Origin of the sequence: Amycolatopsis sp. cmx-11-12, assembly GCF_046269425.1 — a bacterium.
Taxonomy (GTDB): domain Bacteria; phylum Actinomycetota; class Actinomycetes; order Mycobacteriales; family Pseudonocardiaceae; genus Amycolatopsis.
The window spans coordinates 57,672-114,373 of record NZ_JADNQM010000022.1; the positions used below are offsets into that span (position 1 = coordinate 57,672).

A 56,702-nucleotide genomic window follows, 5' to 3' on the forward strand; every position below is an offset into this window, starting at 1 on the left:
CACGAAGGCCCGGTCGGCCTCGACCAACGCCCGCGTCTGCTCACCCTGAGCGTCCCGTGCGGCGGTGTCGCGCAGCTTCGCGGCTTCGAACCCGCCATTGGCGAAGCGCTCCCGATCCGCTTCGTCCCGGCTGTTCACCGCATACGAGGCGGCCTTGTGCACCTCTGGCGCGAACTCGGCGGTGAACGCCGCCAGCACACGCTTCGCGAAGTCCATGTTGCGGGCTTTTCGTTCAGAGGAAAGCTTTACAGCGTAGTCGTAGCCACTTTCGACGAACTGCGCGATGGCTGCGTCCGGAGCACTGGACAGAAGCGCCTGCCAAGCGGCGATGCGAACGGGAGACCGCGGATCCGACTTCGCCAGGTACTGCACCCAGATCCGGTCGCCCGCCGCCGAAGCGACGGCGGTGATGGGACTCGCCCACATCGCCAGTACCGCGACGATCAGCGAACAGAGCACACGCTTCACGGCGATCTTTCCCATCTGCGATCCCTTCTCCCCCATGACAACGGCACTTCGAGGGGCCGACTATATGACACTCGCGCCGCTTTCCGAGGCGGAAGTGATCACAAAATTTCCCGATCCGAACAATGTAACGGAACAATCGAACAGAACGATCACGCGTGCCGGTCAGGCTTTCGCAGCAGCACATTTACTCCATATGGAGCCAAGAATAAGAACCATATCACTATCACAAACTTCCGATACAGCATCGATCATCGCAATATAGCCAGTGAACGCATGATCAAGGGTTTATGGAACGGCCGCAGAAACGCATCGCGATGAACCGAGCGCCGCGAAGCTTGCAAGCAGGGCAGCCACCACGAACGGTCGACGCGGAGTCGGCACGCAGCCAGTCCAGCCGGTCACGCTGCCCCAGCGCTCCTACGTGAGAACCGTTCTGCGTCGGCGGCGACAAGGCGCCAGCGACAAAGCAGTGAGATCGCCGCCGTGGCGTCGCCGCCCTGGAGCCGAACCTAACGTCTCACGAAGGGTTCCGCCGTTTCGCTTGTCCCCGAGCATTACCCGCCAGGTAATCGACGGCGCCCACCTTCCGGCGGCACAATCGGACTCGTCCATGAAAACCTCGCCAACAAAGGAGAACAGCATGGCTTCCCCCGCCGTCACCGTCGAAGCGGTCACCGTTCCGCCCACCCTCCTGCGGCGGGCACTCCTCCTGGACGCGATCACCACGAGCGGAAACGGGCTCCTGTATCTGCTCGCATCAGGACCGATCTCCGAGCTTCTCGGCGTGAGAAGCGCCCCCTTGCTCGCTGTCGGAGCATTCCTCACGACATACGGAATCGTGGTAGCTGTCACGGCGAAGCCCGCACGACCCGCCGCGTGGGCGACCAGGATGGTGATCGGCACGAATATCGGCTGGACACTGATCAGCGTCGTCACAGCCGCATCCGGCTGGCTCGAGACGAACCCGATCGGCATGGCCTGGACGGTGGCGCAGGGGTTCGTGGTCGCCGGCTTCGCCGCCTTGCAATGGATCGGCCTTAAGAGGACCTGAACGTCGCCATCTTCCGTCGACGCGGTAGCCGAACCAGTTGATGGGCGCCCACCATAACGGCAGTTGCGATGTGACGGATCTCGACCAACGCCTGGGCCACTGTGCCACAGGCATCAGCGTCCCCCTGCTGGTGACCCACTTCCTCGGGATATGTCGCTTCATTGGACCTCGTCGTGAACTCCGCTCGTATATGGAGGCAACTGGTGCGACCCGGCCACATGGGTCCAGTCGGACGACATCGAAACAAGGAACCACCCTGAAGCCCACGTCGCGCCGACGCTCTCCGATAAACGAAGCCCGTCCAGCTCGGTGTCACCGCATGCCGCATTCACGCAGGTAGGCGAGCCAGCAAGTGTCAGTAGACAGTGGTCGTCCTTACCAGGCCGGCAAGACGATCAGGGCGACAAGGTGAGCGCCAGTGTGTTGCCATCCGCGTCCAAGAACGAGTTGACAATGCCGGTCGCGACACCACAACCGGTGAAGGGCGGCACGCCGTAGGTTCCGATCAGAGTTCCACCTTGCTCGAACGAGAACCCCCGCCCGGTGAGTCTCGCCGAGATTACGCTCTCGCAAGTCTTGCTGTCCTTCAGAACCGGCACACCGAACGCGGAGAACTGAGTCAAGTTCAGAGCGAGAGGCACCGTGGCTGAGATGTCCGTCCCGTGTGTGCTGCCCGTGACGCGAGCCGGCCCCGGCCCCGGTGCGTGCGAACAGAGCCACACCGACATCGGTTCCCTGACTCGAACCGACACTTTCGGCATCAGCTCAGGGTTGGAGTCGCCGGCCGGCGCGGGCAGCCCTGCGGCGAGAGCAGTTCGCACATCGGCCTCGTTCGCCGCCGCCGGCAACTTTCCGAGGATCGTCTCCAGCGCTGGGATGTAACCTTGCGGAATGCCGTAACTCGGCGATGGCGGTGGCGGGGTGACCGGAACCGCGTTCGCCGGACAGGGGACCCTCCTCGGCCCTGAAGACGCCCCGTAGTAGTCGAACTCGACGTGATAGCAGACGTCGACCGCAGGAGAGGTCGGGATCGAGGTGACCTCATCAAGGTGGATTCGCCAGATCATTGCCGCCATCGGCTCCTGAGCACTGCCGTGTCCGATGTCCCTGACCTCCAGCACGCTGAAATCGCCTGACTTTCCCAGTGCCGCCTGCAACGCGGCACGAGTGAGGCCCGCGACGTCTTCCTGCCGCGGATAGATGATCGCCTCCGCCAAGGTCCGCGCCTGCTGGCCCGCTCCGGTGTCGCGAGCGAGAACGCGTTTCTCGATCGCCCCACACGAGGACAATGTCAAGGTGGTTCCGAGAACCACCACGACAAGCCGTCCGAGCCTCATGACCCCGACACTACCGTGATCGGCAGACGAATCACCTGAGTAGTTCCACTTCACTACGCGATAACGGGCATTCGCAGCCTTAAAAGTGTCACCGGAACCTTCAGCAGAGCAGAAGAACCACTGACTCGCATCTCTGCGCTGAAGCTATTCGACGTACCAGACAACTTGGACACTGTCGTCCGTCCGAGCGCGGAGCTCCGCACAAGAAGAGTGTGGAATCACGAGTCCGTTCACGCGACATACCCGCTCACGCCCGTCTAGCGTCGTCTTCCGAATGACGTAACCCTTTCGACCAAGTGATCACGCATTACACCGTAAGCGTCCCAGCCTGACACTTTCAGACTTCTGGCGCATCCGCCGGATCCACAGATATCCTCTTCCTGGGCAACTTGCAGAACCGACGGAGCAGGTACCACCGACTCGTCTTCAGGTGGCGCCTCCAGCCGCAGGAAAAGGACACACCCGGTGATGAACAAGCCACCGAAGACCATCGCTAGCAGGCGCCCGACACCGGTAGGGCCGCGCCGCTGGGCGAAAGACCGGCGCCACAGATGATGGCGGCGCAGATCGGGTAGAGCCAGAGCAGCTCAAGGTCCGAAGGCACCCACGGCCCTGACGTCCCCACCTCGCGTGGCACCACGAACCACACCAGGAGAGCGATCTGAGCCGCGCCCACGACCATCCCGATACGCGGGGACGCGGCGAGAGTCGCGCACCACACCAACACCGGAACCGTGCCGAGCCACGCGAGAGAGAAGCTCGACCAAGGAAACGTACTCACCATCAGAGCGAGCGCCACCAAGACCACCCGCCACCAATGCCTACCCCAGAAACTCATTGCTCCCCCTTAACTGCCCGCCCGCAGCGGAGTGAACCTCCAGCCGAGGACGAACTGTGGTTCCGAGTATCACGTCGGCTGTTCAGCCGACCAAAGCCGCGGAAAAGCCGGCGCAGGCACCCACAGAACCCCACGAAGAGAACTGCCGACTCCAGCTTATGCGGCCTCATCTTCCGGAGAACACCCGGCTTGAGCACGGCACCAGAGGCGTATCACCCGTCTGCAATGCCAATGCATCGCCGCGTCACCGATGCTGCATCAATCATCAAAAGCCACATCATTCGCATGGTAGCCCACTTAAGAACACACGGACGACCTGCGAATCTTGGCCCGAGGAAGTGCTCTGACCGCACAGTCGTTCGTGCGGTCAGAGCAAGCTCACCCCAAACTCTCGGCGGTACACACGCCAGGAGAAACCGAGGAGACTTCGGCGCTTTGAACAGGATCTCCCGATCTTCGCGTCCAAGTCCTCAACTCGGCATCGTAAGCCCCGATTTCACCGCCTCGAGGCGGGGAGAGGGACTTCCTCCTGTCGCAATAGACTCAGGACGCTTCGAGGCATGGCGCCCCTACCTCCTCGCAATCGCCGTTTTCCTCTTCGTTCGTTCGGTCAGTGTGACCCTCCTCGGGGCGATGGCTGAACGTCGCGACCTCTCGCTGGTCGATCGGCTCACTTCTTGGGATGCCAAGTGGTATCTGCAGATCGCCGAACACGGATACTTCGGCTTGACTGGTACAGTCGATGCGGCCGGTCGGCCATACCCGGATGCACCGATGGGTTTCTTTCCCTTGTATCCCGGCATTATCAAGGCACTGAGTCATCTCGGCCTGTCGCCTGTCGCCGCCGGTCTCGGGGTGTCGACGCTCGCGGGAATCGCCGCGTCTTGTGGGCTGTTGCTGATCGGCCGGCGCGTAGGCGATGATCGCGTAAGCTTGATTCTCGCGACGCTCTGGGCGGGCTCGCCCATGTCGATCACCCAGAGCATGGTGTACACGGAAAGTCTGTTCGTCGCCTTCGCTGTTTGGGCTCTCATCGGCGTGCTCGACCATCATTGGGTAGCTGCGGGTATCTGCACGATGCTCGCCGGCCTGGCCCGGTCGACGGCGACGATCTTGGTCGTCGTGGTCGTGGCGGCGGCCGCGATCGCGGCAGTGCGTCATCGCGCGGAGCGGTGGCCGGCAGTCGCAAGCGCGATGGTCGCACCGCTCGGCCTTCTCGGCTATTGGGGGTTCGTCGCCTCCCGGACCGGCACGCTCACCAGCTGGCAGGAGATCGAGTTCCGTGGGTGGGGCGTACGGTTCGACGGCGGTGCCGAGACCGTCGGGTACGTGCGATCCACACTCACCCGCGAGAGCATGCCCTTCGAACTCTTGGTCGTGATAGTCACGATCGGCGCGGTGGCGCTCGCGCTCCTCTCGGTGATCAACCGGGTGCCCTGGCCGTTGGCAGCATATGGATGCGGGGTCCTGATACTGGCGATCGGGACCGCGGGTTTTCCCTTCATGAGGGCACGCTTCCTTCTTCCGGCTTTCCCTTTGTTACTGCCCATCGCGGTCGGTCTCGCCAGGCGGCGCACGGCGACCGCCGTCGCCACGGCCGCGACGTTCGCACTAGCGGGGTGCTGGTACTCGGCATACTCCCTCACTGTCTGGCAGTACGCCATTTGAGCGAAATTTCGATCTCTCGTCGTTCGCCGATGGCGCCCACCCGAGTCACCCGATTGCCTTTCCTACCTGAGGACCAAATGAAGCGTTCCGTTGCGTGGTTCTGCACGCTCGTAGCCGTCGGCGCGGCCATAGTGATGATCACTCTCCCTCAACGCGAGGCACCGTTGTGCCCGACGGGGTGGGTATGCCTTCAGCACAGTACAGCCGACGGCGACAGCGTCCTGAGACTCAACTCGGAGAACTGGGTCAACTTCCAGGACACAGCGAGACCAGGAGTCTTGTTGATAAACAACCAAGAGCCCGGAGACGACGCTTGTGTCGCCGACGGTTCCCATGGGGCGGGCAGGATCTTCTGTGTCCAGAGCCAGGAAGCGCGTACCATTCCCGACCTGATCGCGAAGTCCGCGCGAGGCTAGTGCCGTATCAAGCAACGTTGGATAGGTAATCGGGTCGGCGGATCTTGGAGTTGACGGCGAGGTGGCGTTTGGGGTGGCAGTGGCGGTTGTGCCAGCGGAGGTAGCCGGCGATGGCGACTTCCTGGGCGGTGTGGCTGGGGTAGTCGCTGCCGTCGAGGGTGAAGTAGCGGACCGCGGTGAACTCGCACTCGATCCAGTTCAGCCAGGACGCGTTGGTGGGTGTGAAAACCAGCTCGATCCCGTTGGCCGTGCACCAGTCCTGGACCTCACCTTTGCCATGTGGTCCGTAGTTGTCGCAGATCAGGTAGAGCTTCCCGGCGGGGAAGCGGCGGCGGAACTGCTTGCAGAAGTCGAGGAACTGCGGCCAGCGTTTGCGGTCGCGCGCAGGCGAGCCGGTCTGTCTCGGTGGAACCAGCCACGGCCGGGACGAGGCTGGTCGGTGAGATACCCGAACCATCGCTCGACCTGGCTGATCCAGCTCGATCCGGTCGGGGTGAAATGGATGTGGATCCGGGGGGGGCGGCCAGGGGCTACGGCCACGCCCTGCTTGAACGATCGGTACTCGAGAACGACCGCGGAAGGTTCCTGTCCAAGAACCTCGCGGGCTACGTCGTACCGGTCAACGCGGACATCGGGCACATCGACGTGTCCTTCATCGAGGATGATGACCGCCGCACGAGCGCACTGGGCGCCAAGGGCAACGGGGAGATCGGAGCGAACGGTGTCGCGCCCGCCATCGCCAACACCGTGTTTCACGCCACCGGGCGTCGCGTCCGTGATCTCCCAGATCCGTGACCTGCTCTGATGAAGTGCCTCGAAGCACAGGGACGGGACACCACTCCAGTTGAAGAGGCACACGGCATGGGCATCGGGCTCGAGGACGGTCGCTCGGGAGAGTCGTCCGTTCCCGGCCCGATGCCCACAACGCATGGCCACAAGCCTTGGACCAGAGGAACCATCCCGGTGTCTCCTTGGCTGTGACGCTCTGCGCTGGTGGTCGTGACGCTACCTTCGCGCCACTGTTCGCCTACCTCACGGACATTTCAAGGAGAATCGATGGCTTACACCTACCGGCTCACCGCGCTCGCGCTGCTGCTGTCAGCCGCCGCCTGTAGTGCGGAGCCAACGGCTCCGGTACCGGGCCGGTCGGAAGCCCCGCCGGCGGCACCCGCACCGCTGTCCGGATCGGATCGAGCCGCCGCCCCTGGGATCACACAGAAGTTCACCGACGCCGCCAACAAGGGAGATTCTCCAGGCGTGGCAGCGACTTTCGCCGAGCAAGCGAGATTCGACAGCGTAGGCCGGATCTTTCCTTCACGCGAGGCCATCATGAGCCGGTTCATCGATCCGGAAGTCATCGGAGTGGGCGGCCGATACGAGATCACCGGTGCCCGATGGGCCGGAGACCGGTATGTCGTCGACTACCGATTCACGACACGGTCCGGCGGCGAGGAGATCTTCTACTACGCGTTCCTGGTCCGCGATGGTCTCATCCGGGACGTCCTCGGCCGGTACCGCTGATCCCTTCGCCACGAGGACTGACCGACGAGACGCACGAGTCCGTCGATCAGTCCTCGGCACGGCGAGCAAGACAGCCACGAGATGTCCGAGTTGGGAGGCGCACGCTCTCTCAACAGCATGCTGATGCAGACTTGGTAGCGTGGTCCTCACGGTGCCGACAAACCGGGAGCCGGCCGACCGCGACATCCCCATCTCCGTCCAGCCTCCTCGCGCGGGCCCTTCGAGAGATTACGGATGTTGTCCGAGCAGCTCAGGTCATGCGATCTTTACCGCGACCGAATCTCGTTGCCCCAGTGCCTTACCGCGCTCCGCCGGAGATGATTGATCATCCTCGGCATGCAGGCAGACCACACAAGTACATTTGATCTCGCGCCCTACATTCCCGCAGGCGTCCACCACACCGACAACGCCGATAGTGTTCGCTACGGTCGTTCCCTGCCGCACGTGAGCCGGGTGGCAGAGCTGTTGCTCGAAGGGACAACCGCTTCCGGTGAGCATGATCTGGTCCGGCCACTGCGCGTTGGTGATCTCCCCGTGCAGCCGAGCAGGGTTGGTGTCGTTGTTCCGCCACAACTTGATGTGCCGTCCGTGAAACTCGACCTCTTGCACCAAGGTGAACCCCGTGACGGATGCCGCATTGACCGCTGGGGCAGTCCAGGTTGACGCGAGTGTCATGCACACAGCACCTATGCCAACGATGACACTTTTTCCTTTTGCCATGATTCGCACCTAGCTCGAACCTTTCGTTCATAAAAATAGGAAAAGTGAGTCGAGCAGCCGGAAAGTCATGCTGGATTCGACAGTTTAATCGTCGACCAATTGCGCCGGAAATGCCATACTCCAGCAATGCGAATATCTCCGTCGGGACACCTTGATGTTTATCGGCCGCTTTCCGGCACAATTACCCGGATCGTGATGCACACGCACAGTCATGAACGACCGGGGGAGGGCTCAGCCCGGCCATGCGTGGCCAACCGAGCGCCCGCCCGCCGCCCAAGAGCACTTATCGTCAAAGCCACCAACCGCGGTCGTTTGCCTAGTGCCTGTACACGTGCACGCGGCCGACATTGTCGTTGATCGCGCTGCCGAAGTACCTTGGACTGATCGAAAAGCTCGCCGATTTGCGAAGAGAGGTGTCATGCACGGTGACTCGGTCGCAGTCAGGGTGCATCAGTTCGATGGAACTGAGATTGGCTCGCCAGTAGTTGGCGGGGTCGTAGGTGTAGCCCTCTCCGTCGCAGGGACCAGCACCTCCCCAGACCTGAAGGTTTTGCCCCTTGAAGTCGGTGTCGCTCCACCACTGCATCAGCAGGACGTCCGCGGTCACCCGCTCGGCGTTCAGCCTGGCCTTCACGTCCGGTTGACGCAGGTACGCCGCTTTGTCGAAGGCAGTCGGTGAACAGTGCTCGTGCGCGACCCTGGAGCTCTGGCCAGGGCCGACCTTTCCGAGTACGACCACGCAATGTTCCTTGCCGCTGGCCGGCGCCGACGGGGTCGTTGGCGACGCGATCGCAGTCGATTGAGCCATGGGCAATCCGATGAAGACGGCCATGGATACGATCAATGGACGGGCTCTCTTTGTCTTCGACAAAAGCAAGTGTCTTCATCCTTTCAGATACGTGAGTATTACGCCCTCTGGCCGACCTTGCCGACGATGCGAATCAGCATCGATCCACGAATCCGGCGACAGGGAATTTCTGCCGAATGTAAAAATTTCGCCAGGTGAAGTACGGTTATGATCATGCTGCAACCGTCAGGTTCCGACAAATGCGAAGATCGACGTGTTCGATGACCACTCGTATATGAGTGCGTGACACTGGTGGTCATCTTGGGCGTCCACCGCGGCGCCGATGTGACACCGGAGCGGAACGGCTTCCGCATGCGGCCCTGGGGTCGACAAACCGCGCCAGACCGCTTGGCCGCCGTTTCGATCCGAACCCGGCCTCCAGGTGAGCAGCTCCTCCGGAAGGATGGAACGCCGGAGTACCAGCAGGCCCATGATCGCCTCCCAGTGAACACACTTCGGATAATCGGCACGATGGCCGCAGCGAGCGGAAATGCCGGATGAAGCCAGCGGCAAGCTCGCCGGAATGGCGTTATCGCCACAAAAATGCTGCGACACGTCCTGGCTTCACTTGCCAGACCCTTTCACTCCGACAGGTTGGAACTCGCTATTGCCGAGAAAACTAACGAACTTGCTTCTCACCACGCTTGCCGCGGCCACCATCGCGGCCGTGAACGCCCCGACTGCCTCCGCCGCGACGTACACGCCCTTGAAGACCGCTTCGCAGGGGCCCCTGATCACTCGCCCGCTGATCAACGACCAGACCCGGGAGTTCCACGCGGAAGGGCGGAATCTGCGATCGGGCGACCACGTCGGTCATCCGTCTATCACAGCCACCGCGAATCCGGCGGAACCGAGCCTCCTACCCCGCCGCTCCGGAAGAGCGACACCAAGTTCAGCGCTTGCGCCGGGAACCCGGCCGACAGTACCCGGTTCATCTGCATGGACTACCACCTTCACCGGAGCTGATCACGATCGGTTCCCGGGTACGTATATTCGCCCAGTGAACGACCCAACTCCCAGGAAAGATCCGCCTGCGACGGGGACCCACACCTCGCGGGCGGATCTTCTCATGCAGAACTCCGAAGGGGATTAGTCACATACAAGCGAAGCCACAGCGCCACGTCAGAGAAGATCCGCCCTTGAGGTTCCACTCTCGATCCGCTGCCCGACGTCCCACTTCTCCACGAGCAAGCCAGCCTCGATCCGCCAGATGTCGACCGACACCGCCTCGAGCTCATCATTTCCGAGACGAATGACGGAGTAGGTCCAGACGAAATCGAACTCGGCGACCATGGCCTTGACCTGAATCGAGAAGTCCGGAAACCGGTCTGCGACCTGCTCTCGGAGGCTGGTGATCGTCCGCAGGGGCCGACCCCCGCACCGGGATGATGGTTGATGAAGCGCTCCGACAACAGCTCGGCCGCCTGATCGAATTCCTTCCTGTTGTAAAACGCTTCACAGAATCTTCTCACCAGGTCCTTATTGACAGATAGACGACCTGAAAGATCGCTGATATTCACGACTCCCACCTCTCGGTCGAGATACTCGAACTCAGGTCATCAACTAACGCCAGTTCGGACCCTCCTCAGACCTGAGGCTATCGTCGAGAACCCTCGAAAGCCGCCCTCGGCATGAGTTCCACCACACTCCAATTCGGATGGAATCATAGACAAATGTTTATCAAACCAGTGCCTACACAGCGCATGGTGCTGCTGATCGAGCAGGCGGACGGCTGACTCGGCCGCGACAAGAAGCCGCACTGAAATTTCCTCCGAGTACCTTCGCGTGAGTCCCACGTATTGAACAATGCCCGGTCAAGGCTGCATGCCTGAGACCAGTCTGGGATTCACGAACGCCACCCTACTAGTGAAGGCAGGCTTGAATGACGCACTTGTCAAGCGTCAGACGACTCACGATCGCCGGCGTGCTTCTCGCGCTCGCACCAGGAGCCCTCGGTTCACCGGCTGAGGCGAGTACGCCACAAGGTTCCGCAGGTAGTACGCAGAGCAACCCCAGCCTCAGCCTCGACCGGATCGACCAGCGGGACCTTCCCTTGTCCCGCAGCTACAGCTGGACCACGAAAGCCGAGAACGTACACGTCTATGTCGTCGATACGGCCATCCACGGGACCCATGTCGACTTCGAAGGCCGGGTGACGGAAGGCGTCGACCTGGTCGGCGGGCCAAGGAACTCCGACGTGTGCTTCTTCAGCGGAACAGCGACGGCGAGCCTGGTCGGCGGCGCCAAGTACGGTGCGGCGAAGGGCGTCCAGCTCAAGAGTGTCCGCGTGCGCGACTGCTGGCAGGAGACAACCCCGGCACGGGTCGTAGCCGGAATCAACTGGGTGACCGCCCACGCCCAGCGCCCGGCCGTCGCCGTGCTGCCCTTCGTGCTCGCCCCGAACAACGCCGTCGACGAAGCCATCCGCAAATCCGTCAAGTCCGGCGTCAGCTGGGTCACCAGCGCCAGCGGAGCGAAGCACGCCTCCGAAGACGCGTGCTCGGTCTCCCCGGCGCGGGTTTCCGAGGCCATCACCGCGACCCCACTGGACGTCGCCTTGTCCTCCACCACAGGCGACGTCCTCAGGGGCGATGCGCGACGTGGACCCTGTGTCGACGTAGCGGCACCTTCCTCAGGTCCCACCGCGATGGGTCCCGGCAACGGCCAGAACCTTTGGGATCGCGGCGGAAGCGATAGCGCCTATACGGCCGGCGCCGCGGCACTGCTCCTCGGCGAGCACCCCACCTGGACCCCCACGCAAGTTCACCAAGAACTCGTCAGGAAGTCGACGAAGGACAAACTGAACCCGGGAACCATCGGCGCCACACCCAATCGCATCCTCTACACCGGTGCGGCGTAACGAACTCTGGCGAGTGGCCGCGCCGATCCATCTCGGTGCGGCCCTTCGTTCGGCGCGGCCTGCCCTGAAGACCCGATAGGGAGGCCTGACGCTACTTCCCTGGATGAAGCACCGATGAAGCCGGACCGAATGCCGGATAGACCAGAATGCCGGTTCATCGACCCTTCTGGTCGATGTTGTGTCTTCTTCCTACCACAATCAAGGATCACTGAAATGCTCAAGAAAGTAGCCACCGTGCTGCTTGCCACTCTGTCCGCGGCCTCCATCGCCGCCGTCAACGCCCCCAGTGCGTCGGCGGCCACGTACACCGAACTGAAGTTCGCCTCCAAGCTCCTGACGAGCGCTCACCTGTGGCTCAACGACCAGACCCGAGCGATCCACGCCGAAGGGCGAGGCCTCCGGCCTGGCTGGATCGTTCGCCTGGACATCGGCGAGGGATATCCCGGGCGCAAGAGCATCACCGCCACCGCGACGCGGGCCACCGCCAGCCTCAGCACCCGGCCGCATCGCGAGAACTACACCTCGTACAGCGCCTGTGCGGGAGACCCCGTACTGAACGGGCCGTTCGTCTGCACGCGTTTTCACTATCACCGGACCTGATTTGTGCCATCCGAGCGGGTCCGGCCGGAGGAAGCGCAGCTTCGCTGCCTGAACATGACGAACCTGCTCACAGAATAGAGAACGGTCCGCTGTGTCACGCTCACGCGTGACACAGCGGACCGTCAAAACTGAAGGCCGGCCTTGAGCGGAGCTATTCAGCCGACGATCTGGGTGGTGCCGAGCAGCGTGTCCTGGGTTGGCGGCGCGAGTACGAGGTTGAGGTCGAACTCCCCCAGGTCGCTGTCGGTCACGATGTGCGAGGTGGCCTTCGGTTCCACATTGACCTTCGTCTCCCCAGTGGGAACGCCGCGGGGGACAGTGAACTTGAGCCCGCCCTTGGCCTGGAAGGTCAAGGGGCCCTGGGCCGGCACCGGGGTGTCGGGGATCGGGAGCCGGACGGCGAGCGGAACGCTCAGCCCGTTGCTCACCGTGATCCGCGCGGCAGACCTGATCTCACCGGAGATCTTCGTGGCGCCGACCAGGCGCAAGCCGTCCGCCGCGGCGTCTCCACCGTTCACATCGAGCGTGAACGGGACATCGAGTGGTCCGCCGAGCGTGACGTTCGCGGGGATGTCGACGTGGACGACCACCTTCACCGTCTGGATGCCGATGATGGGGAACTCGCCCTCGAAGGTCAGTTCCTTGTCCGCGGCCGCGGCCGTCCCCGCGGTGAGGACGCTCGCCGCCACCACGGCGGTCGCCGTGACGGCAGCGGCTTTCACCGCGCCGCGTGCGCTGTCTCTCAAGGCTTTCACAGACATTCCAATACCCCTTCTTCGTGGATGATTCCTTTGTCGGGTAACCGGTTCAGCGGGCACCGAGGACCGGCTCGGACTCCACCAGGCCGACGTCGTCGGGCGCGCGATTCTCCTTGAACACCCGTTCACGCTGCCTGGCCCTCAGTTCGAGGTGCGCCAGCGCGGGCGGCGTGTAGCCAAACCGTTCACGAGCTTGAGCGGGAGTGAGTGTTTCTTCCGTGGCGGGCGCGATGCCGAGCAGCACCGGCGCCACGATCGGCAAGGTCGATGGTGACAGCAGGCGCAGGGCGGCCAGCTGGAGCCAGCTGCTCATGCGGATGAACCGGAACGACAGCCGCATGACCGGTACCACCAACGCGTCCAGCAGCCGGCTCTGCCGGATCCCCGCCAGATCCCGCATCCAATGCGGCATCGACGCGATGGTCGCGACGCGCAGAGTACGGGTGATGACCAAGACGGCGGGCCAGTACGCCGGCGGCATCGGGGGCAACATCACCTCGGCGTGCAGGAGGTGATCCATGGTCGAACGCGCGACGGGTGAGCCGACCAACTGGGGACGCATGCGTTCGAAGTAGGCGCGGACGCCTTCACGGTCGCGGGGGACCTCTGCCGGGTCGCAGGTCTGAAGTTCGGCCGCCGTGGCGCAATCCGCCCAGTAACGAGCCTCTTCCTCAGCACTGAGCCTGCCCGGCCCGTACTTCTCGTAGGCATAGAGGATCGAGTGCCATGCCGTCAGATGGATCCACAATTGTGACGCTGGATCGTTGGCGTCGTAACGCTTTCCAGTGACCGGGTCGACACCCACCCCCGTCGAATGGACCTTCACCAAGATGTCCGACGCCTTCATGGTGACGCGGGTACCGGCGAAGGCGACCATCGCGAAATAGCGCAGGGTTCGGTCATAGCGCGTATGCGAGCGGGTCCTCAGGGCTTTGGTTTTGTCGACGGCGGCGACCAGCGCCGGGTCAAGCTCCTCGACGACGACAGCGCGCTGGAAGCCCACGGTGAGCGAAGTCGGGTAGGTCCACACCTTCCAGGTCACCGACCCCGGACCGAAGAAGCCCCTGTCGTCATGAGGCGTGATCTTCGACCGGATGCCCCGTGCGAGTTCCCACGCCGATGCCTCCGACGGCGGTTGGCCTGGCTTGCCGGTGGTCACCGCGGTCAGCACCGGACGCACGACACGGGCCAAACCCAGCAGAACCAGCCCGAAGAAGCCGGTGCCGAGCAGCAAGACCATGGCCGAGACGACGATCAACGCCCCCGGCGACCCCCACCGCAGGTCACCCGCGTAACGCAGGACTCCCCCCAGGGCCAGCAGGCCGAAGACGACCAGCGCCGCGAGCCCTACCGCCGCCTGCCGGAGATCACCGACGACCGCGGCGTACACGATCAGCAGCCCCAAGGTGATCGACCAAACCGACAGTTCGCGCAGATCGAACGCGCTCACCGGCCACGGCCACCACGCCACGTAGGGGCCGGGGCGGACCGTGGCGCCGATGCCGGCGACGAGCAACCCCATCCCCTCGATCCCCGCGAAAACCCTTGCCCACCCAGGGATCGGTGTCGCGACCGCGACACCGTCGACATCGACACGGCGAAGAAGCTGAGCAGGCACTGTCAGCACGGTGAGCAGGATCGTGATCCCCAGGGCGATCAACCAGATGTCAGGGACAGGCACGCTGAAAGCCGTCCCTGCGATGGCCAACTCGCGGGGCGGGTTCAGCTCCGCCTGATAGTGCTTGGTCACGACGAGGCTTCCGGCGGCCATCACCAGCGGCGCGAAACTCGCTATGCGGGCGTTCGTCCATCCCGGTTCCAACGCGGCGAGGAACAAGAGCACGACCGCGGCACCGAAACCGGCGCCGACGGTAGTGGCGGTGAGGGGGCTCGCCATGGTCCACGCGAACCACACGTCGGTCGCACCACTACCCAGGTACAGCACTAGGAACACCACCACACAGGCCAGGACCAGCGGCGCGAACAGGCCGTCGCGGACCGCGGGATGCAGGTTCTTGCCCGGTGCCTGTGGCGCCTTCAGCCGGCTGTCGATGCTTTCCGCAGCCGGATCCGACGTGCCCATGACGCCTCCTGAAGGTGACGTGGTCGAGTTCGGCACAGCGCCGCAGCCGACCGAGGTGGTCTCCGCGCGGAAGGAAAGCCGGACTCGACCACAAACGCGAATTGGTCTGACGGCCGATTCTGAAAGAGTTTCAAGTACTCGCCTGTACTCTGCGTACGCTAACGTTCTTTAAGAGCCCCGACAAGGGGTACCAATATGCTTGGCCACGATCTCGGGTTGAGAGCACAGTTTCCCGGCCCCGCGATGTCAGCGACAACACAAAACAACGATGAGCGCCACGTTCCCGCAGGGTCCGCGCTCGCTCGAAGTGTGTAATGAGAAGGTGGTGCCATTAGTGAGCGGCCATCCTTGACCGGTGTGGAGGCCCTCGCCACGGTGGGGCAACGGCTGCCGAGCCGGCACGGACTCACCGCGGAAGAGGTCGCGGCGTCGCAACGGGCCCGGATCCTGGTCGGCTTCATGGAGGTCACCGCGGAGAAGGGGTATGGGGCGGTCACGATCGCCGACATCGTGGAGCGGGCGGGGGTATCGCGTCAGACGTTCTACAGCCTGTTCCCCACCAAACAAGCGTGTTTCGTCGCCGCGTTCCGGGCTGGAGCGTCGACGGCCCTGGGGAGATCACGAAACCCCTGAGCGAACTCTCCTATCTGGATTGGCGAGCCGCCGTGACGCTGACGATGGAGCGGTACCTGGCGAAAATGGCCTCGCAGCCGAAGGCGACCTGGACGCTGCAGATCGAATGCCTGGCCGCCGGCCCGGAAATCGCAGCAATGTACCACCGGCGGATCGCCCGCATCGCCGAGCTGTACCGCATCACCTACAAGCACGTGGTGCGAAAAGAGGACCCGACCAGACCGGAACTACCGGACGAAGCGTTCGACCTGCTGGTCGGCGGCATGTCCGACCTGATCCGTCAGTGTCTCTACACGAAAGGCGCCGAGGCGATCCCCGACCTGGCGCCCGTGTTCCTCCGCACTCTCATGGCCCTCTTCGGCGAGCGCGACGTACCTGCCGGTGCGGCTTCGGGCTCCTGACCGATGCGGAGATCCGCCGTGCTTGATCGCGGCGGCTTCAGCTCGTCCGGGAACGCTCTCGTCACGGTCACCGGGCCTGATCGAGCCGGCATCCTCTACCGGGCCGTGTGCCCCGTCTAGCTAGCTCCAGAAGGGTCCGTTCAGTCCTGCGTGGGTGAAGTACGCGGCCGCGGCGGCCGGATCCCGGCGGACGTACCCGTGTTCGAGCCTGCCCTCGTACCAGCCGGCCGCGAGCCGCCACAACGTCGCGAGGTCCATGACATAACCCTTGTCCTGCCCCGTTTCCGTCAGCCATTCGTCCACACAGGACTCGCCACAGAACAGGCGCTGGTTGCCGCAGGTGTGCACGACGTCGTCCCACATCCGCGCCGCAGGCACCAGGAAGTGCGCGACCAGCCCGCCCTTCGGCGGGGTCCGGTCGTTCACCATCAGGGCCTGCGGTTCACCGCAGCCGCGGCAGCGCGTGGACACCAGCACCTCGGGTTCGCCCTTGACCAGATGCGGGATCGCGAAGGCGTCCCACGCGCAGCCGCCCCACCACAGCGTGCGCTCGCCCATCACGGAGAACCCCAGCGGGATCGCCGCGAACGGATGCGCCATCGCGACGTGCTCGCGGGCGTCGAGCACCAGGTGACGCTGCTCCGCGAGCCGGTGCAGCGCCTGCTTCGCCACCGCGAGCGATCCATGGGCGGCGTCGGCCAGTTCCGCCGCCGTCGGAGGCCTCCCGTACTCGGCGAACGTGCGGTAGACCGCGACGCGGACGTCCTCGTCCCAGCTGGTGTCGGTTTCGGCGCTCATGGCCTCGTTGATACGAGACGATTTCGTAGATTTCAAGGGTTCAACACCAGTTGTGTTCGGGGACGGGCGCTCTCGAAGCGTTCATGGGCCTCCGCCACCTTCGTCAGCGGGAACACATCGACGGCTCTCAATTCGAGGACGCCGTCGTCGACCAGGCCCGCCAGTTTCGCCAATCCGCCCCCATCGGCGCGAGCCGATACCGCCACGACACGGATGCCACGGACAGAAGCCGGGGCCGCTCCGCTCGCGAACACCACGAATTGCCCTCGAGAGGCGACAGCGCCGACGGCGTGCGGCCCGAGAAAACCCGTGTCGAGTACCGCATCCACTCCTCCAGGCACCATCGCGAGCACCTTCTCGGCGAAAGCGACCTCACGAGACACAAAGATTTCCGCCCCGAGTGCCTTGGCCAACTCCTCGTCGGCCTTCGCGCCGACCACGACCACGCGGTAACCCTCAGTGGCGACAAACCCACCCGTGGCGTTCGCGAGGCCGGTGACCAGGACTGTCGCCCCAGGCCTCGGTTCGAGTAGGTCCAGTGCCTGCAGTGCGGAGAGGCCGTGAAGAGGCAGGGTGGCGGACTCTATGAGTGAGACGGTTTTGGGGGCCGCCGCCACTGCGCCGCGTTCGAGGACTACGTAGTCGGCATAAGTACCGAGCGACGTGCCCGGCTGGTCCCGCAAACCGATGACGGCGTCGCCCGGACTGAAGCCACCGGCGTCCTCTCCCACCGCGTCGACCAGCCCGGACACGTCACATCCGATCCCGATGGCAGCACGCGACAGAACATCTCCTGCCACCAGAAATCCAGCCCTGGCGGCGAGGTCGACGGCATTGACGGCAGCGGCGCAAACCCGGATTCTCACTTGACCGCGGTCTGGCTTCGGGATCGGAACCTCGTCGATTTCCAAGGCATCCGGACCACCGAATCGCCGAATCACGACCGCACGCATCCGTCTCCCCCTGACAGTCCCGGCAGGAGCACCACACTGCGTTGCCCCGTCGAGGACACTCGCAAGCACCTGATCCGCCGACATCGCCTGCGCACGTTGCCAGCCAGGAGCATCAGTTCGACTTCGGCACGGCTTCCATGACCGAAGTGCCCGGTCCCGCTACCGGTGGCCTCGACAAAGTGCGAGCGCGTCTGTTCCGAGGCGAACGTGTGCTCAGAAGGTCACGGTGATCTTCCCGGTCAAGTTCCCACCGAGGAAGCATTCGTGCGCGGCTCGGATGTCATGCAACCCGAACACCGCGTGCACCCGGGGCTTCAGGACGCCGCGGTCGACGAGCCTGGTCAGTTCACGCAAGGCCGCGCCGTCCTCGCGCACTTGATTGACAGTGGTGCGAACACCACGTGCCGACAGATCAGGAACCGGTCCTGCCTGGGTGGCGATCGACGCGTATCTGCCGCCATCCGCCACGGCTTCGGTCAGGAAGCCCCCGAAGGTATCGAGGACGGCGTCGTAGTCGCGACCCCGAAAGCCTTCGCGATCGGTGGAGACGAAGCCGGCGCCATGCTCACGAGCGACCATGACCTGTTCATCCCGCGAGACCAGGGCATCGACCGCGATACCCCGCGCGCGGGCGATCTGCAGCGCCAGCCCACCGACAGCACCGGCTGCGCCGGCGATCAGCAACCGCTCACCGGCTGACACTCCGAGCCAGGCCAGCGTCTGTACAGCCGACAATCCGGGAAGCGGCAACGTAGCCGCCTCCACAAGGCTGACCCCGCGCGGCGCCGTAGCCACCGCTTCCGCCGGAAGCGCGATCAGGTCGGCCCAGGTCCCGCGACGGGTGCCGAGCTGATGTGACATCGCGAACACACGATCCCCGGCGCGCCATCGACCGGCACCGCCATCGACCACGACACCGGCCACATCCCAGCCCAGCCTCATGGGCAACGGAGGTGTGCCCTCACCGATAGCGCCTGCCCGCGTCTTGTCATCGACGGGATTGACGCTCGTCGCAACGGTCCGGATCAGCACCTCCCCGGTCACCGGCCCGGGCTCGGCGACGTCGACGAGGCGGAGAACATCAGGAGGGCCAAAGCGATCGATCTCAATTGCGCGCACGGAAGTCCTTCCCACGGCTGATTCTGCTGTCACGCCGTCCAACTCGGCCGGCGAACATCGAATTCCTGAGCTTGCCGCTTTGGAAGCCCTTTTGAAGCCGGATCACCGTTCGCGAGCCTCCGGGCGGCGAACGGCCACACGGGTACGGAACGGACAGGATTGGCGGTAGCGGGGACAGTGGCCCTCGGCCGGCGCGCGACTTTCAGCGGCGGCGCGGAGGCAAAGTCAATGGCTGACCACGCGGAGTCTGTGCCGACACCAGCGGATGCACAGGCGACACTGGGTACCGGCGGCGCGTCGCATCACCTGTCCAGTGGCTCTTCGACGTGGCGGGCGAGCGGCTTCTGGGAAGGGGCACCGCCTGACCGGCCTGGCGCTGCCGCAGGATCTGCCGCCAGTGTCTGACGACGTCGGCTGCACGCTCGTCGTGTCGGCCAGGGCACCGACGACGGCAGAAGACGACAAGCACCGATACGCAATCGGCTATCGATAAATACAGGAAAGGAATCACGAAGCCGTTGCCTGAAGCGCCTCCCCCGATGAATGATCACGGCGCCAGGCGCGGACTACGACAGCCGCCTGTGCAAGCATTTTCATCACGTTCGTGACATCGAACCCCAGTGAAATTTCCGCTCCGTGAATCCGGCCGACGGCGATGTCGGCTGAACTGAAGGCGGAACCTGCATGCACCTCTCTCGACGCGGCTTCCTCGCCGGCACCGCGGCGCTCGGCGCCACCGGCCTCCTGACCGCCTGCGGCTATCAGGAAGAGACGCCATCGCAGGGTGCGGGCGCGACGTGGTCCTTCACCGACGATCGCGGCCGGAAACTCGAAGGCGAGCGGCCGACCCGGATCGTCGCGCAGGTGACCGCCGCGGCCGCGCTGTGGGACCTCGGCGTGAAGTCGGCCGGGATCTTCGGCCCGTCGAAGTTCGCCGACGGCAAACCGGATCCGCAGGCGGGCGGCGTCGACCTGAACGCGGTGACCTCGCTCGGGAACGTCTACAACGAGTTCAACTTCGACAAGTTCGTCTCGCTGAACCCGCAGCTGCTGGTCAGCGTGATGTACCTCAAGGACCAGACGTGGTACATCCCGGACACGCAGACGGAGAAGATCGACAAGGCCGCGCCGAGTGTCGGCGTCCGGCTGCAGGGGCTCGCGATGCCGGAGGGGATCGCGAAGTTCATCGCGCTGGCGAAAGCACTCGGGGCCGACACGGACACTCCGGCGATCCAGGCCGCGAAGGCCGAGTACGAGAAGGCCGACGCCGCGCTGGGCGACGCGATCAAGAAGGCATCCGGCCTGAAGGTCCTCCTGATCTCCGCGCAGAAGGACACCGTCTACATCGCGAACCCGCCGTCGTTCGCGACCTCGAAGCACTACCAGAACAAGGGGATGAACTTCGTCCTCCCCGAGGCGCCGGACCAGGGCCAGGGCGGCTACTACCAGCAGATCAGCTGGGAGAACATCGGCAAGTACACCGCCGACGTGATCATGTACGACAACCGCGGCGGTTCGCTCTCCCTCGGCCCGGACGGGCTCGGCGGCGTGCCGACCTGGGCCCAGCTGCCCGCGGTCAAGGCGGGGAAGCTGATCCCTTGGAACAACGAGACACCGTTCTCGTACCAGCGCTTCACGCCGCAGCTGACGGAACTGACCGCGGCACTGAACAAGTTCGCCTAGGACCACCCGACGCTCTCCGCAAGGAGGCCGACGACACAGAAATGAAGCCGGGGAGAATATCACCGAACTTACCATTATCCCGTCATGAAGTGACAACTCGACCTTCGAGTCGATTTTCCGATCGATCACGGAGGCCCGTCTTTCACGAAGGGATACAAGAGATGACTCCTCGCTCGACCCCTGGCTTCGTTCTCAAACTGGCACTCACGTTCGCCGCGATCTTCCTGGGGCTGTCCGGACAGACCGCTCTCGCATCCGCCCCACCTGCTTCCACCCAAGGCAGCGAGACCGTGGCCTGCGAAAACTGGATCAACGTCTTCAACCCCGTTCGCATAGGACGTAACATCGCAGCAAGTGGCGATTTCCGGAACTGCGGCGGCTACAGCAGAGTGTGCATCGAAGTGGACTACTTCCACATCATCTTCCCGAGCGGGGGGACGTGGGTTCCACTGGGCACGAAGTGCGATTCCGACTCGAGCGGATACCTGACCGGCATCTTCGCCGAGGGTGAGGTTTCCTACGCTCAAGCCTACGCGTGGATCACTGCTTTCGATCATTCGGGCCGGCCGGTCTGGACGAAAAAGAGCGCCGTGGTCGCCGTATAAGTAACACCATCCGGATCGACGGCTGTCGGTGCCAGCTGATTCCCACGAGACAGCGGTACCGACAGCCGCCACGCTGCGACCAGCCCTATCTGAGGTTCGCGCCCAACGATCGCGGCGATGTGGTTGTCGACGTAGACCACCTGCGACGCCGTGTGGACGCGCTGGGTGATCTGGTGAGCGATCTCCGCCGTCGTCCGCTGCGCGAGAAACCGCACAGCACGCGCCAGGAAGCTTGCGGTTCGACCGCGCCAGGCCCGCGCGGCGTCGTACACCCGCGATGCTCGCACGGGCCGGATCCGCCCCGGTCGGAACCGATGCCGCGATGATCGAGTCTCCGGCCGGCGTGTTCCCCGCGTTCCGAGGCCGCCTGCGCCGCACCCCGAAGCGCGCCGGACCGTAGCCACCGAGCTGTCCGTGGCAGCGGTGTCGACGACGATCACACCAGGCCCGCCAGCTTGTACAGGACGAGGCTGCCCGCCACGGCGACGTTAAGGCTCGCGCCGGTGCCGACCATGGGAATCTCGACGACGGTGTCAAGGAGGTCGAGCGCGTCGGGTGGGATGCCCTGCTGTTCATGACCGAGCACGACGACGGTGCGGCCTCGCGCGAGCGGAAGGTCGGCCAGACGCACGGCTTCTTCGGCGAGCTCGACGCCGACTATCGTGGTACCCGCGGCCCGCTCCTTCGTCAGCCAGCCCGGCGGATCGTGCACCCAGTGCACACATGCCGGCCGTCGCAAGGTATTCCCACGCCTGAGCGCCTCTGGCACCCATGGAAACCGCGGCACGGCGAGACAAGCACCGACCGCGTCACAGGTCCGCAAGAGAGTGCCGAGATTGGCGCCGTGTAGTGGCCACAACGGTGCGACGACGAGGTGGCCCCAACAGGAGTGGGCTTTTCTCCGCCGGTTCGCACGCAGTTCCGCACGTGTGCGAACCCTGATCGACGGCCTCACCGGAGGTGAGGCGTCGCGCCTCCCAAGGATTCATTGATCATGAAGACCATGGTACCGGAAGTCCTGCTGCCGCGAGCGACGAGGAAGACCACAGGAGCCTGTTCCGTTCGACGGTGACGCCGTCGAGGAAGCCGGTCTGACACCGCGTTCTCCCATTAAAAGTTTCTCGCGAATTAATAGGCGGCGAATTCCTTCCAACCATTCAGACAAGGTTCGATATCATAACCATTCATAGATCAATGACCCTTGATTTGACAATGCGTCGATCATTGACCCCGCCGAGATTCGGACGTTAGTTTTACTCCGAACGGCCATATCGGGCCGCGATTCCACAGGAGTGAAAATGCCCAGAACTCGTCGGCGCGCGGCGATCACCGCGACCCTGACCGCCCTGGCCGCCTCGTCGGCGCTGCTGTCCCCGGCCACGGCCGCGGCCGGAACCGCGGGAGTGACCGCCTGGGAATGCCAGGGACTCTATGGATGCCTGTACGAGGACGCCGGAGGCCAGACCTCCCGCTACGAGCTTTACGCCTGCGGCACCAAGGACCTGCCCACCGAATGGAAGTACCGCGTCTCGTCGATCCAGACCAAGTCCAGGACGGTGCGCCTCTACAAGAACGACGGAGTGATCGGGGACTTCGCACCCAATGTGCGGCGTGACCTGTTCCGCGGCGACAACGACCTGGCGGTCAAGTACAGCATCCCCTGCTGACGGTCACTCTCGGACTTACGAGTGGTCAGGACGGTTTGAGCCGTCCTGACCACTCGCGGCCCGCCCCATGGCCGAATGCGATCCAGGCGGGCTTCCCACTCCCGATATCACACCTTGGCAGCAGCATCGAAGGACACAGCGGCACCTCAAGACAGGCACGCCCGCTTCAAGGCGCTCGTCTTCCCCATCTCGCGATCCAGGATTCAAGCAAAACCTGAATCGCGTACTGACTCTCGATTCCGGCTCATGAATATCGCAGCGAACCTCACTTTGTCGCGCCGATAAACGTGCGCAGAATTCTCTGCTTTCAGGGTGCCGCATGATGGAGATACATCGCGGCAGCGTTGACCTAACGTGGCACCTCCCACGGTCCTCCCTGACCGTATATAGCCGCTGATCAGCACCTCTTCCGTCGTGTTGACGAACCTCGACCCGTTCATGAAGCCCACCTGAAGGTGAGGCTGGCTACTCTTCGCGATGATCATTGCCTGAACGGCAATCAATCATCCGAGGAGTTCGATCGCATGACCACGCACAAAAGGTTGAGACGCAGCGCCCTCGTCGCCGCCTTCCTGATGGGAGCGAGCGCCCTTTCCTCCCAGCAGGCCGCCGGCGCGGCGGTCCAGGACAAGCACAACGACCCAACGCGCCCGCTCGCGTCGGGAATCCAGGCCAACCCGACCGAAGAGCTCGATCGGATCGACCAGCGAAGCTATCCCCTTTCGAAGACCTACAGCTGGACGACCTCTGCCGACAACGTGCACACCTACGTCCTGGACGCAGGAATCAACGTGACACACACGGACTTCGGCGGCCGCGCCACCCAGGGGGCCGACCTCGTCGGCGGCACCATCGCCAAGGACTGTTGGCAACATACCGCCACCGGCTCGGCGGCACAGGTCGGCGGCATCAAGTATGGCGTCGCCAAGGGTGCGCACCTGGTTTCTGTGCGCGTGCGCGATTGCGCCCGGAGAACGACGTCCTCGCGAGTGGCCGCCGGCATCAAATGGGTAACCGCGAATGCGGTGCGTCCCGCCGTGGCCTTGATTCCCTCCAGCCTGCCTGCGAGCGTTGAGGTCGACCAAGCCATCCGTGATTCGATCAAATCGGGAGTGACCTGGGTTACCAACGCGGAAGGTTCGCCCGAGCACGACAGGGACGTTTGCGTAGAAGGCTCACCAACGCGCGTCCCCGAAATCATCACCTCCACCGGAGTATTCACCGGCTCGAACTCCGATTCCGTTCATCCCCTGACGCACTCAGGATCCTGCGTCGACTTGGCCGCCCCTGCGGACGCTCCTACTGCCATCGGCCCCGGCAGCGACGAGAACATGTGGGGAGCCTTCGACGGAGGCAGTGGCTTCACCGCAGGCGCCGCCGCTTTGGTCCTGGCGGAACACCCGGCCTGGACACCACAGCAAGTGCATCAGGAGCTGGTCGGCAAGGCGACCCCGGTCAAGTTCATCCCCTCTGGAGCCAAGCCAGACCGTCTCCTCTTCACCGGCACCAGGTAGCTCAACACCCCTGAGGGGTAAGGCGAGCGTGGCGTGACGGAGTTGACCGTAGGGGCGAACTCGCCTAGAGGCCTGCGCGTTCCTGACTGTCCACAAGAGACGCTCTTGAGCTGAATCAGCCCGATTGGGGTGTTTGCGCTGTTTCACAAGGGGTCGTGAGTGGCAATCAGGGTTCTATTGAAGGGAAAGTCAACCGTGTCGTGGTGCGGGGCCTGTGCCGCTTCTGCGTACGCGTTCTCCTGGTAGCGAGGGCCTCCTTGCCTACTCTGACGGTAGTGAAGGAGGCTTTCGCTACCGTCAGATGTGATCCCTGGTGACAGTGGGACGGCTGTGACCTCGGCGGCCGGTCGTGAAGTACATGAAGGCCCCTTCCTTGCGCTAGACGCAAGGAAGGGGCCTTCATGGACTTCGGCAAGGCGTAACTCGCGTGTCTGGGGACGTAACTCGCGTGCTTGGGGACGTAACTCGGGAGTGCGGAGTCTGAACACGCGAGATCCGGGTCTGAGCACGCAAGTGCGGTGTCGCGTCACCCAGCCACCATCTCGCCCGAGACACGCTACGTTTGCCTTACCCCTCAATAACCCTCTTTGCCACTCGCGGCCTAGCTCAGAGTCGTACATATGGGCATGAATCGAGCATCTAGCCGCCGGGAAGCATCCTTTATGGACGCTCGTGGAGCGGCGAAGCCGACAAGTCACGCCATATTTGACTTGCCCCTCGACATAGGTCACCTGAACCGGGCCGGTGAGGGCGAGGTGATGTCGTCCTCACCGACCCCGGCCCTCCGAATCGAGTCCAAGGTGTCTTCGCCGGCGAAGAGGGCATATACAGGCGGCTATCGACTCCCGACCACTGTGCATTACCGAGACCTTGTATTCGATCGCTCAGTACTGCCAGGCTGAATCGACCGCGTATTGCCGTCGTTCTGTCGCACGGCCGCGGCACCGTAACTGGGGAATTCATCCTGGAGGTCTGTTTCCACATGTCCATTTTCCGTCCGATGAGGCGCGCCAAAGGGCTCGCCGTCGCCGGAACACTCGCGGCCGGGCTCGGCCTGGCGGCGATCCCGTCGGCCGACGCCGCACCGTCGCTCCCGATCGACACCACCGGGGGCGCGCACTTCGCGGTCCTCGTACCGAAAGGCACGCCGTTCGATTTGGCCGAGATGGCGATCGGCGCCCACGAGGGCTCCATCGTGCAGCGGTGGCCACAGATCGGGGTGATCATCGCCCGCTCCAAGCGAGCGGACTTCGCCACGAACGTACGCAAGGAGAGCGGTGTCGTCGGAGTCGGCGCCACCAGGAACAAGGCCGAACTGGCACGCCGCAGCCAGGGTTCCGCGCCGATCTCGCCAAAGATCGAGGAGCACGCCGCGCGTGGCCAGCGCACGCCGGCCGCCGCCGAACCCTTGGCCGCCAACCAGTGGAACATGAAGCTCATCGGTGCGGATCAGGCCAACGAGATCAACCAGGGCAGCCGTGACGTCCTTGTCGGCATCCTCGACAGCGGCATCGATTCGTCCCACCCCGACCTGAAGAACAACATCGACAAGTCCACATCGGTCAACTGCGCCAACGCCGGTGTTCCGGACCAGACGGAGTCGGCCTGGCAGGACGACGTCGGGCATGGCACGCACGTGGCCGGCATCGTGGCGGCAGCCAAGAACGGGATCGGTGTCGCGGGCGTCGCGCCGAACGTTCGGCTCGCTTCGATCAAGGTCGGCGGCAAGGAAGGCTTCATCTATCCCGAGTCCGCGATCTGCGGGTACATCTGGGCCGCCGACCATGGCGTGGACATCGCCAACACCTCGCTGGCGATCGACCCCTGGTATCTGTGGTGCAAGGCGGATCCCGACCAGGCCGCGGTCACCGAGGCGGTTCGCCGGTCCGTCACGTATGCCGCCACTCATTCGGTCACTCCGGTCAGCTCACTGGGCAACAACAACTGGGACCTCGCGCACGACATCGTCGACTCGAAGAGCCCGACCAACGGCCCCACCGTGACCCGGAACACCGACTCCTCCTGCCTTACCCTTCCCGCCGAATTGCCAGGAGTCATCGGGGTTTCTTCGGTCGGCTCGGCGAAGTCCCGTTACTACAACTCGAACCATGGCACCGGCCTCGCCGACCTCACCGCTCCGGGAGGTGACAAGAAGTTCCAGATTCCGGCGACCCCGGACGCGAACGGACAGGTTCTCTCCACGCTGCCCGGCGGACAGTACGGCTACCTGCAGGGCACTTCCATGGCCGCGCCCCACGTCACCGGTGTGCTGGCCCTGCTCAAGAGCCGTAATCCGGGGTTGGCCGGAGCCACCCTCAAAGCCGCCGCCGACGGCGGGGCGGAGGTACTGCCCTGCCCCACCGGAGGCGTGCACGACCCGGGCGGCACTGGCGAGTTCAGGGCCGTGTGCGAAGGCGGTTCCACCGGCGCCGGTTTCTACGGCAAGGGATTGGTCAACGCGCTCAAAGCCGTTCGCTGAACCGGCGATCCTTCTGAGCAAGGGTAAAAGAACAAGTTGACCGAAAGCCGATCGGCTGATGGAACTCTCGAAGAGCATCCATCAGTCGATTCGGCATGCGCGGACAAAACCATCGCCCAGCACGCCGAAACTTGAAGTTGACATGAACGAACCGTCTTTCCATGGCCGCAGCGAACTCCCGGAGTTACCGTCGAATTCATGAAAAAGGAAAGTCTGGCGGGAAACAGGAATTGGTGGCACTGGTCGGCCGCTGTCGGCCTGGTACGGATGCCGCCGGCGATGGCCGCACTGGCGCTGGCCTTCGCGGGAGTCCATGTCACCGGCTCCTACGGGATCGGCGCCGCCCTGGCGGCATGCTACGCGTTGGGTGAGGCAGTATCGGCGCCTTGGCGCGGCCGATCCGTCGACAACTGCGCCCCACGGACCGGGATCGCGCGCATGACCTGGGCGCTGCTCGGTTCCGCCGCCACGCTCTCGACACTCGCGTGGGCGGTATGGGGCCGGTGGCCGGTCGCATGGCTCTTCGCCTTGACCGCGGTGGCCGCCATCCTGCCGTCCGGCTTGCCAGGCGGATTCCGTGCGATGCTCACCGGTCTGCTGGACCCAGTCCGGCTGCGCATCGCTTTCAGGTGGGACGCGGCGATTCTCGAGGCGGAATGGTTCCTGGCTCCGCTGGCCGTCAGTGCCGTCCTCCTCGCCGGTACGCCCGCCCTTGCGCTGGCGGCGATGGCAGGGTGTGCTCTCGCGGGAGCCGCGACGACCCGCAGGCTGGCCGTTGTCACTCCCGAAAATGGACCTCCACCTGCGGCGCTTTCGCCGGGAATCGACGCGGCTCGCCGGGCATGGAGGTCTCCGGCAGCCTGGCCCACCTACCTCAATCTCGGTCTCGCCGAGGGCGTCCTGATCGCGGTGCTCCCCGCCTTGCTGCTGAGCCTGGGAACGTCCTCGACGATCACCGGCGTTTTCGCGGTGGCGAGCTCAGCGGGCAGTTTCCCCGGAGGTGTTTTGCTCGCGGCCCTGATGAACAGGCTCGTCGGCCAATCCTCGATACAGGCGGATATCGCGCTCGTGCTCATGGGCCTGTTCCTGTTTCCCGCTATCGCCCTGTCATCGGCGCCGTGGCTGGTGGGACCCGCTGGTAGCCGAGGGTTGTTCATCGCTCCGGTGAACGCGTTGCGCAGCCAGGCTCTGGAACGCGCGCTCCCGATGGACTCCTGCAGCGAAGGCTTCTCGATCCAGTACGCCGCTCACGGCCTGGGTGTAGCGCTGGGGTCGTTCCTCGTGGCGATCCTGGTGTCCACGAACCCATAGACGGCGCGTGCCGCGATCCTGCTCGTCCCGATCACCCTCGCGGTCGTATCCCCCACGATCCGGCGGTCCGGCAAACGTGAGACCTTAGCCGCGGTCGACTGATCCCCGACGCTCAGAAGCCGGTCGGGTACACCTTCTCGGCTGCTTGCCGGAGGGCCATGACAGCGGGGCGCTGGCTCCCGTTGACATGCCAGGCGAGTGCCGAGGTACAGGGAGGGATGTCCGTCACGTCGAGAAACACGATCCCCGGCCGGGGAAAGAACGTTCTCGCCGCCGACGGCAGGAACGCGATGACCTTGTCCTGGGCCACCGTGGCCAGCAGTGACTCGACATCTCTCACGACCGGTCCGTACTTGACCGGAGAACCGTCGGGTCGTGGGTCCACGGCCCAAAAGTTCCTCCATGCCGGCGGACATTCGTGAGGAAAGTCGATCACCACGCGGTCCCGCAACTCCGCGAGTGACACCTCGTGCCTGCCCGCCAGCGGATCGTCCGCCGGCACGCACACGATACGAGGCTCCGTCGACAGATGATGCGTCTGGATTTGCTCCGGGGCCGGCGGCCGGCAGAAGACGACGTCCACCTCTCCGGTGTAAAGGCTCTGAAAGTGCTCTGTGACGCTCAGCAGTCGAACCTCGACCTGCAGGTCAGGATGCTGCTCGATCGCCTCAGCCAGCACCAGGCGAGTGTGTTCCATCGCGGCTTCGGCGCCGATCGTGCCCACGACCACTTTCCCCATCGCGGCTCGGGTGTACTCGGTCGCGACACGATGCAGCACCTGCGTCGCCGTGACTATCGACTGCGCCTCGGCCAAGATCGCCTTGCCCGCCGCCGTCAGCTCCACGGTGCGATTGGTGCGAGTGATGAGCTGGATGCCGAGACGTTGTTCCAAGGCGGTGAACTGCCGGCTCAGCGCCGGCTGGCTCATGAACATCCTCGTGGCCGCACGGCCGAAGTGCAGCTCTTCGGCCAGCACAAGAAAAATACGTAGCTGGTGCACCGTGGGCGCGCTCCAATGATCCATCTCTGCCTCATCCCCAGTTCGCCCCGCACCGGCAAGAGCCGAGCAGGACCCAGAAAGCAACTATCCGTGATTCGTCCAGTGCGAGGACGCCCGTCCGAATTCGACGGCGGGTTCGCTCAACGCCGTCTACTGCTTCTGCGCCGGACAGGGCGGCGGATCCCGCAGGAGATTACGAACGACCATATTTCAAATTCAACTCGCCGGTTCCCTTGCAACACCGAGCGTCGATCATCTATTCTGTTCGGCAGCGCCGACCAGCCTACGCTGACACGAACCTACGGGCCACTTCCAATGCGACCGTCGACGCCTCTTCGGGAACAGCCGGGCCCATACCGAAGAAACCCTTGTCAGACCCGTCGTACTGCACCGAAACGAACCGATTGCCGTCTTGTACGATGATCGTGACCAGAGTGTACTCATCCAGCTGCACTATCGACTCGACCGCTTGGCTCCCAAGCGCTTCCAGTGGTTTGACCTCACGCATGGTCGGTAACTTCGCGGAGTAGTGCCTCAGTGCCGCGTCGACGCCGTCGCAATCCTTGACACGGACGACCAATTTTCGTTCCCGCGACTTACTTGCCCCTTTAAGGGTGACAAAGTCGCACGAAATCGTCCGCTCCCCCGCGCCGGACAAAACCGTGGACACCGTCGGATTCGTGGTTCCAGCCGCTTCCAGTAGACCGCCGGGAATCCGGCATTCGGGGTCCATCCGGAGGTTTGTGACATCGGCGCCGATCGGACCGGCCAGCACCACTATTCGCGACGTCGCATAGACCACAAACAAGACCAGCACCATTGCGGCACCGATGGTCGCGACGATGAAGCCCGTGCGCCGCTTCCTCACCTGCGGATAATACATCGCGTTCCTCTGACGGTAGAGAATTACCACTCTGGTCCGACCGTCACCACTTGCGGACAGCGGTCGAACTTCGGAAAATAAGAACGCGGCCCCGGAGGCCGTGAAGGAGAGAGCCACCGGGACCGCCGCCCGAAACGGCCCTTCGGCCGCTTCGAAGTATTCAGAGCGCTGGGCGATCACTCACACCAGACCGCTCAACCCCCGGAAACATGAATAGTTCTTGCCCTTGTGTTCATCACGTCTTCCTGACCCCCAATATTCACGGCTCAACGCGTGAATCACAACCTACTCTTCCTTGCCAAGCGAGGGCGTGAAGTTGAGGAGGACGAGCGATGCAAGAAAGCAACCGAATGATGACGTTTCGGATATCGACTATGAATGCGACGCGGATGCGCCGAGTATGGTACCCGCTGTCACCCGAGATCATCGGGTTTCCAGCCAGGATTTCAACAAGAAGGGGACCATGCGGCCGGGAGCGATGGACAGACCGCCGAAGGCCGTGTGCTGTTCACCCTTTCGATTGCCAGGCGGCGAGCGCGGCCTGGCGAACGGCGACGACTACCGGCCGGTTCTCCGCGGTGACATGCCAGGCCAGCGCCGAGGTGCACGGACTCAAGTCGACGACGTCGAGATACTTGATTCCCGGACGAGGGAAGAGATTTCGGGCTGCAGAAGGCTGAAACCCGATCATCCCACCTCTGGCGATCAACGCGAACAGGGACTCGACATCGGAGACTACGGGTCCATATCGGACCGGCACTCCACTCGGACGTGGATCAGCCGCCCAGAAGTCGCGCCAGACCTTGGGGCATTCCGGGGGGAACGAGACCACGACCCGGTCGTCCAGATCAGCCAGTCGCACACTGTCCTTTTCCGCCAGCGGGTCGTCCGCCGCCACACAAACCACTCGTGGTTCGCTGTTGAGATGCAACGTCCGGATGTCCTCCGCCGCGGGCGGACGACAGAACACCAGATCCGCTTCACCGGTACTCAAACTCAAGTACTGGTCCCCCAAACCCAAGAGCCGCACGTCCAGTTCCAGCGCGGGATGGCGCCTGCGCACCTCGTCGAGGATCGTGACGGTATGCGCCATCGTCGCCTCCGCGCCGACCGTGCCGATCACAACTCTGCCCGCCAGTCCGCGGGTATGTTCCCCGGCCAGACGCTGGAGCCTGCGCATCGCGTGCACCACCATGCGGGCGTCCGGCAGGATGGACAGGCCGGCCGCCGTGATCGAAGTCGAGCGGCTGGTGCGGGAGACCAGTTCGACACCGAGCCGTCGTTCCAGCGCGCTCAGCTGACGGCTCAGCGCGGGCTGACTCATGTAGAGTCGCGCCGCGGCCCGGCCGAAATGCAGCTCTTCGGCAAGTACGAGAAACATTCGTAATTGGTGCACGGTGGGAGCCGCCCGATCCCCGACATCACCTGTCATGTCCGCAGGCTACTCCAAGGACCAGCGGATATCGGCACGACTCAATTCACTGCGCACTTCGGTGACATTCCCGGTCGCCGACCTTCGCGTTCATCATGAATACTATTCAGCTTGTCAGCCGGTCAACAGTGGAGGTCGATGCTGTCAGCGTCGACCGCGGCACTCGGCGCCACAGCACGGTCGCCGCCACACCAGTCGTCACTATGAGCGTGCCAGATGCGGCGATGCTCACGGCCGGTCCGACCAATGACGTCAAAGTGCTCGCGGCGAGAACCGCGACCCCTGTCGACCCGGCCAGCAACGCATTGAAGAGCCCCATGCATTGCCCCCGCAGAGCGGCCGGGACGAGTCGGCTGAACGTCGCGCCCACGACGACCAGATACGCCGCGCACGCTCCGGCCACCATGAACACCCACGGCCGACAAGACCAGCCCTGGACGGGCGAGGCACACCAGAAGCGGAAGTCCTCCCACGGCGGGGAGCGGCGCCATCAACGCGAGCGGTCCTTCGGCGGAGATGAACCGGCTGCCCAGCACGGAGGCGCCGATAGCCATCCCGGCCGGGTCTGCCGCCATCAACAACCCGGCTTCCCGGGCCCCGCCACCCATCTCGGCGATATAGGCTGCCGCGAGACCCTCCGGGACCACGGTCACTCCGAGAAGGGACGCCAGCAAGGCAAGAACCCGCAAACCGGGATGCTTCCAGATGACACGGACCACCTCCCGGCTGGACCGCCAGTAGCCACCCCGCGCCGCCGCCGGGGGCGACCGAGGACCTACGTACCGGGCGACGACAACCGCGGAAACGACACAACAGATCGCATACGTCGCCAAGGCCACCTCGGGCGCGATGCCGCTCAGAGCACCTCCCAGCGCGAACCCTGTGATCTGGGCGATCTGCTGCGTCACAAGCCTCAGTGACTGGCCCGTGATCGGAAGATCTTCCGGAAGCACATCGGGCACATGGCTCCCCGGGCCGCCTTCGCCGGTAGCACCACCAGTTGCAAGCCCAGCAGCAGGCAGAGCGACAGCGGCAACGGCAGCCCGGGGGCCGCCATGAGACCGGCCAGCACGGCACGCGCCAGATCACCGGCCACCAGGAGGGGCGGCGCGAGTATCGGTCGGCGATTCCCGCGATGAGCGGACCGCCACCGCGGGCAGGAACGGCAACGCGTAGGTCAGCCCGGCGAGTGGCCCCGACCCCGTACGGGCAAGCACGAGAACGGCCATCGCCGCCCTCGCGAACTGCTCACCGGCCGAAGCCACGATCTCCGCGATCCACAGGGCCCGGAAGTCTTCGATCGCGAGCGCCGCCCGCCAGCCGCGCGACTCACCGCGAACCGTCAAGTCGACCTTTCATACAAGGCAGCTCTGATGCCGCACCATCCGGAAACCTGTCACATGATTGACACTCCCGGGCATCATTTATCACCATGTTACGAACTACAGGGCTACAGCTCGTAGTCGAAGACGTAGGTGTGTTCGCCTTCCGGCGAACGCTTGATGTCCATCTTGGCCTTGAGTCCCTTCAAGTCACCGCCAGCCGAGTCCGCAACGACTTCGATGATCGCGACCCCGCCTCCAGCATTCCCGTACGCGGTGTGGCGCAGCACGAAGTCACCTTCGCGATCGTCGATTTTCGCGCGTACCCGCTCCATTCCCACATACGAGACCGAGCCATTGTGAGCCAGCACTTGAAGCAGGTTCGCTTCGCTCACGCCCTGAATACCGCCCTCGAAGGTCTTGGTGTTCCGTACGCGAAGCAAGCTGACGCCGTCTTGCTCGTCGTAAACTTCCTCTTCCCAGCTGCCCAGGTCGAACCGGCCGGTCACTTCGTTCATCGACTCTCATCATTTCCGTGTGTGCAGGCACCGCCACGGCGGTGCGCGATCCCATCGGGGGAACAGCGTTACTTTGCCGCCACGCGTTCGCAACAGGCAAGACCGGCACAATGCAATTGAAGTCGTGATCCATATCCTGACGGTTATCCGCCGGGGCGTCTTACTACCCAGCGAAATGGATCAGTCACCCATACACTCGAACCCTGGCGTCGGATCGCGAGTTGCGAGCGGCCGGACGCCGTCCGAACATGGCCACTCCACCGCGGGACGAAAGCGCCGGGGCTCCACTGAGTGGTGAGCCACGACAGCGAGGAGGACTGGGATGAGCCCGGCGGGTACCTCCGGCGCGGTGGGACGGACTCCGGCGGAGTTGACGACCTTCGTCGGCAGGAAGGCGGAACTCCTTCGACTGTCCGAGTCCTTCCGGAGCGGCGCGATGGTGACCTTGACCGGCCCTGGAGGAGTCGGCAAGTCACGCCTCGCAGCGCATTTCGCGACTTCGACACAAACAGGATTCCCCGACGGCGCATACTTCGTGGCGCTGGCCGATCTCAACGACCCGGAGTTGCTGGCGAGCACCGTCGCCGAGGCACTGGGACTGACGGATCGCTCGGCCCGCCCGGCGGTCGAAGTGCTGGTCGGCTGGCTGCGAGATCGACGCGCCCTGCTGATCCTGGACAACTGCGAGCACCTGACCGGCAGCTGCGCCCGGCTGGCGGACTCCCTCCTGACGCGCTGCCCGCGTTTGGCGATCCTGGCGACCAGCAGACATCCCTTGAAGGTGACCAGCGAGCAGGTCCTGCCCGTACCGCCTCTCGCCGTCCCCCGGCCGAGGATGGACCTGCGGGAACTGCTGGCGGTCGACGCGGTGCGCTTGTTCGCCGATCGTGCGTCGGCCGTCCTGCCTTCGTTCGAGATCAGCGAGAGCAATGCCGAGGACGTGGCCCGGCTGTGCGAGCGCCTGGAAGGTGTGCCGCTCGCCATCGAACTCGCCGCCGTGCGGCTACGGGCGCTGTCGGTCCGGCAGATCACGGAACGTCTGGACAGGCAGCTCGCGCTGCTGACCACGAGCGCGACAAGGCATGTTCCGGAGCGGCATGGAACGCTCCGGGCGATGATCGACTGGAGCCATCAGCTGTGCTCCGCGCCCGAACGCCTGCTCTGGGCCCGGCTGTCCGTGTTCTCCGGTGGCTTCGAAGCCGATGCCGCCGCGGCTGTGTGCTCCGGCGCCGGACTGACGGCCGCACAGACACTCGAGCTCATCGACAGCCTGGTCGACAAGTCGATCTTGATTCGCGACGAACGAGACGATGTCGTGTGGTATCGCCTCTTGGAGACGATCCGTCAGTACGGTCACGAGAAGCTCACCGCCGCGGGCGACGCGGCCCGTATGCGGCGGCGCCACAGTGACTGGTACCTGGCCCTCGGCCGGCAGTGCGGGCAAGCGTGGATCGGCCCGGATCAGCTGAGCTGGAGCCGGCGGCTGCACCGTGAGCACGCCAACTTGCGGGCGACACTGGACTTCTGCGGTGAGAATTCGGACGACGCTGTCGACGGGATGTCCATGGCGTTCCAGATCAAGGAGTTCTGGCTGATCCATGGCCTCACCTCGGAGGGCAGGCTTCACCTGGGCAAACTGCTCGACGCGGCTCGCCCGGACGCTCCAGGACGGGCGCACGCACTGTTCACCTACACCTTTCTCGCCTTGATCCAAGGGGATCGGCCCGCCTACGAGACGGCGCTGGAACAGACAGAGCATGCCGCCGAGAAGGAACGCAATGCCTCCGTCAAGGCCTACCTTCTGCTCGTTCGCGGCTACGACGCGCTGACCGCGGACCGGATGGCCGAAGCCGCCGGCCTGTTCGCGCGATCCGGTGCGTGGCAGCACGAACTGGGCGATCTCAGCGGTGAGCTGTGGGCACGCTTCAACCACGGCATTTCGACCGGGCTCTTCGGCGACCTCGAACGCGGGCGCCGGATACTGCGTGAAAGCGTCGCCGAGTACGCCTCCCGCGGCGAGGTCTTCTGGCGATCGTGGGCGCTGTGGTCCTTGGGCGCCACCGAGTATCTCGTCGGCGACCTCGAGCGAGCACGCGAGGCCTGCCACGAGACCCTTCAGCTCGAACAAGAAGTACAGGACAAGGCCATCCTCGCCTTCGTCCTCACGGTCAGCGCGGGTATCGCCGCCCGCAGCGGGCAGCACCGGCGGGCGGCGACGGTGTTCGGTGCGGCGACGGCGATGTGGGCGACGATCGGCATGTCCCCGGCTCGTTACGCGGCCTTCACCGACCCGATCCAGAAGGACACTGAAAGCGTCACCGCCCAACTCGGTCTCGACGCCGCCGCGGCGGCCTTCACCAGGGGATACACCATGCCCCCGCACGAAAGCATCGCATACACCCTCGCTGAGCAGAATCCCTCGTCGCAGACCGGCGCTCGCCACCCCTTGACCACACGCGAGACCGAAGTCGCCGGCCTGGTCGCCCAAGGCATGACCAACCGTCAGATCGCCGAAACACTCGCCATCAGCCAGAGGACCGCCTCTACTCACGTCGACCACATCATGACCAAGCTGAACGTCACCAACAGGACTCAGATCGCCACCTGGGCCATCACCGGAGCGCCCGACTGACCGGGGCACTGCGCCGTGAACATGCCGTGGTCAGTTCGCCCAAGCCGCGCGAACAGGCACGGCTTCGTCATGCAGGAACTCTTCGAACGCGCGAGGCGGACGACCGATGAGGTCGGCGACGGCCGTCGTCGTCGTCGCGAGCTTGCCCTCAGCTACCTCCGTGAACAACGCAGCGACGTCCTGGGCGAACGCCTCGGGCAGTCCTGCCGAGGCGAGCCGGTCGGCGAAAGCCTGCGCGGGCAGATCGACATATCGGATCTCCCGGTCCGCCACCGTTGACAGCCTGGCGGCGATCTCGGCGTGGGTCAGCGCCTGCGGCCCCGTGAGCACGAACGTCCCGCCATGCCGCGGCTCCCCGGCCAGCAGCGCCGCCGCGCAGGCGGCGATATCCACGCAATCGACGTAGGACACCCGGCTATCACCGTAGGCACCGAGAATGTTCCCGTCTTCGACGAACGCCCCGGCGCCGGTGCGGAAGTTCTGCATGAATCCGCTCGGCTGCAGAAGGCTCCAGCCGATGCCGGAGGCCTTCAAGTGTTCCTCGATGACCCCGTGCGCACCTTCCGCCAACCTCCCACCCTCGCGCGCGTGCCATACCGACACCTTCACGATGTGGTCGACACCGGCCTCGACGGCCGCGTCGATCACGCTTCGTTGCTGGCGGATCATCGGCTGCTCGCCGTTCACGGGCTGGACACCGCCGGCGTTCAGGAACACCCGGTCCGCGCCTTTCACCGCGGCCGCGATCGAGTCCGGGTCATCGAAGTCTCCGACGATGTACGGGCAGCCCAGCTCGTCACCGGTCTTCGCGTTCCGCACGAAAGCGGTGATATCGCCGTCACGCAGGCTGCGGACAAGGTGCCGGCCGATACTTCCGGATGCTCCGGTGAGCAGAATCATCGTGGTCTCCAGCTAAAGTGAGGGTGTCTCGACTAATAAGTCGAGGGTAGCTCAAGTTAAGCGGGAGCAAGCGTGAATCCCACAAGGCGGCCAAGAGCCGACGGACGTCGTAACCGTGAGCGGCTGCTCGCAGAGGCTGACGTGACGTTCCGGAAACGCGGTGTCGGCGCACCACTGGACGGTGTCGCCCGGCGGGCGGGCGTGGCGATCGGAACGCTCTACGGGCACTTCCCAGACCGCAGGGCACTACTCGGAGCGCTGCTACGGGACCGGAACGAGGCGCTGTTCGATGCCGGGGAGAAGCTGACCGGCCAGCCACCGGAAGCTGCGCTGCGCCGCTGGGTCGACCTGGTGGTCGAGCACGCCGCCACCTACCAGGGTCTCGCGACGATGCTGGCGGAAGGCGCCGACGACGAGGCCTCGGAACTTCATACGTCCTGTGCTCGGATGACGGCGATCGGCGAGCAACTTGTCGCCAACGCGGCCGGCGCTGGAGTGTTGCGCCCAGAGGTGACCGGCGCGGACCTCTGGGCCCTGATGAACGCCGGAGCGTGGACACGAGAACACGTGTCCGCCGACCAGGCGGACCGTCTGGTCGGCTACGTCATCGACGGAATGTTGGAGGCCCGTCCAGGATCGTGAATCCCTCGCTCGCTTCCCGATCGCCTTCAGCCGCCCGCCTGGCTTTGAGCAGGATGAACAGATGACGGGAAGCGTCGAGAAGATCGCTTCGCAGTTCGTCGGTCCGATCCAGGGCCGCGTGCGCGAAGGCCGCCCGCAGATAGTCGAGGATCGCCGGATCCTCCGCCGCGAGCAGTTGCTCGAGGCTGATCGCGGAGCCCGCGAGCCGTTGCATGAATATCCCCACGTCGGCCGGGCCGGACGCGACGGTGAGCATCACCACGAGTTCCTGCAGTTGTTTGTGCAGGAGAAAGAGACCGTCCAGTGTCGACTTGCCGTCGAGCCGGTTCATGTCGCCGTCCTTCCGCACCGCGGTTCTCGGAGGGTACGAACGAGATGACGAACACACCGTCGGCCCATGATGGGAAAGCTGTCCGGTTCGACCGGAACACTCACCGGCAGAATAAGAACCGAGTTCTCCACTCGATCGCCTGTGGACCATTTCATAAGACAGTTACACCTAGGTGGCTCTCGACACAGTTGCCGGACGGGACAGTCGCCGTGCCCCGCCCCGCTCGCCCGGATACTTCACGAACAGCGAAGTGTTTCGACGGATCGATTCAACACCCTGTGCGTCACCACGGCAGGGACCAAGCCGCGATTCGGCTATGACTCTTGCTCGAGGATCGATAACCGGCCGCACATCGATCCACGTCCACGCACATCGCGCTCGCACCCCAGTCGAACCGTGCTTGACCGAAACACTCCGTGCCTGTGCGGTGTCAGACCGGTCCGGTGGGCACGTATGGCCGGTCTATCCGGTACACATGATGACGGAAGTCAACCCCTGGGTTGCCCGGTTCGATCTCACCGCTGCCGACCCTGGCCATGCCGGCCTTTCGAGTGTGCGCCAGGAGGCGGAATTGTCCACGTGCGCAGCGACGATGACACACTCGGCATCCTCATGATCAGCCCAAAGATTGTCGAGGGCGGAGGAAACCATCTCGGTACCGAGTCCTCGACCGACGTTCACCGCGTCGCCGATGAGAAATCCGATCGCCATCGTGCCCGTCGGCACCAAGGTGATCTCAGCCAGATCGAGCAGACCGACGGGGTAGTCGCACAGGAACGAGCGCCGCACGAGTCCGACAGGCACAACGTCCACGACGGCCATGAGATCCTCGTTGGGTTCTTCACGACGCGCGGACGGCCCGAAAGCACGTTCAACCGCTTCCAGCGATGCCTCTCGGGACCACCACCGGGATACATGGGGAGCCGCCAGCCATCGAGACAGCAATGGGAAGTCATCCGGAGTGACGTGCCTCCAAGTCAACACGCCGCGGACATTCGCACAGCGAAGCCCGGCCCCAGGTTTGTCATCGTCTCCCTATTTTCTCCGACACTCAAAGGCGCCTGGAACACAAAAGTTATCCAAACGAAGGCGACTGATTGAAGTCGAACTGAATCCAAAGACCGCCTTGGCGCCCGTCCTCTGACCGGGCCGGCACGCCGCCACCCTCGGGTAAGCCCACTATTGCGTTCGTGTTAACAGTTCCCTGCAGCCGCCCGGCAGGCTGCTCGCGGTCGACGGATCCGTACCATCATGATCTGTGCCGATCGAGCAGTCCGCCAGCGTGATCACCGTGACCTACATGGAGTCCTCCGGCGAATGGAGGGTCTCACTCACTGCTTCAGACAAGGTTTTCACCACCCGGGCAGCGGATCTGCTCGACGCGAGAGGCCGAGTCGACAGGCTTATCGGAAAACTCGCGAAAGAAGGTATCAGCGGGACTTCTGTTCATATGATCGACGGTAGTGCCGTGGCATTCACGCGCGCCTACTTGACGGCGAAATTCCAGACCTCCGAAGATGTCACGCACGCCGCCGAACGATGACATCGCCGGCGCCGCAGGTGCCGGTTCATGGTGTCATCGAAACACGCCCGTGAACTCGGGATCCAGGCGTCGGGTGGTGGCTTGGCGACCCGCGGGCCGGGCGATACCGGGTGGATCAGTGCGCATGCCGTAGCCGCTGCGGATCCCTGATTCACGGCTACGGCAGGCAGTCACCCAGTCAGGTATCCTCCGCTGGCGTCGAGATCGGTTCCGGTCACAGCACTCGACTCGGGCGAACTGAGCCACATCACGACGGTCGCCATCTCCTCGGGCCGCACGATGCGTTTGATCGGGTAGTCCTGCGCGATCTGTTCGTAGGTCACCCCGAACGCTTCGGCGGCACGGCGAAGCATGGGAGTGTCCACCGCACCGGGCGCGAACGAGTTCACCCTGATGTTCTTGTCCGCGTACTCGAGGGCGGCGACCTTCGTCAAGGACGCGACCCCGTGTTTGCTCGCGTTGTACGGCGCGATCGTGGCGAACCCGACTTCCGCGGAGATCGACGCGGTATTGACGATGACCCCGCCGCCCCGCGCGAGCATGTGCGGGATTTCGTATTTCATTCCCAGGAATACACCGGCGGTGTTCGTACGCCAGACATTCTCCAGATCGGCTAACGTCTGTTCCGCGAGAGGCGCCGCACGCGGACTCTCGATACCCGCGTTGTTTACAGCGATATCCAAGCGGCCGTATCGGCGCACGCAGCCCTCGACGAACGCGCGGACGTCCGCCTCGACGCGGACGTCCGTCCGATGGAACGTCGCCTCACCGCCGCTGGCCCGGATGCTGTTCGCCACCTCCCTGCCCAGCTGTTCGCGACGGCCGCAGAAGTACACCTTCGCGCCCTCCACGGCCATCGCGCGTGCCGTGGCGGCACCGATACCCGAGGTGGCCCCGGTGATCAGAACGACCTTGCCGTCGAACCTGCCCCTCCGCGAGGTGACAGCGGAAGCGGTGGCGGCCGGCCCCAGGGTGCCGGCTGCGAGACCCAGCGCTCCCGCGGCCAGCACTCGGCGTCGTGACGTTGATCCTTCGTTCATGTCTCAGTCCTGTTCCAGCCGGGCGGGGATCCTCGCGAGGGGGTATTGCCGCCAGAAGTAACGGTCCGCCGCATGCTGGTCGCCGGCGAAGTTGACCGCCTCGGCGATCCTCCGGTCACGGATGCGGTAGGCCAGCGCCCAGGTGATGTCGAGGCCTGCCGGAGTGGTGCTCCACCCGCGATGGAGGTCGACCACCCACTCGCCGTCTGCGGCCAGGTACAGGATCTCGGCCCGAAACCCGGAGCGTCCGAGCTGTTCGAAGAAGGCGATCACCTCGTCCGGCCCCGTCTTCGTCCCCGCGAGCGGGTGATGCCCTGGAATCGTCCATCGGATGTCGGCAGCGAAGAACTGCCTCAACGCGTTGAGATCTCCAGAACCATAAGCTTGGTAGTAGCGGCGGATCAGGCTCACGTTCGGGTGTTCGCGCGCCGGCGCGGCCGAAGCCGTCCCGCCGGTCAACGATGTGGCCAGGAGCGCCGCGGCGCCTATACCGCCTGCGCGCAGGACCGCTGCCCTATCGATGGGTGTGCTTCGGTTTTCCACAGTCTGCTTCCTTCCGGAGTGGCCTTCCCAAGACAAACACCGGCGCTCCCGCGGGTCCAATACTCACGTTCATACGTATGGGGCATCGCGGAAGACCTCGGCACCGGCTCGGCTCCGCGGGGATGGCCATCTGCACAGACTCGCCCCGACGAGTGACACTCGCACCTCTTCACGAGCGCCCGAAGTGGACAAAGCGCTACCGAGCGTGAGCCGAAGCCAACGTGAAGTCGCTCCGATCGATACTTGACCTGCACTCGTCGAACACTGACTCGACGTCGACTTCCTTCTGTCGGCAGCCGCGGTCAGGGCGGGACCGCACCTTGCCGCTCGGACCCCCAGCCGGGAGGTGAAGGTAGGCACCGCCTCCGACAGAAGTCGCTGTTGGCCGCGCAGTTCTGGTCTCCGCGGCCGGTCCCGTCCCCAGCGGGTGCCGCGGAGACCAGAACACCTCCATGGTGGTGCTTCACCTGGCCTTCAGGTAGAGGTCGACTCATTCCCCTGGGTCATGCCTTACTATGCATCGGTTATCCCCGAAGAATCATCGACTTCATCTTGCGGGACCCACGTCAGCCGATGAGAATCAACTAGGACCGCCACAGATCTGCCCGACTTCAGGAATGGCGGAAACTTCTCACAAATCGGAAGACACAGGAGAAGCTTGTCTTATGCTGGGGGTTGAAGACAGCTCATGTCATTCGCGATACCATGTGGTCCGGGAACTCGAATTCGCGATCCTCGGACCCCTGTCCGTCAAGCACGGAAATCATCCGATCAAGATCAGCAGCCCGAAGTTAAGGGTGTTGCTTTCATCACTTCTCTTGATGCCTAACAGGCCGGTGACGATCAGCCAGCTGACCAGCCGGCTTTGGGGTGACGACCCACCTGAGTGTCCGCGCCGGGCTGTCCAGCTGTACGTGACCCGGCTACGCGCGGTCCTCGGCCCCTCACGGGAGCTATTGACCACCGTGCCCAGTGGATACCAGCTGACGATCGCGCCCGATCAACTCGACCTCCTCGACTACGAGGAACTGGTCGCGGCCGCGGCAAATAGTCGTGACGACTCCGAACGTGCACGGCTGCTGTCCGCGGCGCTCGAGCTATGGCGCGGTGATCCCTGTGAGGATGTCGCTTTCGACAACTCGCCACCGGCGGACCTCCGCCGGCTCACGGAGTCACGCTTGCAGGCCGAGGAAGACTACGTCGACGCCAAGTTGCGCCTCGGCGAGTACGGCGACCTGGTGGGTCGGCTCCGCAGACTGACCACGGACGCGCCGCTCCGTGAGCGATTCTGGGTGCAACTCATCGGTGTTCTCCACTCCTTGGGCCGCCAGGCCGAAGCCCTGGCGACGTACGCGGCGATCGCGAGCCGGCTCGCCGACGAACTCGGGGTCCATCCCGGCGAAGAACTGCGCGCGGCCCACACGCGAGTCCTGGCCGACGACATCGACCCAGTGGTGCCGAACGGCCGGTCGGTATCCGCTTCTCCGGTCGTGCCACGCCAGGTACCTCCGGGCACAGCGAAATTCACCGGTCGCGACGCATATCTTGCGCAATTGGACAAGTCCGCGTCCCCGATGGACCGTGGGACGCCGACGCTCAGACTGGTGACGGTGGATGGCGACCAGGGCGTGGGCAAGACAGCCCTCGCCGTACATTGGGCCCACCTCAGGGACCATCTGTTCCCCGACGGTCAGCTCTTCGTGAACCTTCGGAGCACGCCAGGGCCGGCTCCAACCGATGCAGAGGAAGCCTTGGGAACGATGCTGCGTTCTCTCGGGCGATCGGATTCCGAAATACCGGACGAACTCGACGAACGCGCGGCTCTCTTCCGAACGATCACCGCCGGCCGCCGGATGCTGGTTCTGCTGGACGACGCCGAAGCCTTCAGCCAGGTTGTCCCTCTGTTGCCCGGGCCTGGGAACTCCGTCATCATCACGAGCAGAAGAAAGCTAGCGGAAGTCGCTGTAGCCTACGGCGGAGAGCGAATCGCGATGGATGTACTCATGCCTGCCGAGGCATTGGAGCTCTTCGGGAAATTCGTGGGTGCGGAACGCGTTGCGACAGAGCGAGCCGACGCGGCATCCATTGTCGGGTCCTGTGGATATCTTCCTCTTTCATTGGCCGCCGTCGCGGAATGCATCAGCGATGTCGCGACGATGTCGCAATTCGCCCAGAGACTCCTCGCGTGACCGGCGAGCAAGTGGTCGTCGTCACCGGTGCCGGGGGCGGAATCGGCGCAGCGACCACAAGATGGCTGCGCGAAAGTGGCTGGATCGTCGTCGGCGTCGACCTGGTTCCGGCCGACGCCGACGTCTCGATCCAAGTGGACCTCCGTGACAGACGGGCTCTGGTCGGTTTGTTCGATCAGGTCGAGGGCGAACTGCGGAGTCCGGCCGCGTTGGTCAACGCGGCCGGCCTGTACCGGGCGACCGGTCTTCTCGACACGACGCCCGACTACGTCTCGGATGTACTCGCCGTCAATGTCACGGCCGCGATCATGTTGACCCGAGAACTGATCCGGCGGCGCCTGTCCATCGAACAGCCCGCGTCCGTCGTCAATGTCACATCTGTGGTCGCCCGCACTGGCAGTGATGATCCCGCCTACGGCGCGTCCAAAGGCGCTTTGGTCTCCGCCACCAAGGGAATCACCTCCGCATTCGGCCGATTCGGGTTCCGGGTGAACGCTGTCGCCCCTGGTGTGGTGGAAACAGGGATGTCGGCGGCCATTCCACGTGACCGCCTGCGGCACTACACGGACTCGATTCCTGCGGGGCGCTTGGGGCGGCCTGATGAGGTGGCCGCACCGATCGCGTTCCTTCTGTCCGAGGCGGCGTCCTATGTCAACGGCGCCGTTCTCGACGTCAACGGAGGATTGGCTTAACCAAAACAACGGCGAACATGCAGTGGTGCCCGCGCGTTCACAAGAGCGCGCGGGCACCACTGTTCACGTCGGCCTCCAGTCGACACCCCCGGGGTCGGCTAGACGGCCGTCGGCTTCCTCAGCGCCTCCGTCACCGCCGAGATGCTGTGCTCCCCATGTCCCAGCTCGGCGGCTCGCTCGAGAAGCTCCTGCAACGGCGCCCGCCAGGCGACGTCGATATTCGACTCCTTGCCGAGCTCCTCGTCGTGCGCGGCCGCCGCGAGAAAGAGATTCACGGTGGACATGGGTTCGCTGTAGTCACCCTTGTCGATCTCGCTCGCGAAGATCGGTAACACCGAATTGATCATCTCGAACCACTTGACGGTGAACCTCACCAGCGTGGCGGCCTCCAGACCACGAGCCTGGACGGCGGCCGCTCCCTGGAAGAATCCGACCAGCGCCGGCAGCAACGTGCCGCCGACGGCCATCTCGTAAAGGGCCGCGAGATCGGATTGGTCACCGACGTGGACCGTGTCACCACCGAGCACCTTCAGTGCCTCGAGGTATTCGTCGAAGATGTTCTTGTCGCCCGCGTAGTAGAGCAACGTGTCCGCTGCTCCGACCGCGGACGGCACGTTCTTGATCGCGCCGTCGAGGAAACGTGCTCCGTTTCCGGCCGCCCAGGCGGCCATCCGGCGGGCGTCTGCGGGAGACCCAGTATTCAAGGTGACCAGAGCACGGCCGGTGACAGCCTCGGCGGCCGACTCGAGGGTCTCAAGCGTGTCGTCGTAAGTGGTCAGGCAGGCGATGACCAGAGGGCTGGCCGTTACAGCGTCTTCCACCGTTTCCGCGTGCTGGGCTCCCTTGGCCACCAAGGGCGCGGCCTTCGCCGCGGTCCTGTTCCAGACCGTCGTGGGGTGCCCGGCCTCGATGAAGGCCTCTGCCAAGGCAGCACCCATCGAGCCGAGACCGATGACAGTCACCGGTGTACGGCCGTCCTGAGTCATGTTCTCGCTCCAGTCGATTCGCATATCGGAATGGCCCGTACTCGCCTCACGATGGAGTTCCGGCGCCTTGAGGATGATCGCCCGTTACAGAACTCCCATCAAGTACCGACTTTTATTTCGGATACTTACATGAATGTGCGTGCAGGCACTACCGCGCGGGCAGGCTCGGCGATCAGGAGCGGTACATCCGGGATCCTTTGAGGACTTTGTCGACGGCGTTCTTCGGGCCGTGCAGGGCCAAGCCGACGAGGTCCAGGTCGTCCCGCCGGACAGCGCGGACCGCCGAACGGTTGTCACGATCGTTGCCCGTCGAGAAGAGGTCCGACGTGAACACCGACATCGGAAGGCCGCGCGCCACCGCGCGGGAATGCGCCGCGGCTAGCACTTCCTTACCACCGGAGAAGACCAGGACGGGCTGCCGGAACATGGCCAGGTACGAGGTGCCGTCCGCGTCCTCGTAGGGCTCACCGACGAGGTCCGGGAGGGCGGCCGCGATACCACTGACCAGGAAGGCCGACACGTTGAGACTCTGCCAGGCGAGCAGGTCGTCCCGTAGCAGGACCGCGATCTTGGTGTCGAAACGAATGGGTTCCACCTGCCTACCGTGCCCTGCTCACCTGTCCGCGTCTTGTACATTCTTTGCATGTCGCCCGGTCCGCAGATCGCCGCGTGGCGGCCCTCGGTCAGCGGCCTGATCGAGGTGTTCCACGCCCGCTTCTCCGAACACCGGTACCCCATGCACACGCACGACGCCTGGACGCTGCTGATAGTCGACCAGGGCGCGGTGAGTTACGTCCTGGATCGTCACGAACACGGTGCGGCGAGTTCCGTGGTGACCTTGCTGCCGCCTCACGTTCCGCATGACGGCCGAGCCGCGAACTCGCGCGGATTCCGTAAGCGCGTGTTGTACCTGGATCCCGCCCTGCTGGGACAGGAGCTCATCGGAGCCGCGGTCGATCGCCCCGCCATCCCCGACCGCCTGCTGCACACTCGCGTCCATCGACTGCATCAGGTCCTGAAGCTGCCGGACGAGGAGCTTGAGACTCAGAGCAGGCTCACGCTGGTCGTCGAGCACCTTCAGCTGCACCTCCGGCGCCAGGAGGGCGGACTGCCGGACTTGTCGGACGCGCCACTGGCCCGACGTCTTCGCGACCTTTTGGACGCCAGGATCCGTACAGGTCTGACGCTGTCCGCCGCGGCGGAGCTACTGGCCGCGCACCCCGCTCACCTGGTCCGGACATTCACCAAGGAATACGGCATCGCGCCACATCAGTATCTGACAGGCCGGCGCGTGGACCTCGCGCGGCGGATGCTACTGGCCGGAACACAACCGGCAGACGTCGCGAGCGCCGTGGGTTTCTACGATCAAGCACATCTGTCCAGGCACTTCAAACGCCTGGTCGGTGTAGGGCCTGGGTGTTACGCGCGGCATCGTTGAGTGGTGACAGCCTCCTCCGCTTGCTACCACCACGGCGTCGGTTCTCCGATGCCAGACAAAACGCGGGTGGTGGGGAGGCAATCGTCCCCACCACCCGCGGTCTCCCGCCTGCGCCGAGCGGGCCCGACAGACACTGGACGAACTGAAGCGCCGATTCACCTTTGCCGCAAAGACCGACACCGCCACCGTCACCCTCGTGCACGGTTCGGCATCCTGATTCCAGGACTCGCGCCCTCCGCGGCCTTCGAGATCATCGCACTTTGTTTCGATCACAGCAGGCCTGCCGGATATCAGTACTCACGATTCCGCATCGCACACCCCCTATCCAGAGCACATGCTCGAACAACACGTAATGCGCTACATCACTTCTCGATTATCATGAAGAAAATGTCTTAATTCAAGATGAGGACAATGCGAAGAGCCGTCCGGCAATACCGTTCAAGTTATAGAAGTTCGCCGGGTCAGACGCCCTCGACAGCGCCCGGCGGAAGGAAGTCCACACCGTACTGACTCGTCACACTCAACCCCTCCTCCATGCTTTCGGTCTTGTCCAGCTTGTCGAACAAGGAAGCCAGTTGACCAGCAGGACTGACCCAGAACAACGCCCGAGTCGGCACATCGCCGCGGTTGTAGTAGGCATGCGGAAGGTTTCTGGGCATCCGCACGGTGTCACCCGGTCCGGCTGTCTCCCATTTCCCGTCGATGTAGAGGGTGAAGACCCCGTTCAGAACGTAGATGTGCTCATCTTGCCGCGGATGCACGTGCGGTGGTACCCCGGTCCCGGGAGGATCGTACGTCTCGAACGCGAAACTCGATTCACTGGATGACTTCATCGTGTAGGTATGGCCGAAAACGTTCCATACCTTCGACCCCATGGCCTCGTTCGCGAGGGTGATCCCTTTTGGCAACGGGCCGAGCACGATCTCTTCGTCTGACATGACACCTCCTGATGAACCTACCCGCCCACTATGCACGGCCCATGCCACACTGCCAACAGATTCCGCCTGCATGAAGCCGTCATGAATTCCGGCACGTCAGACCACGGACCGGTCACGTGACGCGATCGCTGTTCACCGGAGTCATCTTCCCGCAAAACCACGAGGTCGTGTTCGTTGCCCAGGTGGATAGAGCCCGCCCGGCGAGAGCGGGGGCCACCACTAGCAGCACCCCGAACGTATCCTCCAGAGTCGCGATACACGTGATGACAAGAGGGCTCGCGAGCAAGGCCGTCTTCAGGCTCCGTCCGAGTCTCACCCTGCCCGTGGTGCGGGCGCCGCGACCGGCGATGACAACGTCCCACACTGTCGTGAAGTAGCCGGCTTCGACGAGCCTTCCCGCCAATGCACTACCCTCCGAACCGAGGCCGACGACTGTCACCATCGTTCGGTCTTTTCGTGCCATGGCGGGTACTCCAGTCGACTCGGGACGCGGTGCGGCTCACGCCGGAGACACTTTGGCGATGCCACCGTGTACAGGACATAATCGAATCGCCGTGCGCGTTCTTGCAAGTACTTACAAGTCTTTCGGGTACTGACAACGAGGTAAGGAAGGAGGCCGGTGCAGCCGACTCAGAAGCGCAGGTTCACCTGCGGTCTCGATGCCGCGATCGCCGTGATGGGCGGAAAATGGAAAGGGTTGATCCTGTTCGCGCTCCAGGACGGACCACTACGGTACGGGATGGTTCGACGCGCGGTGCCCGGCATCAGTGAGCGGGTGCTGATCCTTCAGCTGCGCGAGATGGAGACCGCCGGCCTGGTCCACCGGGAGGTGTATCACCAGGTCCCACCGAAGGTGGAGTACTCACTGACCGATTTCGGCAAGACACTCAACGACGCGATGGCACCGCTCGGCTCCTGGGGTGAAGAAAATCTGGATCGCATCGAGGACATCAAGTGGTAGCAGATCACCGACTCACCCTCGCGGGTGATGTGACTGAGGACGTTCACTCACTCATGCGCCGACAGAGCGATTTCCTGTAACGGAGGAACGAAGTCCATCCCCGGATTTCGTTGCCGAACTCACTTGGCGAGCACCTTCCGGATCATGAGCGTAACCGAAGCCCTTCGATCACCGAGTCTTGGTTGACTCCTCGATGATCACCTACTTAGCTGCTTGGACCACCGCCCCGAAGACGAGCATCATGGGAGACGCACAGTAAAAGCATGCTTACCGCGGCCGAGGCGCGTCATCACCCGGCCGCCGATCGAGCACCTGTCCCGTCGGCACCGAAGAGCGGAATGACTTGGACACCCGGGCCTGAATCAGGTCGACTTCTTCAGCTCCACCTACGCGCGTACCTGAAAGTGAAGCAGCAGATTCTCACCAAACGAAACGCCTTCAGCTTTCATCGAGATGGGACGTCCCCGCGGGCGGATCGTATCCTCGACTCGCTGCTCGAAACGTCACGTCACTCCCGACTGGCACACCATGGCCGGCACGGGGTCGAGGAAGGGACGATGGCAAGCCCGGTGCCGGCCGGGCATCGTCCGCACCTTCGCAACGGACCGGCAGATCAGGACCTCCACTGGCAGCACCCCTGCCCCTGAACCCGCGAACTGTCATCCACCGCCTCAATCCTGATGTAGCTACGTTTCGCCGCTTCAAGCAGGTCCGCCCAGCTGGAAACATCCGGCCGCCGCCGCAACAATCCGCGCCGTTCCCGTTCGGTCATACCTCCCCAGATGCCGAAGTCGATCCGGCCATCGAGCGCTTCGGCGAGGCATTCCGTCCTGACCGGGCAACCGAGGCAGACCGCCTTGGCCCGGTTCTGTTCCGCCCCCCGGACGAACAAACCGTCCGGATCGGTGTCGCGGCACGACGCATTGACCCGCCAGCTCGACTGGTTGGTCTCCATACCCCCAGCTCCCTACCCTGGTGTTCGACACACCACGGGAGGACGAAAAGCCTGCGCTCCTGCCCCCATGAGCGTGTCTCCCTGTGTGCTCACGTCGGTTGAGCCGACACCTCCCCGGTGCCAGCGCCTCCGTTCACCGGAACAACCGGCCTCGAAGACCTCTTCACCGACGCGATACCGATGACGCTGAAACAGCGTCATCGGCGGGATTCCGGTCGCCGAGGCCAGGCGCCACAGCTCCCGAGCTCGCACACTGGCCGCGCAGAGAAATTCTTTGTCATCTGCAGGCGATCTACCCCTGATGCTTTTTATCTCATCCATGACACCATGCACTCCACCCGGTCCCAGGGATCACACCTTGAAAGCATGGCGTATCAGCCTTCTTTTCCCATGTCAACATTCAACGTCGACAGACCCTTGCTATCACGATCCAAGGTCACCTCTCAAGAAATACGGTTTCATTTCGGCTTCAGCGGTTTGGCGCGGAAGGTAGTCCCCCAGGCCAGAGGCAAGATGGAGGCTCCTGCGCACAGCCGATGTGGTGTCCGTTATCAAACTCACGCGTTGTTGCATCTCGCACATCTTGCCGCTCCCGGACGAAGATGAAATTCTTCGGATTCCTGAATCATGGGCCTCTGGACGCCACTGGTCAGTGCCGTCGGCCCGCAATGCGTATCCACAGTGTGACGAGAAGAATCGGAGCCTGAACATGAAGCACTTTCGCTATGTCACCGCCCGTCTGCTGGGCAAAACCCGCATGGGCGGTCTCTACACCTACTGGGACATCGCCAACTGAGCCGCCGTCGGGCCGGCTCCGGCCGGCCCGATCTCAAGTCTAAGGAAGCACGTTGACCGATAGGCGGCTTCGACCCCCTGGGCCGAAGGGCCACTGGCTGGCCGGCAACACGTTCGAGTACGACCGAGACCGCATGGGGTTCCTCATGCGATGCCATGACGAATACGGCGATGTCTTCGCCTACGACAAGAGGACGATCGTCGTACGCGACCCGGATCTCGTGCACACACTGCTGACCCGGACCAACGATGACTTCTCCAGCGAGAACTCCCCGGTCGCCACCCGATTCGACGCCGCTCGCAGCACGGCGGACTCACGGTTGTGGATGACCGCGCGGCGCTCGGGGTGGCGAGGACTGAACCAGGACGCCGCGACGGCTCACACCACGAGACTTCGTCTGCTGTTCGAACGGCGGGTGAATGGCACGGCAGGCCGCGAGATCGACGTCCTCACCTTGATGGAAGTATATTCCGGCGAGGCGGCAGCAGACTTCTGCCTTGGCTCCGATGCCGACGGCATTCCCGGAGTCGTCGTCGAAAACACCAAAGCAATCGCACCGCTTTCCGGTAGTTCCGAAGTGCTGCCTTCCTGGTTCCCCTCCCCGACCCTCAGACGTTTCCGGCGAGCGCACAAGAAGACACTCGACGTGCTGACCGAGAAGGTCGCCCACAGGAAGTCTGCCACCGTTCCCGAGAACCCTCGTGATCTTCTCGATGTCCTCCTGGCTGCGCGGCCCGCGCTGAGCGAGATTCAGGTGCAGCGACTCATCAGAGGCATCCTGCTGGCCGCGTATGGCGTGCCGGCCGCGTCGATGGCATGGACGATGTGGACCCTGACCACTCGCCCCGCCCTCTGGTCCAGTGTGGAGGCCGAGGCGATGGCCTGGGACGGCGATGGCGAGCCGTCCTTGGCAGACCTGCCGCAAACCGAGGCTGTCGTGAAGGAGGCCCTTCGGTTGTGGCCACCGACTTGGCTGATGGGCAGAGTCGCACTTCGCGCCACCACCCTGGGGAAGTGGCAGCTGGAACCCAAAACCCAGATCATGTTCAGCCCTTACCTGATGCACCGCGACAGCCGATGGTGGCCGTCCCCCGATTCCGCGGACCCCGAACGCTGGTTGAACGGCGGCAAACCGATCCACAAGTACGCCTACATCCCCTTCGGCGCCGGGCCTCGGGTATGCCTGGGCACGCGTCTCGGCCTGACGCAACTGGTGCTCACGATGTACTGGCTGACCAGGCAATATCAGGTGATCGCGCCAGACGCCTTGGCGGTCAAGCCTGTTTTCCACAACCTGCTCGCGCCATATGGGTTCCAGGCGACCTTCGTCCCGAAGTAGAGCCAGGTGGCCGTCGGCTTCCGGCGGCCACCGCGGCTCACGAAGCCCGGGTGCGGCGCAGGAGTGCGGCGATACCGCCAGAGCTCACCAACAGGAGTACGACAGCCGCGTAGTAGGCGGCGTGATAACCGGCGAGCGTGGACACAGGTGTCTCCGTCGAGCCGACCGACGCCGCGAATGTCACCAGCGCGGCGACACCGACGCTGCCGCCGAGCTGCTGCGCGGTGACGTTCAGCCCGCCCGCGACACCGTGTTCACCTTGCGGAACGCCTGTCAGGGACGCCGCGGTCATCCCGGCGAAAGCAATGCCCTGGCCAATACTCATCACGACCACAGCGGGAAGAACGTGCGCCCAGTAGCTGCCGCCCAAGGGGGTCAAAGCCCACAACGCCACACCCGCCGCTATCAGCAGCAGCCCGGTGATCAACAGCCTCCGCAGCCCGACACGGTCCATCACGCGCCCTGCCATGGTCGAACTCAGGACCACGACGACCCCCATCGGAAGAATCGCCAAACCAGATTGCAGCGGCGAATACCCCAGTAGTCCTTGGAGGTACAGCGGCGCGAAGAACAACACCGCTAACACGGCGGTGAAGAACGCCACCGCCGCTACGGTGGCGGCCGACACGGTCGCCTTGCGGAAGATCGCCAGATCCAGAAGCGGGTTCGCGGTGCGCACCTCCCAGATCACGAACGCCGACAACAGCACCGCCGAGATGACCAGCGACGAGAGCGTCCACATGTCGTCCCAGCCGGCGTGCCCCGCCCGGCTCAACCCGAACACCGCCAGCAGGAGTCCACTGGTGACGATCGTGGCGCCCACGATGTCCAAGGGTTCACGGTTCCCCTCCGAACGAGGGATAACAGGGCGAACCGCCATCAGCACGCCTATGCCGATGATGAGGTTGAACACGAACACGGCGCGCCAGCTGAAGAAATCGGTCAGCACACCTCCGATGACGACACCCGCGCTGAAACTGGAGGCCCCGACCGACGTGTACACGGCCAAGGCCCGGTTCCGCGCGGCTCCCTCGGGGAACATCTCGGTGACCAGTGCGAGTGACGCGGGGCCCGACAGCGCGGCTCCCACGCCCTGCAGCGCCCTCGCGAGCATGAGGATCCCTGCGGTGGGGGCAGCGGCGGCCAGCACAGTGGCCGCCGTGAACAGCCCCACGCCAAGGATGAACACGCGACGACGCCCGAGAACGTCCGCCGCCCGTCCGCCGAACAGGAGGAATCCGGCGAAGGTGACCGCATAGGAGGTCATCGTCCATTGGAGGTCCGCGTTGTCGATGCCGAGGTCCTGTCCGATAGCGGGAAGCGCGGCGTTGACAACGGCCACGCCTCCCGCGTCCAGTGCCAGCGCGGCGGCCAGGACGACGATCGCGAGCCTCCGGCGCCGGGCCTCACGGAGGTCCGGCCGTAACGGCGACACCGGCTCGATTTCGGAAACCATCGTGATGTACTCCTGTACGTGGACTGGACGCACCCCGCGCACGGATGATCGGCCTACGGGTGTGCTGGTGAGGGGCCGGCACGAACGCGCTCGCGATGGGTGCCGCCCGCGTCAGCAAAACAGGGAAGAACCCCACACGTCCAAGACTTCTCGCCATACGCTGCACGTATAGGTCACTTGGTCAAGGGAGGCACGAGATGGACGTCGACACCCGTGTCCTCCGGTATTTCGCCGCGGTCGCCGAGGAACTCAACTTCACCAGGGCCGCCGAGCGGCTGTACGTCACCCAGCCGTCACTGAGCAGGCAGATCCGGCAACTCGAGACCGACCTCGGCGTCACCTTGTTCACCAGGACCAGCCGTGAGGTGCTCCTCACCGCCGCCGGTGAGGCGCTCCTACCACTGGCCAAGGCGCTCATCTCCGACTGGCAGTCCGCACAGCGGACGGTGCGCGGAGTAGCGGCGTTGGAAGGCCGTGTGCTGCGAATCGGATTCGAAGCATCCGGGGCAGGACCGCTCACCAACAGAGCACGTGAGCGCTTCGCCCAGCGTCTTCCGGATGTCGTCATCGAACCCAAGCGGTTCGATTGGGGCGGCGAGGTCGCGGCGGTCCGAGACGGCCTCGTCGACGCGGCCTTCATCTGGCTGCCTGCCGACACCGATGGTCTGCATACCGAAGTCGTCGCGCAGGAGCAGCGGATGGTGGGGCTCGCCACCGGTCATCGGCTGGCGGAGCGGAGCAGCGTGGCCATCATGGATCTGCGAACCGAACCGGTAATGTGGACGAGCAAAGCACCCAGACCTTGGGTGAACTGGTGGGCGGTGAACCCTCGCCCGGATGGCTCGGAACCGGTATGGGGACCCCAGAACGACAATGTCGAAGAGATGCTCGAGCAGGTCGCGAGTGGCTTGGCGATCTGCATCGGGCCCTCGTCGATGGCGACCTACTACGCCCGGCCGGACCTCGTCTGGCTGCCGATCACCGATATCGAGCCCTTGCGGATCGCGTTCGCCTACCCGGTGTCGAGCACCAACCCCCTGGTCGCCGCCTTCGCCGCGGTCGTCAGAGAACTGCGGTCCGTTCACCGTGATCTTTAGAACCCGAGGAAGAGTTTCCCGTAAGCATCCGGGCCCTTGAGCAAGCGGCCCGCCTCTCTGCACTTCGAGGGCCATATCTGCACGAAGTGCACTTCTTCACCATCCGGCGCGTGGTTTCTTGGCCGCGGCTCATACGCCCGGATGCATGAACCCGGATTGCGTACCAACCTGGTGCGAGAACAGGCAAGGCAGCTTGCAGGGTTGACGTGCTGGAGAGCAGATTGACCGCCTGTCCGGTGATATGGAGCGAGCGTTCCGCGATCGTCTCCCATCCCGCCTCGACGCTCACCATCGCCGGTCGTCACCACGGCTCGCTCTATGCGCACCATGTTCGTGGGCAACTCCTGTACTCGGCCGGTGCGACCGAACGCCTGCCGCGTTCGGTCGCACCGTCCTTCCTCAAAGGTCAGGCGTCCTCGTAATAGTGGACATCGCCGTCCGGACCGTGGGTGAAGAACGGGGCGGCAGGCCCGATCTCGGGCGGCGCGTACTCGGCATAGATCTCATATGGCGCCGCGGGTGAACAGATCGGGTTGATCTGAACGATGCAATTGCGCAGCGATCCGCTGTACTTCGCCTTGACGTGCCGGGGCCGCTGGTCCTCCACAATGGCCGGACCGGCCGTGATCTCCCAGCCGCTCGCCGCGCCCGGCCCCGTCGTGCCGACGGTCTGCGTCGGCACTGCCGAGCTGACACCCGCATCGTCGAAACAGAGTTTCAGTGCCGCGTCCACATAAGCGACGCGAAGGGTGATGGTGCTGCCCGAACCGAGGAAGTACCGCTTGGTGTACGTCTGACAGGTCTCGGCCCTTTCGTCAGCCTGCGCGACTGTCGGCGCCAACGCCGACGCCATCACGGCGGCGGCGGTGAGCAGTATTGCCTTGCGAATCTTCATCCCGACTCCCGAGTCGATCTTGTCGATGATCAACGCGACGATATCGAAGTTTGTTACTTGCCAACTGGAGTATGGAGAATTTCGCCTTCGAGGCCCGGGCACGCGTTGCTTCGCCAACGCCCGGCACCATGCCCTGGTTCACCTTGGTCGATCGGCCCAGAGCCGCGTCTTCCAGCCAAAAGCCGGTCGACATCGAAACTTGCCCCCGCGAGCGGGAGACACTCGGAGGATAGACAATAGTGCATCAATGGCACCCGATTACGCATGGAAGCCATTTCTTCGAGCGGTCCGCTCGACCACGTTCCAAGATTCCCGGAAAGCTGGCCGCTATTGAGTTAGCCTCGACGCGTGCGAATGAAAACGATCTTCGCGGCGGTACTGACCGGTCTGGTGGCGACCACGGGAACGGCGACCGCCGGAGTCCGCGCTACCGACGTCACCATCGAATGGTTCGACGCCACCGCCGAGGCCTTGGCGCCCCACCCCGACCCCTACGTCACCCAGAGCAGGAACTGGGCCGTGACCTGGCTCGGCGCCGCGAGAGCAGCCCGCGAAACGCGGTGCCCGAGCCCGTTCGCCGAAGCGGCCGTGGCGTCTGCCGTCCACACGTCGCTGCGCCGGCTCGCCCCCGAGCACGCCGAACGCCTCGACGCCCGGTTGACCGAAACCCTCCAGCGGCTCCCGGATGGCCCGGGCACTCGATGCGGAGTCGAAGCAGGCCGCACGCAGGCGATCAAAGTGTTCTCCGAACGCGAGAACGACGGCCTCGACCCCGTTTCGATGAACGCGCCGTTCCCGACTCCTGTCCCAGGACCCGGTGTCTGGCAGCCGACACCACCCGGGTTCCGCGAAGCCAAACAGGCGGGGTTCCGCAAGGCGCAGCCTTTCCTGCTCGATAGTGCGAGCCAGTTCCGCCCTGGACCACCGCCGACACTCGACTCCGTTCTCTACCGCCATGACCTCGCGGAGGTCGCGCGCGTGGGCGCCGTCGACAGCGAGGTAAGGACGCGAGCACAGACCGACACGGCGGCGTTCTGGTACCAGTCTTCGGTACTGGGATTCACCGGCGTGCTGAGGGCCGCCCTCGCCGAATCGAAAGGCTCACCCCCCGACCGGGCTCGGCTGGTCGCGACCTTCCACGTGGCCGCGGTCGACACCGAGATCGCCGTCTCTGACGCCAAGTACGCCTATCTCTTCTGGCGTCCTGTCACCGCGTTGCGGTCCGGTAGTGCCCCGGAGTGGACGCCCTTGCACGTCACTCCTGCCTTCCCGGAATATCCGAGCGGGCACTCCAGCTACGCGGGTTCGGCCGAGCGGATCCTTACCGTGCTGCGCGGACCGATCGCCGCCCGCGAATTCCAGCTCACCAGTCCGACAGCGCCTTCGGTCGTAAAGACCTACAGAGCATGGTGCGAGTTGACTCGGGACAACATCGACGCACGTGTCTGGTCCGGCATCCACTTCCGTCACTCCGACAACGTCGGGGCCGGCCTCGGAGGCCGCGTGGCCTCCAACACGTTGGCCGGGTTCGAGCGGCTGCTTTCGTGATACGGCACTAGCCATCCACCTGGCTGGGCGGCGCCTCGATGCACCGCCCAGCCAGGTATCCGCTCAACCCGACCGTCCGCGGCGGACCACATGAGCCTGTTCGGCGACCCGCCTGCCGAGGTGTGCCGCGGTGAGCAGATCGGACTTGTGCACCTGCTCCGGCCCTTCGTCGACGTTCGACTGCGCCGCGGCGCCGAGCCACACACCGAGCCGGTTCAAGTCGTTTTCCGAGGCCGTGCCGGCGTTCCATCCCGGCGGGAGGCCGAGGTTCACCCAGTTCATCCCATGTTGAGCCG

The 56,702-nt window shown here is 64.2% G+C and carries 58 protein-coding genes (2 of these 58 cut by a window edge); 25 read left to right on the forward strand and 33 right to left on the reverse strand.

Annotation, left to right across the window (positions count from 1 at the left end):
* Positions 1-483, reverse strand: partial view of a hypothetical protein gene (locus ACLARN_RS27110; protein ID WP_409494275.1) — the 5' end (the start) only. Its footprint begins 558 nt before the window's first position; the window shows 483 of its 1,041 coding nt (coding positions 1-483); the start codon lies at positions 481-483; the stop codon falls past the left edge of the window.
* A 625-nt stretch (positions 484-1,108) separates the two neighbouring features.
* On the opposite strand from ACLARN_RS27110, the gene ACLARN_RS27115 reads away from it, so the two are divergent.
* Positions 1,109-1,519, forward strand: coding sequence for a hypothetical protein (locus ACLARN_RS27115; RefSeq protein ID WP_409494276.1), 411 nt, complete (start codon positions 1,109-1,111; stop codon positions 1,517-1,519).
* Between the two features lie 395 nt (positions 1,520-1,914).
* Here ACLARN_RS27115 and ACLARN_RS27120 read toward each other — a convergent pair whose 3' ends face one another.
* Together ACLARN_RS27120 and ACLARN_RS27125 are read right to left on the reverse strand one after the other, a co-directional pair.
* Positions 1,915-2,856, reverse strand: a complete 942-nt coding sequence (locus ACLARN_RS27120) for a hypothetical protein (RefSeq protein WP_409494277.1) — start codon at positions 2,854-2,856, stop codon at positions 1,915-1,917.
* A 493-nt stretch (positions 2,857-3,349) separates the two neighbouring features.
* Positions 3,350-3,694 (reverse strand): hypothetical protein, encoded by a 345-nt coding sequence (locus ACLARN_RS27125; RefSeq protein ID WP_409494278.1) that lies wholly within the window; start codon positions 3,692-3,694, stop codon positions 3,350-3,352.
* Positions 3,695-4,327: 633 nt separating this feature from the next.
* Between ACLARN_RS27125 and ACLARN_RS27130 the strand changes: the two genes are divergently transcribed.
* Positions 4,328-5,362, forward strand: a complete 1,035-nt coding sequence (locus ACLARN_RS27130; protein WP_409494279.1) for a hypothetical protein — start codon at positions 4,328-4,330, stop codon at positions 5,360-5,362.
* A 423-nt stretch (positions 5,363-5,785) separates the two neighbouring features.
* Here ACLARN_RS27130 and ACLARN_RS27135 read toward each other — a convergent pair whose 3' ends face one another.
* The gene (locus ACLARN_RS27135) at positions 5,786-6,235 is read right to left on the reverse strand and encodes a transposase (protein ID WP_409494280.1); all 450 of its coding nucleotides are present in this window, start codon (positions 6,233-6,235) and stop codon (positions 5,786-5,788) included.
* A 47-nt stretch (positions 6,236-6,282) separates the two neighbouring features.
* On the opposite strand from ACLARN_RS27135, the gene ACLARN_RS27140 reads away from it, so the two are divergent.
* The gene (locus ACLARN_RS27140; RefSeq protein ID WP_409494281.1) at positions 6,283-6,573 is read left to right on the forward strand and encodes a hypothetical protein; all 291 of its coding nucleotides are present in this window, start codon (positions 6,283-6,285) and stop codon (positions 6,571-6,573) included.
* Between the two features lie 261 nt (positions 6,574-6,834).
* Positions 6,835-7,299: a nuclear transport factor 2 family protein gene (locus tag ACLARN_RS27145; RefSeq protein ID WP_409494282.1), complete on the forward strand. Its 465-nt coding sequence runs from the start codon at positions 6,835-6,837 to the stop codon at positions 7,297-7,299.
* A gap of 255 nt (positions 7,300-7,554) precedes the next feature.
* Here ACLARN_RS27145 and ACLARN_RS27150 read toward each other — a convergent pair whose 3' ends face one another.
* The 3 genes from ACLARN_RS27150 to ACLARN_RS27160 form a co-directional block, all read right to left on the reverse strand.
* Positions 7,555-8,019: a hypothetical protein gene (locus ACLARN_RS27150; RefSeq protein WP_409494283.1), complete on the reverse strand. Its 465-nt coding sequence runs from the start codon at positions 8,017-8,019 to the stop codon at positions 7,555-7,557.
* 316 nt (positions 8,020-8,335) lie between these two features.
* Positions 8,336-8,851: a hypothetical protein gene (locus ACLARN_RS27155; RefSeq protein WP_409494284.1), complete on the reverse strand. Its 516-nt coding sequence runs from the start codon at positions 8,849-8,851 to the stop codon at positions 8,336-8,338.
* A 1,137-nt stretch (positions 8,852-9,988) separates the two neighbouring features.
* Positions 9,989-10,159, reverse strand: a complete 171-nt coding sequence (locus ACLARN_RS27160; RefSeq protein ID WP_409494285.1) for a hypothetical protein — start codon at positions 10,157-10,159, stop codon at positions 9,989-9,991.
* A 631-nt stretch (positions 10,160-10,790) separates the two neighbouring features.
* Between ACLARN_RS27160 and ACLARN_RS27165 the strand changes: the two genes are divergently transcribed.
* Positions 10,791-11,726 carry a S8 family serine peptidase gene (locus ACLARN_RS27165; RefSeq protein WP_409494286.1) on the forward strand — a complete coding sequence of 312 codons (936 nt, stop codon included), beginning with the start codon at positions 10,791-10,793 and terminating at the stop codon, positions 11,724-11,726.
* A 213-nt stretch (positions 11,727-11,939) separates the two neighbouring features.
* Positions 11,940-12,326 (forward strand): hypothetical protein, encoded by a 387-nt coding sequence (locus ACLARN_RS27170; RefSeq protein ID WP_409494287.1) that lies wholly within the window; start codon positions 11,940-11,942, stop codon positions 12,324-12,326.
* 155 nt (positions 12,327-12,481) lie between these two features.
* On the opposite strand, the gene ACLARN_RS27175 is transcribed toward ACLARN_RS27170, so the two are convergent.
* Both ACLARN_RS27175 and ACLARN_RS27180 read right to left on the reverse strand, forming a co-directional pair.
* On the reverse strand, positions 12,482-13,087 hold the full coding sequence (locus tag ACLARN_RS27175; RefSeq protein ID WP_409494288.1) for a DUF6801 domain-containing protein: 606 nt from the start codon (positions 13,085-13,087) through the stop codon (positions 12,482-12,484).
* A gap of 46 nt (positions 13,088-13,133) precedes the next feature.
* On the reverse strand, positions 13,134-15,167 hold the full coding sequence (locus tag ACLARN_RS27180; RefSeq protein WP_409494289.1) for an oxygenase MpaB family protein: 2,034 nt from the start codon (positions 15,165-15,167) through the stop codon (positions 13,134-13,136).
* Positions 15,168-15,524: 357 nt separating this feature from the next.
* Between ACLARN_RS27180 and ACLARN_RS27185 the strand changes: the two genes are divergently transcribed.
* Both ACLARN_RS27185 and ACLARN_RS27190 read left to right on the forward strand, forming a co-directional pair.
* A complete protein-coding gene (locus ACLARN_RS27185; RefSeq protein WP_409494367.1) occupies positions 15,525-15,800 on the forward strand; it encodes a TetR/AcrR family transcriptional regulator in 276 nt (91 codons plus the stop codon).
* Between the two features lie 32 nt (positions 15,801-15,832).
* Positions 15,833-16,201, forward strand: a complete 369-nt coding sequence (locus tag ACLARN_RS27190; RefSeq protein ID WP_409494290.1) for a hypothetical protein — start codon at positions 15,833-15,835, stop codon at positions 16,199-16,201.
* Between the two features lie 120 nt (positions 16,202-16,321).
* On the opposite strand, the gene merB is transcribed toward ACLARN_RS27190, so the two are convergent.
* The 3 genes from merB to ACLARN_RS27205 form a co-directional block, all read right to left on the reverse strand.
* A complete protein-coding gene (gene merB / locus ACLARN_RS27195; protein WP_409494291.1) occupies positions 16,322-16,999 on the reverse strand; it encodes an organomercurial lyase in 678 nt (225 codons plus the stop codon).
* A gap of 32 nt (positions 17,000-17,031) precedes the next feature.
* Positions 17,032-17,952: an NADP-dependent oxidoreductase gene (locus tag ACLARN_RS27200; protein WP_409494292.1), complete on the reverse strand. Its 921-nt coding sequence runs from the start codon at positions 17,950-17,952 to the stop codon at positions 17,032-17,034.
* Between the two features lie 213 nt (positions 17,953-18,165).
* Positions 18,166-19,071, reverse strand: coding sequence for an NADP-dependent oxidoreductase (locus tag ACLARN_RS27205; RefSeq protein WP_409494293.1), 906 nt, complete (start codon positions 19,069-19,071; stop codon positions 18,166-18,168).
* 684 nt (positions 19,072-19,755) lie between these two features.
* Between ACLARN_RS27205 and ACLARN_RS27210 the strand changes: the two genes are divergently transcribed.
* Together ACLARN_RS27210 and ACLARN_RS27215 are read left to right on the forward strand one after the other, a co-directional pair.
* Entirely contained in the window at positions 19,756-20,754 is a 999-nt protein-coding gene (locus ACLARN_RS27210) for an ABC transporter substrate-binding protein (protein ID WP_409494294.1), read from the forward strand.
* Positions 20,755-20,915: 161 nt separating this feature from the next.
* Positions 20,916-21,359 (forward strand): hypothetical protein, encoded by a 444-nt coding sequence (locus ACLARN_RS27215; RefSeq protein ID WP_409494295.1) that lies wholly within the window; start codon positions 20,916-20,918, stop codon positions 21,357-21,359.
* Here the strand turns inward: ACLARN_RS27215 and ACLARN_RS27220 are convergent.
* Together ACLARN_RS27220 and ACLARN_RS27225 are read right to left on the reverse strand one after the other, a co-directional pair.
* The gene (locus ACLARN_RS27220; protein WP_409494296.1) at positions 21,308-21,631 is read right to left on the reverse strand and encodes a hypothetical protein; all 324 of its coding nucleotides are present in this window, start codon (positions 21,629-21,631) and stop codon (positions 21,308-21,310) included. The two genes, ACLARN_RS27215 and ACLARN_RS27220, sit on opposite strands and share 52 nt — an antisense overlap.
* A gap of 164 nt (positions 21,632-21,795) precedes the next feature.
* Complete coding sequence (locus ACLARN_RS27225; protein WP_409494297.1) at positions 21,796-22,314, reverse strand: TrmH family RNA methyltransferase; 519 nt, start codon at positions 22,312-22,314, stop codon at positions 21,796-21,798.
* 343 nt (positions 22,315-22,657) lie between these two features.
* Here ACLARN_RS27225 and ACLARN_RS27230 point away from each other — a divergent pair, with 343 nt between their 5' ends.
* The 4 genes from ACLARN_RS27230 to ACLARN_RS27245 all read left to right on the forward strand — a co-directional run bounded on the left by ACLARN_RS27230 (position 22,658) and on the right by ACLARN_RS27245 (position 28,330).
* Positions 22,658-23,026, forward strand: coding sequence for a hypothetical protein (locus ACLARN_RS27230; RefSeq protein ID WP_409494298.1), 369 nt, complete (start codon positions 22,658-22,660; stop codon positions 23,024-23,026).
* 524 nt (positions 23,027-23,550) lie between these two features.
* Positions 23,551-24,540 (forward strand): S8 family serine peptidase, encoded by a 990-nt coding sequence (locus ACLARN_RS27235; RefSeq protein WP_409494299.1) that lies wholly within the window; start codon positions 23,551-23,553, stop codon positions 24,538-24,540.
* Between the two features lie 1,000 nt (positions 24,541-25,540).
* Positions 25,541-27,019, forward strand: coding sequence for a S8 family peptidase (locus tag ACLARN_RS27240; protein ID WP_409494300.1), 1,479 nt, complete (start codon positions 25,541-25,543; stop codon positions 27,017-27,019).
* Between the two features lie 198 nt (positions 27,020-27,217).
* On the forward strand, positions 27,218-28,330 hold the full coding sequence (locus ACLARN_RS27245; RefSeq protein WP_409494301.1) for a hypothetical protein: 1,113 nt from the start codon (positions 27,218-27,220) through the stop codon (positions 28,328-28,330).
* A gap of 112 nt (positions 28,331-28,442) precedes the next feature.
* Here ACLARN_RS27245 and ACLARN_RS27250 read toward each other — a convergent pair whose 3' ends face one another.
* From ACLARN_RS27250 to ACLARN_RS27275, 6 genes are all read right to left on the reverse strand, one after another.
* Positions 28,443-29,354, reverse strand: coding sequence for a LysR family transcriptional regulator (locus ACLARN_RS27250; RefSeq protein ID WP_409494302.1), 912 nt, complete (start codon positions 29,352-29,354; stop codon positions 28,443-28,445).
* 259 nt (positions 29,355-29,613) lie between these two features.
* Positions 29,614-30,393 (reverse strand): hypothetical protein, encoded by a 780-nt coding sequence (locus ACLARN_RS27255; protein ID WP_409494303.1) that lies wholly within the window; start codon positions 30,391-30,393, stop codon positions 29,614-29,616.
* Positions 30,394-30,721: 328 nt separating this feature from the next.
* Positions 30,722-31,645, reverse strand: coding sequence for a LysR family transcriptional regulator (locus ACLARN_RS27260; RefSeq protein ID WP_409494304.1), 924 nt, complete (start codon positions 31,643-31,645; stop codon positions 30,722-30,724).
* 106 nt (positions 31,646-31,751) lie between these two features.
* Positions 31,752-32,051: a hypothetical protein gene (locus ACLARN_RS27265; RefSeq protein WP_409494305.1), complete on the reverse strand. Its 300-nt coding sequence runs from the start codon at positions 32,049-32,051 to the stop codon at positions 31,752-31,754.
* A gap of 679 nt (positions 32,052-32,730) precedes the next feature.
* A complete protein-coding gene (locus ACLARN_RS27270; RefSeq protein ID WP_409494306.1) occupies positions 32,731-32,991 on the reverse strand; it encodes a hypothetical protein in 261 nt (86 codons plus the stop codon).
* Between the two features lie 104 nt (positions 32,992-33,095).
* The gene (locus ACLARN_RS27275; protein ID WP_409494307.1) at positions 33,096-33,485 is read right to left on the reverse strand and encodes a DUF3224 domain-containing protein; all 390 of its coding nucleotides are present in this window, start codon (positions 33,483-33,485) and stop codon (positions 33,096-33,098) included.
* 322 nt (positions 33,486-33,807) lie between these two features.
* On the opposite strand from ACLARN_RS27275, the gene ACLARN_RS27280 reads away from it, so the two are divergent.
* Entirely contained in the window at positions 33,808-36,117 is a 2,310-nt protein-coding gene (locus tag ACLARN_RS27280; protein ID WP_409494308.1) for a helix-turn-helix transcriptional regulator, read from the forward strand.
* A 30-nt stretch (positions 36,118-36,147) separates the two neighbouring features.
* On the opposite strand, the gene ACLARN_RS27285 is transcribed toward ACLARN_RS27280, so the two are convergent.
* Entirely contained in the window at positions 36,148-37,017 is an 870-nt protein-coding gene (locus tag ACLARN_RS27285) for an NAD(P)H-binding protein (protein WP_409494309.1), read from the reverse strand.
* 72 nt (positions 37,018-37,089) lie between these two features.
* Between ACLARN_RS27285 and ACLARN_RS27290 the strand changes: the two genes are divergently transcribed.
* Entirely contained in the window at positions 37,090-37,659 is a 570-nt protein-coding gene (locus ACLARN_RS27290) for a TetR/AcrR family transcriptional regulator (protein WP_409494310.1), read from the forward strand.
* Here ACLARN_RS27290 and ACLARN_RS27295 read toward each other — a convergent pair.
* Both ACLARN_RS27295 and ACLARN_RS27300 read right to left on the reverse strand, forming a co-directional pair.
* Positions 37,622-37,990, reverse strand: a complete 369-nt coding sequence (locus tag ACLARN_RS27295; protein WP_409494311.1) for a hypothetical protein — start codon at positions 37,988-37,990, stop codon at positions 37,622-37,624. The two genes, ACLARN_RS27290 and ACLARN_RS27295, sit on opposite strands and share 38 nt — an antisense overlap.
* 462 nt (positions 37,991-38,452) lie before the next feature.
* On the reverse strand, positions 38,453-38,974 hold the full coding sequence (locus ACLARN_RS27300; protein ID WP_409494312.1) for a GNAT family N-acetyltransferase: 522 nt from the start codon (positions 38,972-38,974) through the stop codon (positions 38,453-38,455).
* 274 nt (positions 38,975-39,248) lie between these two features.
* Here ACLARN_RS27300 and ACLARN_RS27305 point away from each other — a divergent pair, with 274 nt between their 5' ends.
* Positions 39,249-39,533, forward strand: a complete 285-nt coding sequence (locus ACLARN_RS27305; RefSeq protein ID WP_409494313.1) for a hypothetical protein — start codon at positions 39,249-39,251, stop codon at positions 39,531-39,533.
* Positions 39,534-39,703: 170 nt separating this feature from the next.
* Here the strand turns inward: ACLARN_RS27305 and ACLARN_RS27310 are convergent, their stop codons facing one another.
* Both ACLARN_RS27310 and ACLARN_RS27315 read right to left on the reverse strand, forming a co-directional pair.
* Positions 39,704-40,573 (reverse strand): SDR family NAD(P)-dependent oxidoreductase, encoded by an 870-nt coding sequence (locus ACLARN_RS27310; protein ID WP_409494314.1) that lies wholly within the window; start codon positions 40,571-40,573, stop codon positions 39,704-39,706.
* A gap of 3 nt (positions 40,574-40,576) precedes the next feature.
* Positions 40,577-41,116, reverse strand: coding sequence for a nuclear transport factor 2 family protein (locus ACLARN_RS27315; protein ID WP_409494315.1), 540 nt, complete (start codon positions 41,114-41,116; stop codon positions 40,577-40,579).
* Positions 41,117-41,823: 707 nt separating this feature from the next.
* On the opposite strand from ACLARN_RS27315, the gene ACLARN_RS27320 reads away from it, so the two are divergent.
* Complete coding sequence (locus tag ACLARN_RS27320) at positions 41,824-43,305, forward strand: BTAD domain-containing putative transcriptional regulator (protein WP_409494316.1); 1,482 nt, start codon at positions 41,824-41,826, stop codon at positions 43,303-43,305.
* A gap of 11 nt (positions 43,306-43,316) precedes the next feature.
* Positions 43,317-43,997, forward strand: a complete 681-nt coding sequence (locus tag ACLARN_RS27325) for an SDR family NAD(P)-dependent oxidoreductase (protein WP_409494317.1) — start codon at positions 43,317-43,319, stop codon at positions 43,995-43,997.
* A 98-nt stretch (positions 43,998-44,095) separates the two neighbouring features.
* Here the strand turns inward: ACLARN_RS27325 and ACLARN_RS27330 are convergent, their stop codons facing one another.
* Positions 44,096-44,983, reverse strand: a complete 888-nt coding sequence (locus ACLARN_RS27330; protein ID WP_409494318.1) for an NAD(P)-dependent oxidoreductase — start codon at positions 44,981-44,983, stop codon at positions 44,096-44,098.
* Positions 44,984-45,155: 172 nt separating this feature from the next.
* Positions 45,156-45,578 carry a DUF2000 family protein gene (locus tag ACLARN_RS27335; RefSeq protein WP_409494319.1) on the reverse strand — a complete coding sequence of 141 codons (423 nt, stop codon included), beginning with the start codon at positions 45,576-45,578 and terminating at the stop codon, positions 45,156-45,158.
* A 48-nt stretch (positions 45,579-45,626) separates the two neighbouring features.
* Here ACLARN_RS27335 and ACLARN_RS27340 point away from each other — a divergent pair, with 48 nt between their 5' ends.
* On the forward strand, positions 45,627-46,421 hold the full coding sequence (locus ACLARN_RS27340) for an AraC family transcriptional regulator (RefSeq protein ID WP_409494320.1): 795 nt from the start codon (positions 45,627-45,629) through the stop codon (positions 46,419-46,421).
* 461 nt (positions 46,422-46,882) lie between these two features.
* Here the strand turns inward: ACLARN_RS27340 and ACLARN_RS27345 are convergent, their stop codons facing one another.
* Together ACLARN_RS27345 and ACLARN_RS27350 are read right to left on the reverse strand one after the other, a co-directional pair.
* On the reverse strand, positions 46,883-47,359 hold the full coding sequence (locus ACLARN_RS27345) for a cupin domain-containing protein (RefSeq protein WP_409494321.1): 477 nt from the start codon (positions 47,357-47,359) through the stop codon (positions 46,883-46,885).
* Positions 47,360-47,471: 112 nt separating this feature from the next.
* Positions 47,472-47,822, reverse strand: a complete 351-nt coding sequence (locus tag ACLARN_RS27350) for an NAD(P)-binding domain-containing protein (RefSeq protein ID WP_409494322.1) — start codon at positions 47,820-47,822, stop codon at positions 47,472-47,474.
* 213 nt (positions 47,823-48,035) lie between these two features.
* Here ACLARN_RS27350 and ACLARN_RS27355 point away from each other — a divergent pair, with 213 nt between their 5' ends.
* On the forward strand, positions 48,036-48,320 hold the full coding sequence (locus ACLARN_RS27355) for a winged helix-turn-helix transcriptional regulator (protein ID WP_409494368.1): 285 nt from the start codon (positions 48,036-48,038) through the stop codon (positions 48,318-48,320).
* Positions 48,321-48,933: 613 nt separating this feature from the next.
* On the opposite strand, the gene ACLARN_RS27360 is transcribed toward ACLARN_RS27355, so the two are convergent.
* Positions 48,934-49,275, reverse strand: coding sequence for a WhiB family transcriptional regulator (locus tag ACLARN_RS27360; RefSeq protein WP_409494323.1), 342 nt, complete (start codon positions 49,273-49,275; stop codon positions 48,934-48,936).
* Between the two features lie 541 nt (positions 49,276-49,816).
* Between ACLARN_RS27360 and ACLARN_RS27365 the strand changes: the two genes are divergently transcribed.
* Positions 49,817-50,071, forward strand: a complete 255-nt coding sequence (locus ACLARN_RS27365; protein ID WP_409494324.1) for a hypothetical protein — start codon at positions 49,817-49,819, stop codon at positions 50,069-50,071.
* 52 nt (positions 50,072-50,123) lie between these two features.
* A complete protein-coding gene (locus tag ACLARN_RS27370) occupies positions 50,124-51,410 on the forward strand; it encodes a cytochrome P450 (protein ID WP_409494325.1) in 1,287 nt (428 codons plus the stop codon).
* Positions 51,411-51,447: 37 nt separating this feature from the next.
* Here the strand turns inward: ACLARN_RS27370 and ACLARN_RS27375 are convergent, their stop codons facing one another.
* Positions 51,448-52,866, reverse strand: coding sequence for a DHA2 family efflux MFS transporter permease subunit (locus tag ACLARN_RS27375; protein ID WP_409494326.1), 1,419 nt, complete (start codon positions 52,864-52,866; stop codon positions 51,448-51,450).
* A gap of 197 nt (positions 52,867-53,063) precedes the next feature.
* Between ACLARN_RS27375 and ACLARN_RS27380 the strand changes: the two genes are divergently transcribed.
* Positions 53,064-53,963 (forward strand): LysR family transcriptional regulator, encoded by a 900-nt coding sequence (locus ACLARN_RS27380; RefSeq protein ID WP_409494327.1) that lies wholly within the window; start codon positions 53,064-53,066, stop codon positions 53,961-53,963.
* Between the two features lie 406 nt (positions 53,964-54,369).
* Here ACLARN_RS27380 and ACLARN_RS27385 read toward each other — a convergent pair whose 3' ends face one another.
* A complete protein-coding gene (locus ACLARN_RS27385) occupies positions 54,370-54,858 on the reverse strand; it encodes a hypothetical protein (protein ID WP_409494328.1) in 489 nt (162 codons plus the stop codon).
* A 354-nt stretch (positions 54,859-55,212) separates the two neighbouring features.
* Between ACLARN_RS27385 and ACLARN_RS27390 the strand changes: the two genes are divergently transcribed.
* Entirely contained in the window at positions 55,213-56,406 is a 1,194-nt protein-coding gene (locus ACLARN_RS27390) for a vanadium-dependent haloperoxidase (RefSeq protein WP_409494369.1), read from the forward strand.
* A gap of 63 nt (positions 56,407-56,469) precedes the next feature.
* Here the strand turns inward: ACLARN_RS27390 and ACLARN_RS27395 are convergent, their stop codons facing one another.
* On the reverse strand, positions 56,470-56,702 hold the final stretch of the coding sequence (locus tag ACLARN_RS27395) for a flavodoxin family protein (protein WP_409494329.1). 358 nt of this gene lie beyond the right edge of the window; only the last 233 of its 591 coding nucleotides appear in the window; the start codon falls outside the window, past its right edge; its stop codon occupies positions 56,470-56,472.

Bases quoted from the DNA above. Each gene is read 5' to 3' on its own strand.
- ACLARN_RS27230 (WP_409494298.1), top strand. From the start codon at position 22,658: ATGCCCAGAACTCGTCGGCGCGCGGCGATCACCGCGACCCTGACCGCC.
- ACLARN_RS27200 (WP_409494292.1), bottom strand. From the start codon at position 17,952: ATGCGTGCGGTCGTGATTCGGCGATTCGGTGGTCCGGATGCCTTGGAA.
- ACLARN_RS27150 (WP_409494283.1), bottom strand. From the start codon at position 8,019: ATGGCAAAAGGAAAAAGTGTCATCGTTGGCATAGGTGCTGTGTGCATG.
- ACLARN_RS27280 (WP_409494308.1), top strand. From the start codon at position 33,808: ATGAGCCCGGCGGGTACCTCCGGCGCGGTGGGACGGACTCCGGCGGAG.
- ACLARN_RS27125 (WP_409494278.1), bottom strand. From the start codon at position 3,694: ATGAGTTTCTGGGGTAGGCATTGGTGGCGGGTGGTCTTGGTGGCGCTC.
- ACLARN_RS27180 (WP_409494289.1), bottom strand. From the start codon at position 15,167: ATGGGCACGTCGGATCCGGCTGCGGAAAGCATCGACAGCCGGCTGAAG.
- ACLARN_RS27240 (WP_409494300.1), top strand. From the start codon at position 25,541: ATGAGGCGCGCCAAAGGGCTCGCCGTCGCCGGAACACTCGCGGCCGGG.
- ACLARN_RS27310 (WP_409494314.1), bottom strand. From the start codon at position 40,573: ATGAACGAAGGATCAACGTCACGACGCCGAGTGCTGGCCGCGGGAGCG.
- ACLARN_RS27340 (WP_409494320.1), top strand. From the start codon at position 45,627: ATGTCGCCCGGTCCGCAGATCGCCGCGTGGCGGCCCTCGGTCAGCGGC.
- ACLARN_RS27345 (WP_409494321.1), bottom strand. From the start codon at position 47,359: ATGTCAGACGAAGAGATCGTGCTCGGCCCGTTGCCAAAAGGGATCACC.
- ACLARN_RS27120 (WP_409494277.1), bottom strand. From the start codon at position 2,856: ATGAGGCTCGGACGGCTTGTCGTGGTGGTTCTCGGAACCACCTTGACA.
- ACLARN_RS27250 (WP_409494302.1), bottom strand. From the start codon at position 29,354: ATGGATCATTGGAGCGCGCCCACGGTGCACCAGCTACGTATTTTTCTT.
- ACLARN_RS27115 (WP_409494276.1), top strand. From the start codon at position 1,109: ATGGCTTCCCCCGCCGTCACCGTCGAAGCGGTCACCGTTCCGCCCACC.
- merB (WP_409494291.1), bottom strand. From the start codon at position 16,999: ATGAGCGCCGAAACCGACACCAGCTGGGACGAGGACGTCCGCGTCGCG.
- ACLARN_RS27215 (WP_409494295.1), top strand. From the start codon at position 20,916: ATGACTCCTCGCTCGACCCCTGGCTTCGTTCTCAAACTGGCACTCACG.
- ACLARN_RS27160 (WP_409494285.1), bottom strand. From the start codon at position 10,159: ATGGTCGCCGAGTTCGATTTCGTCTGGACCTACTCCGTCATTCGTCTC.
- ACLARN_RS27285 (WP_409494309.1), bottom strand. From the start codon at position 37,017: ATGATTCTGCTCACCGGAGCATCCGGAAGTATCGGCCGGCACCTTGTC.
- ACLARN_RS27360 (WP_409494323.1), bottom strand. From the start codon at position 49,275: ATGGAGACCAACCAGTCGAGCTGGCGGGTCAATGCGTCGTGCCGCGAC.
- ACLARN_RS27170 (WP_409494287.1), top strand. From the start codon at position 11,940: ATGCTCAAGAAAGTAGCCACCGTGCTGCTTGCCACTCTGTCCGCGGCC.
- ACLARN_RS27375 (WP_409494326.1), bottom strand. From the start codon at position 52,866: ATGGTTTCCGAAATCGAGCCGGTGTCGCCGTTACGGCCGGACCTCCGT.
- ACLARN_RS27330 (WP_409494318.1), bottom strand. From the start codon at position 44,983: ATGACTCAGGACGGCCGTACACCGGTGACTGTCATCGGTCTCGGCTCG.
- ACLARN_RS27265 (WP_409494305.1), bottom strand. From the start codon at position 32,051: ATGGTGGCCGGAGCGTGCGCGGCGTATCTGGTCGTCGTGGGCGCGACG.
- ACLARN_RS27155 (WP_409494284.1), bottom strand. From the start codon at position 8,851: ATGGCCGTCTTCATCGGATTGCCCATGGCTCAATCGACTGCGATCGCG.
- ACLARN_RS27390 (WP_409494369.1), top strand. From the start codon at position 55,213: ATGAAAACGATCTTCGCGGCGGTACTGACCGGTCTGGTGGCGACCACG.
- ACLARN_RS27295 (WP_409494311.1), bottom strand. From the start codon at position 37,990: ATGAACCGGCTCGACGGCAAGTCGACACTGGACGGTCTCTTTCTCCTG.
- ACLARN_RS27135 (WP_409494280.1), bottom strand. From the start codon at position 6,235: ATGGTTCGGGTATCTCACCGACCAGCCTCGTCCCGGCCGTGGCTGGTT.
- ACLARN_RS27145 (WP_409494282.1), top strand. From the start codon at position 6,835: ATGGCTTACACCTACCGGCTCACCGCGCTCGCGCTGCTGCTGTCAGCC.
- ACLARN_RS27355 (WP_409494368.1), top strand. From the start codon at position 48,036: ATGGGCGGAAAATGGAAAGGGTTGATCCTGTTCGCGCTCCAGGACGGA.
- ACLARN_RS27380 (WP_409494327.1), top strand. From the start codon at position 53,064: ATGGACGTCGACACCCGTGTCCTCCGGTATTTCGCCGCGGTCGCCGAG.
- ACLARN_RS27245 (WP_409494301.1), top strand. From the start codon at position 27,218: ATGAAAAAGGAAAGTCTGGCGGGAAACAGGAATTGGTGGCACTGGTCG.
- ACLARN_RS27175 (WP_409494288.1), bottom strand. From the start codon at position 13,087: ATGTCTGTGAAAGCCTTGAGAGACAGCGCACGCGGCGCGGTGAAAGCC.
- ACLARN_RS27275 (WP_409494307.1), bottom strand. From the start codon at position 33,485: ATGAACGAAGTGACCGGCCGGTTCGACCTGGGCAGCTGGGAAGAGGAA.
- ACLARN_RS27210 (WP_409494294.1), top strand. From the start codon at position 19,756: ATGCACCTCTCTCGACGCGGCTTCCTCGCCGGCACCGCGGCGCTCGGC.
- ACLARN_RS27350 (WP_409494322.1), bottom strand. From the start codon at position 47,822: ATGGCACGAAAAGACCGAACGATGGTGACAGTCGTCGGCCTCGGTTCG.
- ACLARN_RS27385 (WP_409494328.1), bottom strand. From the start codon at position 54,858: ATGAAGATTCGCAAGGCAATACTGCTCACCGCCGCCGCCGTGATGGCG.
- ACLARN_RS27130 (WP_409494279.1), top strand. From the start codon at position 4,328: ATGGCTGAACGTCGCGACCTCTCGCTGGTCGATCGGCTCACTTCTTGG.
- ACLARN_RS27235 (WP_409494299.1), top strand. From the start codon at position 23,551: ATGACCACGCACAAAAGGTTGAGACGCAGCGCCCTCGTCGCCGCCTTC.
- ACLARN_RS27260 (WP_409494304.1), bottom strand. From the start codon at position 31,645: ATGACAGGTGATGTCGGGGATCGGGCGGCTCCCACCGTGCACCAATTA.